We start from the raw sequence: 57671 nt of genomic DNA on the forward strand, positions 1-57671 counted from the left end.
AATCTGGATATTGTGGCAACGGTACGAGGCTTTAAAGCCTTTGATTATTATTTGGCTAAAAACCCATTTACGCCCCATGTAACCCAAGTTTTGAATATGAAGCACCTACTAGAGATGCTTTCATCAGGCAGAGTAAATGGCATTGTATTGCCTTATCATAAAGATGTTGGTATCGAGTTGAATGATAAGTGGGCTACTAAGGTGATAGATGTTTACCCAAGCTATCACTTTGTTCATAAAAAGCATGCTAAGTTAATTCCTATTCTACTTGAGCAGTTCAAAATGTTAGAAAAAGAATTTAAGCACCCACAAGCAAGTAATTGAAATGGCGACGCTTGCTGTAAAGATTATAACACCTAGACCTTTACCCTAATTTAACTCACCAAAGCCTGCATTTTTTTCTTTTAGTAAACATCTTTATGATGCAAATCTTGTTCTTGCAATTGTTGATAAAGCCTATCATCGAATATGTGCCGCAGCGCTTCATCAACTCCTTTCGCTATTGAGAACCTGTGGGGGCAGGTTCGCTAAAACGTATCATTTGTTACTAAGTTTACCGTTCAACCTGTTAAGTTATTTAGTCCGCTTTGGGCGTATAGTTGAATTGATAATTTAAGATGCGCAATGACCGCTATTGGCACATCTAAGGCTGTTTGATGCTGTTCTATTTGATGAGCGTTATTCAATAAACATTAGTGCATTTTTTTGGTCAATTTTAAAATCAAACTCCCGTAGAAAATTCATTCCTAGTAAACCGTCTGCATTGCTGATCCCTTCCATTGGCAATACTACTACGGGTAAGTTTTTGACTGTGACATGTTGTAGTGTCAATTCTCGAAATTCATAGATGCTTGCCATAACACTGCCGCCTGCGGTGCCAATAGTAAAGCGCCCTAGGTGATTGACTTTATAGCGATTGCTTAGCCTGTCAAAGTACTGCTCAGAAATAGCCGTGATAGAAGCTCCTGTGTCTATCAACAAGTTCACTGGGTTACCACTTAATACGCCACTAACTAGGTATTGGTCTCTGACTTGTTTAAGGGGGATTGAACGGGCAATGACTTCATTTTCTTGGGGTTGTGTTTGCTCTTCTGGTGTTGTGTGCTGTTCTGCAGGCAGTTGTGCTAACACTATTTGTCTGACTTTTTGTGCGTCTGGGTCGTAATAGTCTAATGCCCCTAAGACGTTTTCCATTAACCCTGCTTGCAGTTGCTGGGCATAGGCTGTGGCTAACGACAAAATATACAATCTGCTGGTGGGTTCGAGTTGCAACAATGGCTCCACAAACATGGCCAAAATATCCCAAGAGTAATTGCGTTCTAACTGAGTAATAGTAGTTTCGGTGAGCTTGCTAATTTGTTGTTCTACTTCGGTTTGCTGTGCTGCCGTCATGGGGCTGCGCTGCAAGTCGTAATAATGGCTAATGGCGTCGCTGAGTAACTCGGTTTCAACTTTCATTTTGGCTTCTATAAGTAAAAATGCCATATCTTGCGGGTGTTGTTTTAAGTAGTTTTGTAGAAAAGGAATAAGCGCCGCAAACTCTCTATTCTGTAACCATTCATTGGCTTGCTCTAGTAATAGCTCTCTGTTTGTAGTTTGGCCAGCGGTGGCCTGGTCATTTTCTTGGTTGTTAAAAAGCTTCGTAGAATGGCTTTGACCTGCATCTGACTGCCTAATGATTGGCTGAGTGATGGTTTGTTGTTTAGTGTTTTTTGTTGAATTGAGGGTAGAACTTAAGGTTTTTTCTGTCGTAATAGAAAAGAATAGGTATACGTTTAAGCTAATAGATAGGGTTAGCAACAAGACTAGCATTGTGTGCCACCTATTCACTACTTAGGCTCCGGTGTAACAGAGATGCAAGCAGGGCCATAAACAGATGAAAATGCTTTAGGCATTCTTTTTGGCAAGCCTGTAGATAATTCAATGCATACAAAATCGGTTTTGGCTGTGAGTAAAGTAGCCTTGTCGCGACGTCTTATAAATTGAAATTGCCTTGACAACTTTATCTTACTATCACAAGACACTATCCAAGTTGCGCAGTCTATGGCATCTCCTTCATGGGCTGCGGCCAAATAGTTTATCTCGTGCCGACTTATGGCCATGCCCCTATCAATTTCTTGATATTGCTCAATTGTTAAACCTAGATGGTTAGAATGGGCCCAAGAGGTGACCTCTAGTTGCTTTACATAGGCCACATTATTGACATGATGATAGTGATCAATGTGCTCTGGGGCAATTTTCCAAGTGTGCAAAAATGGGTTAGGGAGCAGCCAGTTCATCGGAGTTATTGGTTTTTTAGCGTATATTGGCCAAATACCCCAGCGTCTATCCAGCCTCGGTTTTTGTCACCATTTACAGGTTTAATATCGTGAGAGCCGACAAAATGCTCTCTGATATCGCTACCATCGTTATCGCAATAGGCCAGCATAAATCCTAGTTTTTGCCCTGCTTTTAAAGGCATAGGTGGCAATGGCTTGGCATCTGTAAAGTCATTGGAATAAAGCCTAATCGCTACTTCCCAAATAATATGGTTAGGCTCGGTGCTACTTCGTTTCCACTGGCTAACAAGGTGATCATTAAAATCTCGAGGACTTTTGTCTTCAGCAATATCAATGGCTTGGTTGTCTAGGGCAATATGATAGGCCATAGCCGTATGATTAAACTGGTGATTACCTCCAGATGCGTCACTATCAATAAATATTTCAAGGGCATCATCATCCCAGTAACGCTCTAACGGGTCAGCAATTTTATCAATAAGTATGTCGTCAACAATCTCAGCTTGAACGTATAAAAATTGGTTATCCCATAACACTTTGTAGCGGCCAGAGAAGTCGGCTGCGCTAGGCTGTTCGCCTTGAATAAGGTAAGGAATATCATGCCAATCAGCTTGGTCCCATGTTGATTCTGCTATGCCGTCTATTTTGATTGTTGTCGGCGTAAATGCTATTTCATTTGCCACTATGGGTGTACTAATTAGGCTAGCCAATAGTATATATTTACTGATCAATTTCTATCTTCCTGATGATTGCTTTAATTGGGTAATAGCTTGGCGTAATCAGTCGTTGAAAACAATAGTAAAGTTGTACAGGCCCATTACACTTTTTTGGCATTTACGGGTAAAATGCCGGCCCTATGATGCAGAACGCCCCCACACAGAAATATATATCCCAAACTATGCCTGATTTTAAGGATGGTCAAGCTAGGTGCCATAGTTACCTAGACTTGATTGAGCTTTTTGATAAGACTTTTGCTGAAAGTGAAAGAACCCTGCTGGTTAAAGGGGAAGATGAGCCTATTTATATCCCAGCGAAAAGCGCTGATGCCAAACATCAAATCGTCTTCGCTCATGGTTATTTTGCAAGCGCACTTCATGAAATAGCCCATTGGTGCATAGCAGGCAAGGCTCGGCGTTTGTTAGAAGACTATGGCTATTGGTATTGCCCCGATGGTCGTAACGAAGATGAGCAAGCTGAGTTTGAAAAGGTTGAAGTTAAACCCCAAGCCATTGAGTGGGCGTTTTCAATCGCTGCAGGTAAGACATTTAGAGTCAGCACAGACAATTTAAATGGTGCGCCAGTTGACTCAGAGGCGTTTCAGACCGCAGTAAAACAGCAATTACAGCAATATATTCAGCAAGGATTTCCGCCACGAGCACAACAGTTTATCGAGGTTCTACAAACATTTTATGGTATGCCAGATATCAAGGCGCAGGAGGTGATTGATGTCATCAATTAATGTTGAAACTCAGTTTAAACTAGGCCTATTGATCAACCCTTTTGCAGGGATAGGTGGTTCGGTTGCTTTAAAAGGCAGTGATGGAAAAGAGGTCCGGGAGCGTGCTTTAGCCTTAGGGGCAGAGAAAAAAGCCATGTTCAAAACTCGTTTGGCCCTTGAGTGTTTGTTACCCATTAAAGAAAAAGTGCAGTTATATGTGGCCAACGGTGAAATGGGCGAACAATTAGTCAAAGATATGGGGTTTAGCTATCAAGTGGTATACCACCCAAAACAGATACAAACAGAAGGTGAAGATACCGAAGCCACCGCTTCCGCGTTGATTAATCATAAGGTTGATCTAATTCTATTTGCTGGTGGTGATGGTACTGCACGTAATTTATGTTCTGTGGTGGGGAATAAAATACCTGTGTTAGGGGTGCCAGCTGGTTGCAAAATTCACTCTGCCGTATATGCAGTTACCCCACAAGCAGCGGGTAGAGTATTAAAGCAAGTGGTTGCTGGTGACCTAGTAAGTGTAAGTGACTCAGAAGTGATGGACATCGACGAAGAGCTCTTTCGAAAAGGCAGGGTAAACGCCCGTCAATATGGCGAGATGTTAGTGCCCACTGAACTGCGTTATATCCAAGCGGTCAAAATGGGCGGTAAAGAGTCTGATGAATTAGTACTTGCAGATATTGCTGCACATTTAATTGAAGTCATGGATGACCATCCAGAGCACCTGTTTGTAATGGGGTCAGGCTCGACAGTTGACGCCATTATGGAAGAACTGAATTTAGACAACACTCTATTGGGGGTTGATCTTGTGCAAAATCAAAAGCTGCTTGCAAAAGACCTGACTGCACAACAATTGTTAAATTTAACCGCAAACAAACCCTGTAAATTAGTGATTACCTTAATTGGCGGCCAAGGACATATTATTGGGCGGGGTAATCAGCAACTTAGTGCTGATTTTTTACGCACGCTAGGCAAAGAAAATATAATTTTAGTGGCTAGTAAAGGTAAGTTGAATAACCTGTCGGGTCGTCCATTAATTGTGGATTCGGGTGAGCCAAGTTTAGATGAGCAACTGGCGGGGTTAATACCCATAGTGACTGGGTATCATGATCAAGTGCTATATCCTGTGGCTAATTTTAAAGATGAAAATGAGGAACACGTGTGACCCAAGCGATAACAAATTTCAGTACGGATTTACCAGAATTTACCCAGCAAGTTGAACATTATTTAGATAATGTTGTACAACATGGCACAGACGAACAGCTTTTTACTGCCAGCTATCTGCAAGGGCATTTTGCCGTTGTTGCGGGCCAAAGCTCACTTGAGGGGTTTGAAACCATAGCGCAATTTAAAGAATTGATGGAGCAAAGCTTAAATAAAGCGTTTGCTGCCAACGAGCTTGAAGCGAATGATCAAAAGCAAGTGTGGTCACTTTGGAATACTTTTTTGCAATAAAGTTAATTTTGCCTACGTATTAAATTTCTGATTAAAAAGCGGTTGGGGTTAAGGGCATCGAGTAAATGGTTTGCTAATGGTAGTGGCTCGCCTAACATCTGACTCACTAATAACTCTGCACATAAAGGTGCGGTGGTTAACCCTCTTGAACCTAAGCCGCACAACATAAAACTATTGGGAATATCTACGGGTTCAGGGTAGCGAGCCACAGGTAATGCTTTGTACAAATTTGTATATTGCTTAGTTTGTTCGGTGATATCTGGCACCGCTCCCACCATAGGTAGGTGGTCTGGGCTACTACACCTTATGCCAGCTCTGCCACCTTGAGTCTCAGACAAAGCCTTTGCCCACTGACAGTCTTGCAGGGCTTTTTGCTGCTTTTCAATATTCTGTTGTTGCTCTGAGAATCTATAGTCACAGTTTGTATCATCTTTTACATAGGTTGAACCTATGGTGTTGATGTTATTGAGGCTGGGTGTCATGTAACCTTTATGGCACAGCACAGTGTTAAGGTTAGCTAGTTCATTTTTACTTTCTAAATACTCAACTTGGCCTCTCACTAACCTAAAGGGCAATGCATTCAGCGGGGCTAATTGACTGCTATCACTGCCCGTAGCGTAAATAATAATATCAGTATGGCTCAGGCTGCCATCTAGCCAGTTAAGTTGCCATTTACTTCCATGCCGTGCGACCGACACAAGCTGATGATGGGTTTTCACCTCTGCTTTTGATTGTTTTACTAAGGCTGTTATCAGCTCAGGTAAGTGTATCCAGCCACCTTGCTCAATAAATAGTCCAGAGTAGGGTAGTGGTACGTTGGCTAGGTTACTGGCGTCTTGTGAGTCAACCCAACGTACCAGTGATTCTGGCCATGTTTTATTGTCTGCTAGCTTTTGGTAACGTTGTTTCACTTTATCATTAAAGGCTAATTGTAAGGTGCCGCACCATTGATGGGTAAAGTTACCCCCTGACTGTAATACAGTTTTATATAGGCGGCTTGCATAGGTAAAAGCCGTTGCATGTATTTGGCTAGGGTGTCCTGCTGTAGCGTTTAGTTGGGGGTAAAACCCGCCTTGGCTATTGCCCGAGGCCCCTTGTGCTAATTCGTTATCTTTACAAAATATATTCGCTTTTATCCCTCTTTTACTGAGGGCGTAAGCGCAATTGGCTGCTGCTAGGCCCCCTCCAATTATTGCAATGCTTGGGGCTGTGATATGTGTTGCTGGGGTTCTTTTAAAATAAGGAACCCGCACAGTTTTGGCTTGAGCACTAGTAAAAATCCCAGCTAACATGTCTCGCTTTCGGCCATGGCCTGGGCATTTTTTTGCATCAAAGCCTGCGGCTATTAAACCTCGTCTTACAAAGCCTGCTGCGGTAAAGGTTGAAAAGCTACATTGATCTTTAGCTAATAATGCCATGTGCTGGAATAAAAAGTCGTTCCACATATCTGGATTCTTACTGGGTGCAAAACCATCTAAATACCAAGCGTCAACTAATCCCGTTTTGGGGACTTCAATTTGTGGCAGAACTTGCTGTACGTCTCCAAACCATAAATCTAAGGTTACGGTTCCTCCTAAAAAGGAGAGCCTATGGCAGCCTGATACCAATAAAGGGTATTGGCGCAGTAACTCTTCTGAGTATTGTTTTAATTGAGGATAAAAAGACAACGCCTGAGTTAAGTCGGCAACATTGATTGGAAATTTTTCGATAGATAAAAAGTGCAGTCGCAATGGGCAGTCAGGGACGCTTTGTAGAAATAGGTCAAAGTGTAATAGGGTGACTAAAAAGTTTAAACCGGTACCAAAGCCTGTTTCAGCGATAACAAAATTCGCTGTTTGGCAGCTTTCCCAGCGGCTTAATATTTGATTATTCTTTAAAAAAACATGCTCAGTTTCACCTAGGCCTTTTGCATCAGAGAAATACAAATCATCAAATTGTGTGGCGTAAGGTGTGCCATTCTCATTAAAGTGAATATCGGCATGGGTAATGGTCAAAGTGAAGAATGTCCTAAAGCTACTACGAAGAAAGTGGAGAGGTAGTTTAAGGTACTCGAACCAAAGCAACAATCATTGATATGGAATCTTTCTAATGGCCACAAGGTAAAGGCTTAACCGACATAGCAACTTTAGGAATGCCATGTGATGGCGTCCATCGCTTGAATTCAATAAAGCCATGTTTCCTGTAAAGATTGATCGCGGGCTGGTTTACTTCTGCCGTTTCGACTGTAGCAGTATTAATATCGAATGATGTTAGAACGTAACTAATCAACTTGTCTGCGATGCCTTTTCTAAAAAAAATTGGGTCTACCGTAAGACTATGAATGTCTAATTGTTTGCCAATTATTTGTATTTCAATAATTGCTGCGAGACAAGTTTGCTCACTAAAACCATAAAAATCAGTTGTCGAGTTGACTATATCTTTAGCACTTCGTTTTAGTGGTGGGAAATCCGGTGTACCAATCAGCTCGGCTTCAATTTTATAAGAACTCTGAAAAACACGACGGATCTGATTAGCAATATCTTCATTTGAATTTTCAAGTCTTGTGATCATATTACTAGGTACTTAGCTACGTAAATTGAGTATATGTGATTACTTAGATTATCAAAAATATACATACAACGAGAGTCATTGTAGCGATTTATAGTGCCATAAACTGCTGATTTTGGCTGGCTAATTGGGCGATTTTTATTTAAGCTAACACTTGTACGCTGAAAGCAGACCACTTTGTTAGTGAAAATCATTAACATATACGAAAATTTCCTCGAAGGGTTAATCATGAGAAGAGCGGTAATTACTGGGCTTGGTATAGTCTCTAGTATTGGTAATAATGCAGAAGAAGTCACTGACTCACTTAGAGAAGGGCGTTCGGGCATTACATTTTCAGAAGAATTTGAACAAGCGGGCATGCGTAGCCAAGTTTGGGGCAAAGTTGATTTAGATATCAAAGATCACATAGACCGTAAGACCTTACGCTTTATGGGAGAAGCAGCAGGATATGCATATATTGCTATGGAGCAGGCTATTGCTGATTCAGGTTTAACAGAAGATATGGTGTCTAACCTTAGAACGGGCATAATTGCTGGTTCAGGTGGCGCATCTTCAAAAAATCAAGTAGAAGCAATAGATATTCTGCGCACTAAAGGCGTGAAGCGTATTGGTCCATATATGGTAACGCGTTGTATGGGTAGCACAGTATCGGCTTGTTTAGCCACACCTTTTAAAATTAAAGGTGTGAACTATTCAATTAGTTCTGCTTGTTCAACTAGTGCACACTGTATTGGTAACGCGTTAGAGCAAATTCAGTTAGGCAAGCAAGACATTATTTTTGCTGGTGGTGGTGAAGAGCTTCATTACACCTTGTCTGCTGAGTTTGATGCTATGGGTGCAATGTCTACTAAGTATAACGATGATCCTACTAAAGCGTCTCGTACTTACGATGCTGACCGTGATGGTTTTGTGGGTGCTGGCGGTGGCGGTATGGTGGTTGTTGAAGAGCTAGAGCACGCTTTAGCTCGTGGCGCTAAAATCTATGCTGAAATTGTAGGTTATGGTGCGACATCAGATGGTGCTGATATGGTGGCTCCATCAGGCGAAGGTGCAGTGCGTTGTATGCAACAAGCTATGCAAGGTTTAGATAAACCTATTGACTACATTAATACTCACGGCACTTCTACGCCAGTAGGGGATGTAAAAGAACTTTGGGCAATACGGGAAGTATTTGGTGATACTACTCCTGCTCTTAGTGCAACTAAGTCTTTGACTGGTCATGCTTTAGGTGCCGCCGGTGTGAACGAAGCGATTTACAGTATTCTGATGATGGAGAACGACTTTATCGCTCCGTCTATCAATGTAGAAAACTTAGATGAAAAAGCCGAAGGCATGGATGTTGTTACTGAGACCCGTGAGGGGCCTTTAACCACTGTGATGTCTAACAGTTTTGGTTTTGGTGGTACCAATGCCACATTAGTGATGCAAAAATACCAAAAATAACCGTTTAACAAACGTGCAAAATAACAAAAGCCAGCTTATGCTGGTTTTTTATTGTTTGTAATTCGTACTTTTAGGAATTGTTAAATGTCTAAAAACAAAAGTAACTTATGGCAAGTATTTAAAGGTGTAGCAGCAAGTATGTTAGGAGTGCAAAGCCACGCCAATTATAAAAGTGACTTTGAACAACCTTCTTTTATACCCTTTGTTGTAGTGGGCGTTTTATTCGTTGTAGGTTTAGTTGGTTTGTTAATATTACTAGTAAGTACCCTGACTTAATTAATTGGTTGTATTGGGCATCACACTCTATAAACCTCTATTCTTCGTCCCATTTCTTGGGCAATTTTAGATAGCTGTAAACTTGAAGCTGATAACTGCTCCGCACCCACCACGTTCTCTCTGGCTTGAATTTCAATGTTAGATACATTCTCATTAATACTTTGAATAACCTCATTTTGCTCTTGCGTGGATGTTGAAATGGTTCGCGTTACTTCATCTACTGATTGACAGTTCTCAACTATATTTGCAAGCACTGATGATATCTGATTAGCGTTTGATACGGCTTCTGTCGCTTGTTTGTTGCCACTCTCAATACTTGAAAATGCTTCTTCAGAGCTATGCTTAAGCACATCTACAACATCTGAGATTTCTTGTGTTGACTGTTGGGTACGTTTGGCTAAAGAACGAACTTCATCTGCTACAACAGCAAACCCTCTACCTTGCTCTCCCGCACGAGCGGCTTCTATTGCAGCATTTAGGGCGAGTAAATTGGTTTGATCTGCTACAGATTTAATGACATCTACCATACCTAAAATATCGCTCACTCTGTTATTAAGCTCAGTAATGGTCTCGCCAACTTTAGCCACTTCTTTGGCTGTGAGTGAGATTCCGCTTATGGATGTGGCTACTGCTTTTTCACCGTTTACGGTTTCTTTTGCTGCATTTTCTGCGCCTTTTGACGCTATTTGCATATTTTCCATAACCGATTTTACGCTGTCGCTCATTTCTCCGGTTGAATTAGCTATATTAGATATGTCGAGTTGAAGTTGAGTTAGATTCGTCTGACTTTGATTCGTTGCCGCTGCGGCTTCATTTGTGGCTGATGTAATTTGGTTTGCAGCTTCTTGAAAACTAATGAAGTCTTGTTTGATTTCTAAAAAGGTGTGGTTAATTAAAGAGGCAATAGCTCCTAGTTCATCTTCAGAAATTACTTCAATTGAGTCTGTTAAATCTTTAGTTTTATTAACTTTATTCATGACTCTATTGATTTCTTGAGACTGAGAAGCTCGCAACTGAATAGTACTAAACACTGCGTAGGTTACCAAAATCATCAATATCAAAATAATTAATTCAGTGATGATGAATAAACGTTCTGAGTTCATTTTAGATTGAGAATAGGTTGCAATTTCTTCTAGTAAAACTTGCTCAGAGTTTCTTAAATTGTTTAATCTCTTGGTTGCGACTTCAAACCACTCTTTAGCATCAACATTAAAATTATTTTGTGAGTTTCTAGCAATGTCTCGATAGCGATCAACATCTTTACTTGCTTTAGCATTTACAAACCTATCTATTTCACTTTTAAAGTTGGCCGTTGAAACAGCATATGCTGATTGAATGTAAACATCTTGCTTGCTAACAAGCTCTGAGAATTTTAAGAATAATTGTGATGTAAACGAATCTTGTGAAAATACGCTACTTAGTACCGCTCGCTCAATGCCCGCTTGTTCTTTTGCGTAAGCAAGATTGTATAAAGTAAGAAAACGTTCAGCGGATTTTGTCTCTTCTAGCTCTGCTGCTAACATTCCATTCAAATCTAGAATGAGTTTATTGTTGCTAGTGTAAAAACTTAAGGCATCAGATAAAGATATATTTAGTGAGCTTATTTTTCCGCGAATTTTCGATAGTTGATTTAAATTAGTTACTAGTTGATTGATCGTTAGGTTTGTTGCAGTGTGATAATTGTCTGCTTGGTAGAAGTTTGTAAATGCCTGCAAACTATCGTCTGTTAACTTTCTCTGTTTCTGGAGTTGGGAGTTAAAGCTACTTCCGTTAGAGCCTATGTAACCCGCTGACATACCCCTTTCTTTTTGTAATTCGTGAACTAATTGGCTAGTAAACGAAGTTAACTGTGCATCTGCTACGGTATCTTGTGCCTGTTGAAACGAATGGTATTCTCTAAATAATTCTAGGCTCATAAACACAACGAGAACAATTGATGGGATGAGTGTTAATTTTGATAAATTTTTAGATAGCCAACGTTTCATGCCAGTTTAGTCCTACAATAAAAGTGGTAGATATGAGTATTGCCTAATGAGCTGGTCATTTAAAGCAGTGTAATTAAAATAAATTCAGCCGGTTTTAAGGAGAGGTATTTTGGGCGATATACTGCTCAATATTATTGTCACCTTTAATACTTTATCCGATGGATGTCACTATTACTTGAATAAAATTTTAAATATTTGCAGCTTGCTGTAACCAATTGCAATAATATTTTATGTCTGGACGTTTTGTTAAATTTTATTCATCTAGAGTATTTCATTAAGACTTGAGTATTTTCTTGGTGTGCTTACGAATTTTAGAATCGACAGATTTATCTTGTACGATTTCTTTTAGAAAGCCTGAATATTTGGGTTTATTTACTAGTCCTAAAACTTTGCAATACCAAGCTAAAGTATCGATATGAAGTTTGGATTCTGCATTATGCAAATCTCGCTTCAGCCGAGTTGCAATCCACTCTTGAACTACTGGGGCAGCGGAGCCTGCGCGAAAAATTTCTTCAGCTGCAAATCGGTTCATAATCAAATCGTCGCTTTCTAATAAGTTTAAAATACGTGTGGTATGTAAGCTTTGACTGTTAGAATGACCCTCTAAGTTCTGCATTAATTGGTTTCTTTGTTGGTAAAACCCAATTTTGTTCATAACATGTTTGGCGCGGTTCCTGATGGACCTATTTGAGCTTTCGAGCACTAATCGCTCTAATGTTGAGCTATATTCGTAATTGCCAGATGAGGCTAAGGTACGCAATAAAGCGACTACCTGACGGATCACCACTTCTTCATTTTTAGATTTCGACATTATGTCAATATGCTTTGTTAGTATTATGTTTTTCACATTATCGAATAAGCGTTTATCACTAAGGCCTGAGCTAGTAATGCGGTTACTAAGATCGACCAAATCACTACCCTTTGCTTGCTCTAACTCAGTAATAAATTGATTTACTTCTGCATCAAGTTGACCTTGTAAGTCCGTTGAAAATGCGGGGGCTGAAAAAATAAAAAAAACGATTAGTAATATATTGGATTGTAAATTCAAAGTGGTTTCCTTGTTCTGGGCTTGCCTATTCACACAAGCAATAACCCAGATAGATATTGTACTTAATAACTACAGGGCATTCATATCTGTAATTGGAGTCACATTAGCATTGCCATCGGCAACCCTTTGAAGAACTGCTTGTGCCTTCTGAAGATACTTTTCAGGAACGGGTTTTTGTGAAGATTGATCGATAGCTACTGTTGTCATAGTATTCCATTCTGGAATTCTAGCGTCGTCAAAATCAGCGACACCCAGACTAATAGGTCCCCATCCAGACATATTAAACTTTAAGTAGTATTGTTTACCTGGCTTAAGCTCACCTTGTGCAACTCCCCAACTTCCTTGTACATACACCATAAATGTATGCATACCCGGTGTTGCTTTATATTGAAGTAACTTACCGGCTTCCAATGTTCCAATAAACTGTTCGCCATCCCAGGCTTCAACTTTTGCTCCATCTCCCATAAATACCGCTCTTCTAACAATATTTACCATGGCCATATCTGACGCTATTTCTTGTTCAAACTTCACTTCTTTCATATTGCCTAAGCCAGCGCATCCGTTTAGGAGAAGTATGAGAAAAATAAAAGTGATACTCGATAGATATTTGAGCATATAAAAATCCTTGTCTTATAATTATTTGAAAATTTATGAGTGGCTTTTTGGCATCCATAAAGTTGAAGTGAAACTGCTTGAGCATGTTATTGTTAGTCGAACTGCTATATCGCAGCTAGATAGTATCTATAAGTTTTGGGGATGTAAATCTTTGATATTAAACATTAAGCGCTATAAAGAACTGCTGTTTTCAGATAGTTAAATTGGGCTGATATTTATATCTGACTTAGCTTATCAAGCAAATCTACATCTAGCACCTGCAGCTTGCCGTAACGAATTGTAATAATATTTTCTGTTTGTAAATTTTGTAGAATTTTATTCACCGTTTGCCTAGAGCTATGAATTAATTGCGCCAATGAGTCTTGTGAAATGCTTAATTCGATTGGCGTGTTTTGCGTCGATGTTTGATGATCTTGTAAGCCTTTATGCATCAAGCTTAAGCGTTTACAAAGTTGCCCTTTTAGTGACAAACACCCAGTTTCATCAATCAGTGAAAAGGTAGAGCGTACTCTTTGGCATAGCAACTTCATGATGGCTTGCTGCCAGCTTGGATATTGCTGCATAGCTTCAAAAGCACCATTGGGTAATTTTAAAATAGTGGTTTCGCCTTCTGCATGGGCATCATGGGTGCGTGGTTGCCCATCCACTAAAGATATTTCACCAAACCAAGTACCAGGCAATATCCAAGTGAGAACCAGTTCTTTTCCTTCCAGGGTGACGTTACTTACGCGAACTCTACCTTTTAAAACACAATGAAAACCATCTGCTTGATCATTTTTTTTATGTAAAAACTGCTTATTTTCGAGAACTCTTATTTTACTTTTATGCAGTAAAGTATCGGCTAATTCTTTGGGTAAAGAGTTAAACCAAGGGTTTTGAATTAGGATTTCAATTATTTCACTTTGCTGCATACCGTTCTCAATTGTCTATTTGGCGACAGTTTCTGATAGGTTCATTAGCTTATCTTAGTGCCATTGATATGCAAATGGGATCAGCTTAAATGACAGAAACAATAAAAGATTTAGTCACTCAAGAAGAGTGGCAAGCTAGAGTAAATTTGGCAGCCTGTTACCGAGCTGTGGCTATGTTTGGATGGGATGACTTAATTTTTACCCATATATCTGCTCGTGTGCCCGGGCCAAAACACCACTTTTTGATTAACCCATTTGGGATGATGTTTGAAGAAGTCACAGCCTCAAGTTTGGTGAAAGTTGATTTACAGGGAAATAAAGTAATGGACTCTGATTACGATATTAACCCGGCTGGTTTTACGATTCATAGTGCCGTTCATGAAGCGCGAGACAACGCTAAATGCGTTATTCATTTGCATACCGCAGCTGGGATTGCAGTTTCGGCAAGTGAACAAGGTTTATTGCCTTTGAGTCAGCAGTCATTATTTGCTTTTTCTTCTTTGTCTTACCATGATTATGAAGGTGTGGCATTAAATCCAGATGAAAAAACAAGGTTAGTTGCTGATTTGGGGGACACCCATTTTATGATTTTAAGAAATCATGGCTTGTTGACCTGTGCTGATAATATAGCCGACGCATTTTTGTATATGTACTTATTAGAGTGCTCCTGTCAGATTCAACTCAAGGCCCAATCTAGTGGTCAAAATTTACTGCAAGTACCGTCTGAAATTTTGTCAGGAATTCAAGCTCAAGCAGAGCAAGTAACGCGCTCTGCTGGTGGGACCTTGGCATGGCCAGGAATTTTGCGTAAATTAGAGCGAACTAATCCAGGGTATGATCAATAACAATTGAAAACGCTAAGTTTCAAAAATTATAAATTACACGCCAATTACAGTGAGCTATGTGGCCATAAAATTGCTCATTGGCAATCTGTTGATTTTGAAACAGCGGTGGATAAAGAGGTTATTGTGTTGATTCATGGATTCCCTAGTGCGGCTTGGGATTGGCATTTAATCTGGAAACATTTAGCGAAACGATATCGGCTAGTCAGTTTAGATATGCTGGGGTTCGGGTTATCGGATAAACCTAGCGAACATCAATATAGTTTAATTGAACAGGCCGATATCGTGGAGGCGTTATTGAAAGAAAAAGTCGTGACTAATTACCATATATTGGCCCATGATTATGGGGATTCAGTGGCCCAAGAATTACTTTACCGACATGAACAATCTACTAGTAATAACACAATCGCATCTATTTGCTTTTTGAATGGAGGTTTGTTTTCAGCGGTTCATCGGCCTTTGTTTTCTCAGAAATTGCTACAAAGTCGTTATGGTAAGTTAGCCTGCCAGTTTTTGAATAAAAACAGTTTATCTAACAGCTTCAATAAAATTTTCGGGGCTAACACTCAAGCTAGCCAAACTACTATTGATACTTTGTGGAAATTACTTAAGCATAATAAAGGCAAAGTTGTTTTACCTAAGTTAATTACCTACATTGACGAACGTAAGGTTTTTGGAAAAACTTGGATTGAAAGTATGATCACGACTAGTATTCCAATGTATTTTATTAATGGCGTATTAGATCCTATCTCTGGACAGCAAATGTTAGATCATTATGTAGAGATTATTCCTAATCCATTAACTACTGCCTTAGAAGTAGGCCATTACCCCCAATTAGAAGCTCCTGAGCAAGTACTAGATCTTTATTTTGAGTTTTTAGCTCAAACCAATACATAAGATAGCTGAAGAACTCTCGCTGCAGCAAAGCATAAATAATTCCCTCTTGGCTTTTTTTACAAGACCGTGCCGTGACATAATGTTTATCTAAGCGTTAAATTATCCGAAACGAGTTACCCATGTTATGAAAATTTATTATGAAGACAGTATGCCTTATGCCACTGAGTTTTTTGCTGAGCTAGGTGAGTGTCAGGTGTTTTCTCATAAAACAGTCAATGCTGAAATGTTAGCTGATGCAGATGTTTTGCTGACTCGTTCAACCACCAAAGTTAACCAAGCCTTGCTATGTAAAAGTGAGCAAGTGCAGTTTATTGGCACTGCAACCGCTGGCACTGATCATGTTGATAAAGCTTATTTAGCATCAAAAGGTATTCCTTTTACTTCGGCGGGTGGCTGTAATGCAGTTGCAGTGGCGGAATATGTTCTTAGCGCAATTTTTGTGATGGCAAAGCGTTTAGATTGGCAGGTTGCAGACAAAACTGTGGGTATAGTTGGTGCCGGCAATGTGGGTACTGTGTTGGCAAACGTATTAACTGTTTTAGGGATTAAACATAAGTTATGTGATCCTCCCCTTGCTGATAATGGTGACTCGCGAAAATTTGTGAATATAGAACAAATTATGGACTGTGATGTGATTAGCTTACATGTGCCCTATGTGGCTGACGGACCCTATATCACTGAAGATTTATTTGATGCTAAAAGGTTGTCGCAACTAAATGAAAATCAACTGTTGATCAACGCTTGCCGTGGTGAAGTTGTTAATAATCAAGCTGCTTTAGCGCTTTTCAAACAAGGCAAAAAATTAAATTTAGTTTTAGACGTGTGGGACAACGAACCTAATATTGAAGCAGAGCTTGTACCTTATATTGCTTTAGCAACGGCACACATAGCTGGACATACTATTGAAGGTAAAGCTAGGGGCACAGAAATGTTGTATTTTGCTTTATGTAAGCAGCTTGATGTGCAGCCCACTAAAAAGTTGTCTGATTATTTACCCCTTGCTAAAGATAGCCAAAAATCGTTGCCTGATAGTGAGGAGTTTTGGGATGTGATCGAACATTTAGTGTTAGATGTGTACGATATTTCTGTAGATGATGCTCAATTTAAAACAAAACATGATGGTGCTGAGTCATTTAGATATATCCGAAAGCACTATCCTATAAGAAGAGAGTTTTCTGCAATGACGGTAAATGCTGGAAATTCAGCTCATTCAAAGGCAATCTACGGCCTTGGATTTTTGGCAGCAAAATAATTGCTCAAGAATCTGAATATAAATCAATTTATTTTAATTTTTTAGGAGTATTAGAACCATGTCTCGGGCCTTTGATGTCGCAGTGTTGGGCGCTACTGGATTAGTAGGACAACATATGATTGAAATTCTTGAACAAAGAGATTTTCCGATCAACAAACTTTATCCATTAGCCAGCGCACGTTCAGCGGGTGGAAAGGTGACCTTCAAGGGAAAAGAGATTACCGTTTTAAATGCAGACGAATTTGATTGGAGCCAAGTGCAACTTGGGTTCTTTTCTGCCGGTGGTAGTGTTTCTGAAAAGTTTGCACCTATCGCTGCTGAAGCTGGGTGTGTAGTGATTGATAACACCTCGCAATTTCGTTATGAACCTGATATTCCTTTGGTTGTTCCAGAAGTTAATGCCCATGCATTAGCTGATTTCCGCAACCGTAATATCATTGCCAACCCTAACTGTTCTACTATTCAGATGATGGTAGCCCTGAAGCCAATCCATGATGCAGTTGGCATTGAGCGTATTAACGTATCTACTTACCAGTCAGTGTCTGGCGGTGGCAAAGCTGCGATTGATGAACTAGCTCACCAAACTGCTGCATTGTTAAGCGGTAAAGAAGCTAAGCCTGAAGCGTTTAGCCGACAAATTGCTTTTAACGTTATTCCGCAAATTGATGTGTTTATGGATAATGACTACACCAAAGAAGAAATGAAAATGGTGTGGGAAACTAAAAAGATAATGGGCGACGAGTCGATTCTTGTTAATGCGACAGCCGTTCGTGTTCCAGTTTTTTATGGTCACGGTGAAGCAATTCACTTAGAAACCCGTGCACCTATTGATGCAGAAGAAGTTAAAAACTTATTAGAGCAAGCGCCTGGTGTAGTTTTGCACCGCGACCGAGAAGAGTTTCCTACTCAAGTGAGTAGCGCAAGTGGTAATGATGATACTCACGTTGGCCGTGTAAGAAATGATATTTCTCACCCTAACGGCATTAATTTATGGGTTGTTTCTGATAATGTCCGTAAAGGCGCTGCAACTAATAGTGTACAAATAGCAGAGGCGTTAATTAAGGACTACATGTAGTTTTTAGAGCTGTTAATTGTTTATAGTGAGGGCCAAACCAGTTCTGGTTGTTCTGGCCCTCATGAAATCTAATCAAATGCCGATAGCTTTATACTTACTGCAACTTTAATAGACTTGTATAGGTTTTATCTTGGCTAATCAAAAGCTTGGCAATCTAGATCAAACTCAGCATCTAGTTTATAGTTGTGTAAGATTTATGTTTATATTTCGATCTTGGAATACGAATTGCTAATCCCTACTATTACGCCCGTTTACAGCCAATAAAATGACTAAGGGCTAGACAATTTAAATTGTCAATATTAAAAGATATATCCTTTTTCAAAAGGGTTGGTAAAGATTTATTCGTGTTGTAAACATTAAGTGTTAATTTATGCCGCACCACCTAAAAATTAAAATAAATATCATTGAGCAAGAAGGAACAATATGAATTTGCGACTGAGTGCATTGACACTTTTGATATTGCTGAACTTCATTACAGCTGTCTACGCTGCAGACTTCGAACAAGTAAAGCTCAGAGGTCCTAAAGACTCTACCGCGCACCTTTCTGGCATTGAATATGGGCCGATTACCTCTTCCGATACATTATGGCAAATTGCTACCCGCTATCGAACTAATTCAAATAATAGTATTTATCAAATCATGTTAGCCATATATGAACTGAATGAAGGGGCTTTTGAAAAAGAAAATATTAACCTAATGATGGATGGGGCCATGTTGCAACTCCCATCGCAACGATACATTTCAAGGGTTGATAAAGAGCAAGCAAAACAAAGAGCAGAACTAGATGCGAGAAAACTTCGAGGCCCAATAGAATCTCCTACTGCACTTGCAAACAAGCAAGCTGTTAGTACAGAAGCGTTAGATGAAACAAAACAAATATTAGAGAAGAAACTTGGCGCAATTGACGAGGAACAAACTCGCCAGTTTATGGCGATTAGGAAACAATTTGCCGAGTCTATTAGTAATGTTCAAAGCATATTGGATGAAAATCAAAAGCTCTTTGAACGTCTCGACCAAGTAAATAGTGATATTGATGAAATAAGAAGCAAAGAAGAGCAAAAAGCCCAACAAATGGAAACCATGGGTGAAAGTATTCAAGAGTTATTAGCTAAAGCTCGTCAGGCAGAAGCTGAGCGAGAAGCTCAATTGAAGGCATCTAACACGTCATGGTTTGATGAGCCTCTCAATCTTATCTTGAGTTCAGTACTATTTGTATTGGTATTGTTAGTAGGCATAGCCGTTTGGTTAATTAAACGTAAGGGAGGCGAGCCTAAGCCTGATACAGATGACGAATTAGAAAATCTACCATTGGATTTACATGCAGCAGAAATGGATGATTTATCAGATGCTCTAAGTGCTGAATTGGAAAGTGATTCTGAAGACGAGTTAGATGATGATAACTTGTTTGGCGATGATGATATTTTAGATGATGTGTTGGCTGAAGAGTTAGAAGACTCGTTAGATGACTCATTAGACGAGCTTGGTGATGATACCTTAATTGATGATAGTTCAAACGTATTTGATGACTTAGGTGACGAGGTTTTAGATGATGACTTTGAAGTTGGGTCTGACACAGTTGCACAAGAAGATTTAGATAGCTTATTTGACACTGATGAAGAGTTATTAACTGAAGTCAGTGATGATGAAGATGATTTACTAGGTGAAATTGATAGCAGTGATGACGCTGATAACACATTTGATGTATCCGAAGATACTAGCTCAAGTGATGAAATAGAAGACCTGCTAGAAGATGAACTATTGTCAGATATTCAGGACGATTCAGAAGAAGCTCCTTCGATCGAGCCTGTGGATGACGAAAATGAACAACCAGAAATTAGTATTGATGATTTATTAGATGAATCTGAGTCTTCAGGGTTAGAAGAGGACTCTTCTTTACTTGATGGTTCAGAAGAAATAAATGAGGATGTTTTAGATAATCTAGACAAAGAAATCAGTAGTCAAAATGAAGAGCTGGATGCAGTTACTGGTAGCTTAATTGACGAGTTAGAGCAAGTCGAACAGATGGCAGATATGCTGGGAGAAGATGACTTCGATGATAACGAAGATACACAACTTGGGATTCAAACCTTAGATGAGTTAGCTGAAAACCTTGATGATGATTTACTGTTAGGCGAAGAAGATGAGGAACCTGAAAGTTCAGAAATTGACATTGATGAGCTTTTAGAGACAAGTTCTACTTTTGAGTCCGAAGCTGAACCAGAGCTAGAAGTTGAAGCTGAACCAGAGCTAGAAGTTGAAGCTGAGCCAGAGTTAGAAGTTGAAGCTGAACCAGAGCCAGAAGTTGAAGCTGAACCAGAGCCAGAAGTTGAAGCTGAACCAGAGCTAGAAGTTGAAGCTGAACCCGAGTTAGAAATTGAGTCTGAACCCGAGTTAGAAGTTGAGTCTGAACCAGAGCTAGAAGTTGAAGCTGAGCCAGAGCTAGAAGTTGAAGCTGAACCAGAGCCAGAACTTGAAGCTGAGCCAGAGCCAGAGCTAGAAGTTGAAGCTGAACCAGAGCCAGAAGTTGAAGCTGAACCAGAGGTAGAGGTTGAGTCTGAACCCGAATTAGAAGTTGAAGCTGAACCAGAGCCAGAACTTGAAGCCGAACCAGAGTTAGAGGTTGAAGCCGAACCAGAGCTAGAAGTTGAAGCTGAACCAGAGCCAGAACTTGAAGCCGAACCAGAGTTAGAGGTTGAAGCCGAACCAGAGTTAGAAGTTGAGTCTGAACCCGAATTAGAGGTTGAAGCCGAACCAGAATTAGAGGTGGAAGCCGAACCAGAGCTAGAAGTTGAAGCTGAACCAGAACTAGAAGTTGAAGCTGAACCAGAGCTAGAAGTTGAAGCTGAAGCGGAGATAGAAGTTGAAGCTGAACCAGAGTTAGAGGTTGAGTCTGAACCTGAATTAGAAGTTGACGCTGAACCAGAGCCAGAAGTTGAAGCCGAACCAGAGTTAGAGGTTGAAGCTGAACCAGAGTTAGAAGTTGAAGCTGAACCAGAGTTAGAAGTTGAAGCTGAGTTAGAGGTTGAAGCCGAACCAGAGTTAGAAGTTGAAGCTGAACCAGGGTTAGAAGTTGAAGCTGAGCCAGAGCCAGAACTTGAAGCTGAGCCAGAGTTAGAAGTTGAAGCTGAACCAGAGTTAGAGGTTGAGTCTGAACCTGAATTAGAAGTTGACGCTGAATCAGAGCCAGAAGTTGAAGCCGAACCAGAGTTAGAGGTTGAAGCCGAACCAGAGTTAGAAGTTGAAGCTGAGCCAGAGTTAGAAGTTGAAGCTGAACCAGAGTTAGAAGTTGAAGCTGAGTTAGAGGTTGAAGCCGAACCAGAGTTAGAAGTTGAAGCTGAACCAGGGTTAGAAGTTGAAGCTGAGCCAGAGCCAGAACTTGAAGCTGAGCCAGAGTTAGAAGTTGAAGCTGAACCAGAGTTAGAGGTTGAGTCTGAACCTGAATTAGAAGTTGACGCTGAATCAGAGCCAGAAGTTGAAGCCGAACCAGAGTTAGAGGTTGAAGCCGAACCAGAGTTAGAAGTTGAAGCTGAGCCAGAGTTAGAAGTTGAAGCTGAGCCAGAGCCAGAACTTGAAGCTGAGCCAGAGTTAGAGGTTGAAGCCGAACCAGAGTTAGAAGTTGAACATGAATTTGAATCTGACTTGGAGTTAGATCCCACATTTGAGCAAGAGCTTGGCGAACACAATACTCTAGATGAAGATCAGCTTGAAAAGGCATTGGAAGATTTTGAAAATGAAGAGTTAGATGAAGTTTTAGAAGATCTCACTTCTAATGAGAACTCCTCCTTAAGTTCACTTGATGAGCTAGAGTTTTCAGCAGTTTCTGAAGACGTTTTAGAAGGTGAAGAAAAGTCTATCGATAAGGTGTTGCAAGACTCTCTTAATGATTTACCTGACTTGAATGATATCACCTCAAACTCTGATTTTGACGATTCAATACTTGAAAACGCATTAGAAGAGAATTCTCAATTACCGCCCGTTGAGGATAATAGCGAACTTGAGGATATGCCTGGGTTAGGAGATTGGTTAACGGAAGGTGATGAGCCTCAGGCTGATGACAAAGCCATTGAAGAGCTTGATGATTCTAGTTTTGATGAGATGCTCGAGGCCATTGATTTAGATTTAGAGGAAGAAGATAATTTAGGTTTCGATATCCCAGCTTTATTAGATGAAAATCCAAGTGATAATACAGTTGAAGAGTCGGCAGCTCTATTAGACGAAGAAAATGATGAAGACTTTTTAGATGTTGAATCTCTGCTAAATGATAGTGTGGATGCTGAAGCTGATGAGCTTACTGAAAATGATTTTGACTTAGATATAGAGCTAGAACCATTTGTTTCAGATCAAGACAACCTTGAAATGATTGATGTTGATGCAGATGATGGCATGGGGGCTAAGTTAGATTTAGTTCAAGCGTATATTGAAATTGGTGAAGATGATTCAGCTAAAGAGTTGATCGACGATGTAATCGCTAATGGTACACCAAAACAGGTTGCCGAAGCTAAGAAGTTACTAGACAACCTAGGCTAAAATCTTTTTTGACTGAATCTAGTATTGATTGAATGAATTTTGGTATTTTGTCTGTCTCTAATAATGCAGAGGTGCATACGCCAACTAAAATGTTATTAAAGTGGCGTTGATAACCATTAATATTTAGTCAAATTGGATACTTAAGTGAAATTTTACTTTATTGTTTTTAGTGCGCTTTTGAGTAGTAGTGTTTTTTCTAAAGAAACTTCTATTATAGTTTTAAGTAAAGATGACATGGCCGTTGCTAATGTGGTGGTAGCCCTGACTCCTAAGGTGGAGAAAGAGTATACTGCCCCTGAAGAGCTCGCAATCATGGATCAAGTCGATACTCAGTTTTTACCCCATATTTTGATTGTGCAGCAAGACGCTAGGGTCATTTTTCCTAATTCAGATTCCATTAAACACCATGTTTACTCTTTCTCAACGGCTAAAACTTTTGAGTTACAGTTATATAAAGATCTTCGGGCTGAACCATTGCTTTTTTCTAATACAGGTATTGTTGAACTAGGGTGCAATATTCATGATTGGATGTTGGGTTATATTTTTGTTGCCGATACCCCTTATTTTGCAAAAACTGATACACATGGCAAGGTTATTCTAGATGTGCCTGAAGGGGAGTATGTTGTAAAGGTGTGGAACCCTAGATTTCAAGAAAAAGATGAAGTATTAGCTTTAAATATGACAGTTCCTACAGAAGGTTCAATGGTGGTTAAGTTAAACAATGATTTACTGCCAGATCTAAGCGATTACGAACAAAGCGCTGATGAATTTTCAGATTATGAATAAAAACGTAACTCCCTCTTTTTTGTTTTTAGTGGTGTTAATCAAAACTCTTATTAGAACCAAGCATATGCTTGGTTGGATAGTTTTACTGAGTTTTACCAAAACTTATGCTTTTGAAATAGAAGGGGTTGTTCAGCTTAATTATGTCAAATCCGATGAATTACCTGCTTGGTTTGAGCAGGATACTGGGATTCTGGCCTACTCAGAGAATAGCGTCAATTTGCAGCAAGGACTAGTGAAGGTTTCTGATAGCTTCACTAGTGGATTGAGCTATTCACTAGTAGGAAACGTTTATCAATTAGGCTCACAGAATATTGGCGTTTCCCAAGCTCAGGTCGCATTTAAGCCATTAAGTAAAGATAAAATTAGATGGCGAGCTAGGGCTGGTTTTTTTTACCCTAAAATGTCCCTAGAAAATGTTGATACGGGGTGGCTCTCGCCTTTTACTTATACACAATCAGCCATAAATAGCTGGATTGGTGAAGAATTACGAACAGCTGGCCTTGAATTAACGCTGTATAGTCCTGGGCGTAGTCGCAATAGTGCTTTTTCTTGGGAGTTGCATGGTTCGGTATATAAGGGCAATGACACGTTAGGGACAGTCATTAGTTGGAGAGGGTTTGCAATGCATGATAGACAAAGTCTCAATAATGATAAGGTCCCTTTTGCTGCCTATCCAAGTGTGGTGCAAGAAGATAGAATTTTTCATCCAGATTATGTTGAGCCTTTCCATGAATTAGATGGACGATTTGGGTTTTACCTTGGAGCTCATCTAGATTATTACCGACAATCTAGTTTTCGTTATTATTATTATGACAATCAAGCTGATCCTAACGTGGTCAATTATGAACGTTTATATGCTTGGCGGACTAAGTTTCATTCAATTGCTTTGCAGCATAAGTTTAATAAAAATACTCGCTTGATTACACAATGGATGACTGGTAGCTCAATTATGGGGAAGCATTTTGTGTATATTGATTTTGATGCTTGGTATTTGATGTTAAGTCATAAATATAAATCTCATAGGTTTAGTGCCCGCTTTGATTTATTTGAAGTGAGTGAAGATGATATTTTCCCTTGGGATCCAAATAATAGTGATGGTGAAGCCCTCACAATAGCGTGGCGCTACGATCTGAATATGCATTGGCAAGTAGGGCTTGAACAACACTTTAATCAAAACTCAGCAGATATCAGGGCTACTCTAGGTCAAAACGTTAGTATCGACCAACAACAGAGTTTGGCGGTGTTGGAATATCGTTGGTGATTAAATATTTTTCTTACGACATGTTGTATTAGTTAATTTAAATACTTCCCTCGCTTTCAATCACTAAGACTCTCGCCTCACCAATAGGTTCTGCGTAATGTTTAGTACCGATAGACCCGTGAAATATATCCCCAGTTTGTAAAAGCGATGATTGTATTATGCTGTTATTCTCATAGTGCATCACTACTTCACCGTTTAGGACAACAAAGATTTCTTCGCCTTCGTTGATATGCCAGCAGTAAGGTTTATTGGTCCAGTGTAAACGGGTGGTGATGCCATTCATATTGGCAATGGTTATTGCTTCCCATGGCTTTTCTGCGGTAAAGGACTTTCCTTGAGTGATTTTGCTCATCTTTTTCTTGGTGCTATATTTTTGATGTTCAGGCTAAAGGTCAATAATTCTGTTTTCGAATATTCGCTATGGACACGCTGAGTTGATGCTGGGTGATGTTGCAAGCTTACTCCTGTTCTGTAGGCAACCGATGGACGTATTGGCCTTGGGGTAAAACCACCACCACAATTTGGGCAAACATTTTGAAGTAGGGTGGTGACACAGTCGATACAGAATGTGCATTCGTAAGAGCAGATATATGCTTGTTCTGAGTGAGCTGGTAAATCGCTATCACAGCATTCGCAATTGGGTTTAATTTCTAACATTTTGATTCTCCTGTCTGACACCAGTGATATTCCATTTGTCTGGCTGTTCTTTTTGCAAGGGAGGGACTAAACAACTTTTCTACTAAATGTAAGCTCATATCTATACCTGCTGAAATGCCGGCAGAGGTAATAACTTGTTCGTGGTCAACCCAAGGGATATTTTCAATAATGGGACTATCTGGAAAAGCCGCTTTAAATTCATTTATATTCTCCCAGTGAGTGGTGCATGTCAGACCTTGCAAAAGCCCTGCTTTGGCTAGTAAAAATGCTCCGGTACAGACTGAGGCAGTAATAGGTACTTTCATTGCCTGCTGCGAAATCCATTTTATGACCAGTGCTTTAGTTAATTCATTTGAGTGAAACCCACCAGGTATAATCAGTACACTGAGGTTAGGGTGATTATTAATATTAAATTTAGGTAAAACCTTAAATCCCGCCCTAGCGTTAATGTGCCTTCCTGTTTCACCAATTAGAAAAACGTTGTTGATGTCTGGTTGTTTGCTTAATCGAACAGCCGTGGAGAAAACTTCAAAGGGCCCTGAAAAGTCTAATACTTCGGCATTATCGTAAATATAAATGCCTATATTTAATGAGTGGTTTGTTAACAGCATTAAATTATCTCAGCCTTACAGAAAATCTTTAAAACTTGTTCTGTTAGTTTGGGACCGGCGAGTTCTGGTGAGCCTGATGTAAAAGGTGGCGCTGGGTCATACTCTAGTCCTAATTGAATCATTTTTGCTAGGTCTTCGCCGAAAAGTTGTGCTACCACACTTAGTCCAAAATCAAGACCAGCCGTTGCCCCTCCACCAGTTATGCGATTACCATCAATGACGACTCTTTGTTTAGTAGGCGTTACATTGAACCTCTTTAATATATTTAAGGTTGCCCAGTGACTCGTAGCCTTAAACCCATCTAGTAGCCCTGCTTTAGCAAGAATGAGTGAGCCTGAGCAAACTGACGTTACATAATTTGCTCGATTACCCTGGCCTTCTATAAAGCTCATAAACATTGGGTCGTCTGATACGACTTTTTGTCCCAGGCCACCGGGTATACATAATAGGTCCATTTGTGGTGCGTCTTGAATTGAGCAAGTAGGGTTTACTGAAAAACCCGCATCGGTTTTTACTGCATCATAATTGGCTCCAATTAGGTGAATTTCTGCATCGGGCAGTTGGCTAAATACCTGAGCCGGAGCGGTAAAATCAATTGCTGTGACCTGCGCATAAACGATAAAGCCAAATTTCATGACGTGTCCTTATGAGTAATGATGCAACAAAGATTAGCCGCTAATTTGTTTGACATAAATGACATAAAAATATATTTTTCTGCCAGTATTTTGTTTGTGATAGGGAAGATAATGAATAATGCCAGCCTAGAAACTGCAAATCGTCGAGTGTTATTTGTGATATTTGAGCAGTTCGAGTTATTAGATTTATCCGGGCCTTCTTCAGTATTTAATGGTGCTCAAGGATTGTTGCAAAAGCCTTCTTATCAAGTGTTAACTGTGTCCTCTTCTGGAGGGCTAGTTAAGTCTCGCTCTGGTATTGAAGTGAATAGTCAAAAGTTAGCATCTATCCAGGTTGGTCGTTATGACACTCTTATTGTGGTAGGAGGGAGCCGTGGGGCTATCAAAAAGGTCACTTCTGATACCCTATTACAAGATTGGCTCTTAACTAATATATCTAGGGCTGAACGTATCGGCTCAGTTTGCTCAGGTGCTTTAGTATTAGCCGCATTTGGCTTTTTAGATAATAAAAGAGCTACAACCCATTGGGCTGATGTTGCGCAAATGGCTGATGAGTTTCCCGCTGTTAACGTTGAGCCAGATGCTTTGTATTGTGTTGATAATAATATTTGGACTTCAGCAGGGGTAACCACAGGAATTGATATGGCTTTGGCAATGGTGGGCCAAGATCATCATAATAAAGTCATGCATGAAATCGCTAAATGGTTAGTGGTTTATGTACATCGACCTGGACATCAGTCTCAATTTAGTGAGTTACTTGCAGTACAAAATAACCATAAGTTTTCAGATGTTTTACTGTGGTTAGAAAATAACTTAACTAAGCCTATAAAAGTCTCTGATATGGCTGCACAAGCTTGTTTGACTGAGCGTACATTCTATCGAAAATTTACTAATGAGATTGGAACGAGTCCTTCCAAGTTTTTGGAGAAAAGGCGCTTAAATCGAGCTAAGTTATTATTAGAGCAGGGAGAAGCCGTAAAGGCTGTTCATCAAAAAGTGGGCTATCAATCTGAATTGGGTTTTCGCAATAGCTTTGTGGCTATGTATGGAGTGTCACCTGCTATGTTTAAAAAAATGCATTGCAAGTAGTGTAATCAGAAGAGTTGAAATGCTAGCAGGTATAAAGTTTATACCTGCTAGAAACTAGGGCTTAAAAGAAGCTATAGACTAGTGTTAATGAAGTTTGGGTATCAAGTTTTTCAGTATCATCAGTCACATCAGTGTTGTGGTCCATGATTAAAGACACTTTCATAGACAAGGCACCACTAATTACTGCAGACACTGACGTTTCAGATTTAGATTTGGTGTTATCACTACCTACCTCTGTACTAAGCGCTTGTTTAAAAGTTGAAGTATCAGAAATTTTCCATTGATAGTCTAATGCGCCCCTAACGATGAAGCTGTTTTGCTCTACATCTTCGATTGTTTCGTTAAATGAATAACCTGGACCAATACTATAATTAAATTGGCTAGTGTCATTTTCCCACATTTTTTGTGACCAACCAGCAGCAATAGTTGATTGGTAGTTATAACTGCTGAATCTATCATCTGAATATGAAGCAAAACCAAACAACCTGTGATCAGGGTTTTCTAATTTATAATTTGCTTGTCCAGATAAAAAGAATTTTTGCGCTGTGGTTTCAGAAGGCTGAAGTACACCATCGTCATCTTCTAATTTATCTTTTTTGTATAGAGCTTCAAAAACAAAGTCGTTACTCCATTGATCTAATTCTTGATGCGCAGATAATTTACCTTTTATTGTGCTAGTTTCGGTGTTACCAGTAGTCGCGATATATCCGAATTCGCCGTCCATTGTAAACGGCTTAACTTCGTCAGCTGCGTAAGCATTTCCCGCTGCACAAAGTGCTAGTAAAATAAGAGATTTTTTCATTTCATTGTCCTGTTGTGTATTTCGGTTTTAGTTAGGCCTTTGTTTTATAAGCCGAGTTAGCACACCAATAAATTAGTGTGCACTCTAAAACCATTGATTTTTAAAGAAATTGGTAAACTAAGGTGACGGCAGCTTCGGTATCAAGCTCCTCGTCAGTATTGTTAATGCCAGAGTCATGGTTGAGTATTATACTCAGTTTCATGGCTAAAGCACCCGAAAGGCGTGTAGATAAAGAACTTTCTGACTTTGTTCGAGTATATTCGTTATCTGCTTCGGTACTGAGATATTGTCTAAAGGTTGCTTGAGGAGATATTTTACACTTATATTCCATTGCCGCTCTTACTATAAAACCATTTTGGTCTTCAGTGATTGTGTCAGGCATTTCATCAGATATACTATAGCCAGGGCCTATACTATATCTTAATTCACTTTGTTCGTTGTTCCAAAGCCTAGAAGACCAACCTGCAGCTAAGGCAGCTTGATAGCGGTAGTCATTAAAACGATCTCTTTCAAAATCACTATAAACAAATAGGCGATTGTTAGTATCGGTAAATTTGTAATCAAATTGACTTGATAAAAATAGCTTTTGAGCACTGGCAACATCTTCGGTCTTTCCATCCACTTCAGATTCACTTTGTGTATATAGAAAATCACCGACAAGTTGATAGCTCCAGGTCTGTAACTCTTGGCTAATATTTAATTTTGCAGCGGTAGTCGAGGTGTTGGTATTGCCACTGATAAGTAAAAAGCCAAGCTCACTAATGACCGATAGCTCTTCTTCATCAAAGTTCGGTCTTTCAGTCATGTACATTGACTTCATTATGTCTGGTCTAGCGTAACTATATTGAGGAGCTAGTAATATTAAAAGAATTAAAAACTGTCGCATTGATCAATAAGCATAGTGTTTAGTGTGAATGATTTGTCAAAAGTATATCGAAAAGAAAGGCTTAAGTGGATAGCTTTCATTATAAAAATGTGTCACTAATCTTCTCAATAGCTGGCTTTGTAGCCACTCTATGACAGTGATGGTTTCATAATGTTCAAAATATTTTCAGATTCCATTAGGGCAAATTTGATTGCATCTTGCAAATCTTCTTTATCGACATTTAAGTAATTAAGTATTTCTTGGGTCACTAAATCATCTGTTGAATAATAATCGTTATTTGTCATAGCCACGGCAGCTCTTGCTGAAGTATAAATTACGGCTACATCTATATCCTCTAAAGCTTTATCCTCGTTATGAGCATGCATTACTGGTAAATAAAGTTGTGGAGGTATTTGCCATAACTCCAATAAGTTAGAGCTACAATTTGCATAATTAAACCCCAAAACTTTTTGCTGCAGGCTCCAAGGTGAGATTTGTCTATCATACGTACCACATTGAATGGCGAGTTTAGGAGCGTGCATTGCTACTAATAATTCTCCTATATTGTGTAATAAACCTAATAGGAAAAAGCGTTCGCTTCCTCTGATTTTAATTATTTTTGCTAAATGCTTAGCGACTAAGGCCGCATAGATACTTTGTAACCAAAAGCGTTTTAAATCAATAACATCACTACTGAAATGGTTGAATGCCGAGCTGGCTGTTTCTGCCATTACCAAGTTATACAAAGCCTCTCCTCCAATGACATTTATAGCTTTGGATAAGGAGTCTATTTGAGATTCAAACCTAAATAATGGACTGTTTGCAAGCTTTAAAAGTTTTGATGACAGTAAGGGATCTAAAGCTATTAAGCTACCTAAGTCATTTAAAGAGGATTGCTCATCATCCAACATAGCCCTCAGGCGCAAGCAAACATCCGGCAGCGCAAATGATTGACTCGCTACTTTCGCAATATCAGTTGGTTGAATAGGGGGCATGTTTTATCCTTCAGCATTTAATGTGAATCTATAATAAACGAGAGTTTGATAATTCTGCGTCTCTTCTTAGCGTAATAGGTATGAGTATAGATATATAAAAATTGAACTAACTAGCAACCCAATGAAACTTATAAAGTTTCACCTTCCGTAGCTAAAGGGAGCATCTGCAAATTTATTGGTAGTGCGCCGATCTAGGAGTTTTGAATATATGATTTTGATAGTAATTCAAAATTTATTTGAAATTTAAGGCCCATTAACTTTATAGTCGATTCCCTTGTAAGCTGGGAAATAAAAACTTACGTGACTACAACTATGTACACAGCTGAGCGTGTTGTCAGCACAAACGGTATAGAGATTAACTATGATAGTTTTGGTAAAGAAGAGCACCCTGTAATCATTTTGATTATGGGCCTTGCTACTCAAATGGTTTTTTGGGATGTCAGGTTCTGTGAAATTTTGGCTTCAAAAGGTTATCGTGTGATCAGGTTCGATAATCGTGATATCGGTAAAAGTACTTGGTGTAATTCTGCTAATCCGCCTTCCCATTTAGCTTTGTTGGCAAGTGTTATATTTGGTCGAGCGCTAGATGCGCCCTATTCATTAAATGATATGGCTAATGATACGTTGGGTTTAATGGATTCATTGCAGATAAAACATGCTCATATTGTAGGGGCGTCTATGGGAGGTATGATTGCGCAATTGATGGCTATCAATGCCCCTAATAGAGTGAAAAGTTTGACTTCTATTATGTCAACCACTGGCAATAGACAATTACCAAAACCTAAGCTCATATTTCTGAAAAATTTGTTTAAACGGCCCCCTAAACAAGCTGATGAATTTGTGACATTTGGGTTGTCTTTATGGCAAGCCTTACATGGCAACACGTATCAATTTCAAAAAGAGAAGGTGTCAGAGTTACTAAGGCTGTCGGTTAAGCGAGGGCTTAATCCTAAAAGTAATATTCGTCAGCTTGCTGCCATATTGAGCTCAGGGGATAGAACGCAGGCATTAAAAGCTGTTAAGACCCCAAGCTTAATTCTACATGGGGATGATGACCCTCTGATACCTGTCGCATGTGGGTTTGCCACAGCTCAGGCGATCCCCTATTCAAAAATAAAGGTTTATTCGGGAATGGGGCATACATTGCCCGACGAGTTGTTACCACAGATAGCTAACGATATTCTGGAACTAATAGGGACTGCTAGCTAGTAAGGTCAATAACAACTTATTTATCTTCTGACGCATCACCCAGTAAGTTAAGTTGTGGTGAAGGGTTATCAAGTGATTTTTTACGCCTTGTATTTTGTTGTGCACGCCTTTTTCTAATGCCGCAGGCTTTGACGATTTTACTTTGCACGTCTTGTTCTAATTTTGTCCAGTGTAAACGTTCGTCTCTGGAGCGATAGCAACCTAAACAAAATCCCTTTGGCCCTGATTGGCAAACGCCAATACATGGGCTAGTAATTTCAAAGATTTCAATCTGCTTCACTATTGCCTCAGGTGTTATTGGTCAAAAACGTTTACGGTATTTGAGTTTAGCATACCAAGGTTTTAAGACTGAAAAATAGACAAGTATTAAACCTGTTAAGGTAAACAGCAGAGATAAACCTGCTGCTCCAATCAATAAGGGATGATTAAAGTCTTCACGGTCTTGGTAATCCATAATGTGTAACATCCAGAAAAAATCATACAGACGCCAAATGTCACTGCGTACCGAGACTATTTTTCCAGATTGTGGGTTGATATAAAAACTCGTGTGTATCCAGTCGTCGAAGTTGACTTGATACATTGGCAGATTTAAATGTCTAACCTCAAAAGGAATGGTTTTTAGATTTATGACGGTTTTAGCCTTTGCACCCTTAGCATGGCGAGACTCAGCTAACGCCAGAATGTTCGCCTGGGTAAGATATGGAGCGGGTTTTCCTGTAGAAGGGTTTAGCCAGTATGTTTGTCCTTCAATGTTTACTGCTTCTAGTACCCAGTTGTTTTGACTTAATTTCCAGCTCAGACTTTGCCATTTAGAGAGTGATATATCGTTTGTAACTACAGGCTTTTTAAGATTTTGTTTTAAGGTAGGCAGTAGCAAGTGTTTACCCCGTACATTTTCAATAGGAAATGCACTCATTACCACGCCGCCACTTATCCAAAGTAGGATCTGTATTCCTATCAGACAAGCTATCCATTTATGTAGTTTTCGCCAAAATTTCATCTGACTCTCAAAGGCTGAAAAAAGACCGCATGATTGCGGTCTTGTTGATTTATTACTGCGGGAGTTAAATTACCAAATTTTCACTCTGTCTTCTGGCTTAATGTACATAGCGTCACCTTCTTTTACATCAAAAGCCTTATAAAAAGCATCAACATTGCTGGCGATGCCGTTTACACGATATTCGCCAGGTGAGTGTGGGTCACTCAATAATCTTGCTCTTAATGCATCTTCGCGGTATTTGCTACGCCATACTTGGGCATAACCCATGAAGAAACGTTGGTCACCGGTTAATCCGTCGATAACGGGCGCTTCTTGGTTCTGAAGTGACATCTGGTAGGCTTTGTATCCTATAGTAACACCTGATAAATCGCCTATGTTTTCACCTAAGGTTAGCGAGCCATTTACGTGCTGTCCTTCGATTGGCTCAAACTTGTCAAACTGGGCTACTAGGTTTTGACCTAATGCATCAAAAGCTTCTCTGTCTTGCTCTGTCCACCAACTACGTAGATTACCGTCGCCATCATATTTTGAGCCTTGATCATCAAAACCATGCCCCATTTCATGACCAATTACGGCACCAATGGCACCATAATTAACGGCATCATCGGCGTCCATGTTAAAAAATGGCGGTTGTAAAATACCCGCTGGGAAGACAATTTCATTCCGTATCGGGTGGTAATAAGCATTGATAGTTTGTGGCGTCATGCCCCATTCTGATGTATCAACGGCTTTGCCAATTTTGTTTACTTCATAAAAGTGATCAAAGCGTGAATAACGTAAATAGTTGCCCACTAAGTCATCTGCGCGGATTTCTAGTTCAGAGTAATCTCGCCATTTGTCTGGGTAACCAATTTTAGGGGTAAAGGCTTCTAGTTTTTGCAGCGCCGCTTTTTTGGTTTCTGCGGTCATCCAATCTAGTTGTTGAATGCTTTCTCCATACGCTTTCGTCAGGTTGGTAACTAACGCATCCATTTTGGCTTTTGCTTCAGGCGTGAAATGCTTTTCTACATATTGTTGTCCTAAAACTTCACCAAGTACACCACTGGTAGAGGCTACTGCACGTTTCCAGCGAGGCTGTTGTTCTGGAATGCCATTTAGAGTGGTGGAGTGAAAAGCAAAATGTAAATCCACAAAATCTTGACTTAAACGAGGGGCGTAAGTGTCCACTAAATTGTAGGTTAGGTAGTCTTTCCAGGTTTGTAGACTATGAGAAGCAAAGATATCGGCTACTTTTTCGAAATAAGGCATGTTTCTGACAATTACGTCTTGTACTTGTCCTATACCACCGACCTCTGCGTAGGCATTCCAATCAAAGCTGCCAAGTAAAGCATTAACTTGGGTCGCAGTTTGCTTGTTGTAATTTTTTTCTGCGTCACGGCGCTCAACACTAGAAATATGGCTAGCCGCTATGTCTTTTTCTAACGCCATTATATGACTGGCTGCATCAGTGGCAGATGAGTGCCCTGTTTTTGCTAATACGTCAGCTATGTAGGCCTGTGTCGCCGCTCGGAAATTAACAAACTTCTCATCTTCTTTACTGTAATAGTCTCTATCAGGCAGAGTTAAACCGCTTTGATATAAATACAGTGCCTCGATAGTAGGATTTTTGGCGTCTGGGGTATTGTAGTAGCCAAATGGGCCAGCCACTCCTAAAACATAAAGTTCCCCAAACATTTTAGATAACTGTTCCATGCTTTCTATAGCATTTATGTCATCTAATATCGGCTGTAATGGCGTTAGTCCCAAGGTATTTACCAACTCAACATCCATATAGCTATTGTACATGTCTCCTAATTTTTGAGAGTTTGAGCTTTTCTCTGCGGTACTTTTTGCTGCGTTTTGGATCAAGATTTTAAGATTGTCTTGTGTGTCGTCATAAAGAACATTGAAGACTCCGTAGCCTGATTTATCTGATGGTATCTCTGTTGTCTTTAGCCATTCGCCGTTTACGTGCCTAAACAAGTCATCTTGAATACGAACTGTGTTATCAATAGCCGTTAAATCAATGCCTGAGGTGAGTGGAACTGCCGCTTCTGTTACGCTTGGTGCTGACTCTTCTTTGGTTTCTGGTGGAGTACATGCACTAAGTCCTAGCGCAATACTGACTCCTAATGCTAGTAAATTAACTTTTTTCATCTGTCTACCTGTTACACGGAGTAATGAATTTACTCTCGATTTTAATCGGGGATTTGCCGCGGCATTTTACTGCCTGGTTTAGTGTTGTGCAAAAGTAGCCTGAACTTAAGTGTCAGAAATTGTTTCTATATCTGTATTGCGTCATTATTTTATGGATAAATGTCAAAAGGATTACTTAACCCCTGTTAGGTTGTAAGTAAAAAGTACAACTATTTCACTTTGTTTTGGTCAAAAGACTTATACATGTTTCAAAATAGGCCCCTATGAATTTTTGTATTAAAACTAGTTACTGTGCTTTAGTCTTTTTATTCTCCCAGTGTATACACGCTAACCCAACTATGTTTAGTGATGTAATTAACCCTAATAGCAATCAAGAACTGTCTCAAAATGATTGGCGAAACAGTAGTCTCTCAATGGATAAGTTTATTGATGATTTACTGGAGAAGATGACCTTAGACGAAAAGATAGGACAGCTTGATTTACAAAGTGGTTATAGAGGGGTAACAGGTCCGTTTGTTAACGCAGCTTACGAACAACAAATTAGAAATGGCAATGTCGGGGCTATTTTTAATGCCTATGGGGCGGAATTTGGTAAACGCTTACAAACAATAGCCGTAGAGCAAACTCGCTTAGGCATTCCGATTATCATGGGTCATGATGTGATCCATGGTCATAAAACTATATTCCCTCAATCTATTGGTGAAGCTGCCAGCTGGGACTTAGAAGCCATACGGTTAAGTGCGAAAATTGCAGCTAAGGAGGCGTCTGCTGACGGTATAATGTGGACCTTTGCACCTGTGGCAGACATAGTAAGAGACCCACGATGGGGGAGAGTGTCAGAAAGCGTAGGAGAGGACCCATTACTAACATCTGCTATTTCGGTGGCCAGAGTCAAAGGTTTTCAAGGAGAAGATATCAGCCTAGATGACACTATCATGGCCACTGCTAAGCATTTTGTCGGTTATGGCGCATCTCAAGCTGGCAGAGATTACAATTCTACAGATATATCTGAACATAGTTTGTGGAGCCTTTATTTACTGCCTTTTAAAGCTATGTTAGATGCAGGGGTGACCACATTTATGACAGGTTTTAATGATTTAAATGGTACGCCGGTTACGGGGAATCGCTATTTACTTGAAGATGTACTGAGAGATAAATGGGGGTTCAAAGGGTTTGTTGTAACTGACTACACCGCAGTTAAGGAGTTAGTGGCCCACGGTTATGCCAAAGATGAAAAGCATGCCGCTCAGCTTGCCTTTAATGGTGGGGCAGATATGGATATGGTGGGCCAAACCTACCTAAAATATCTGAAGCTATTAATCGAAGAGAGAAAGGTTTCTGAGGCTAGGTTAAACGGTGCGGTAAGACGAATTCTTGAAATGAAGTGGCGTTTAGGTTTATTTGCAGATCCTTACCGTTATCATGATGATAAGCGCGCCGCTCAGCGCATTCTTACAAAAGAAAACCTCGCCGCAGCTAACGATATGGCAAGACGCTCTATGGTGTTATTAAAAAATCATAATCAAACCCTACCTATTGATACTAAAAAAATTAACAGTATTGCACTTATTGGTCCGTTAGCTGATAACCGCTATGACATGATTGGCAATTGGGCTGGAGCGGGTGACCGTGGAGCGCAACCGGTAACTGTCAAAGAGGGACTTGAAAGTATACTCGGTGAAGACGTCACCACACGTTATGCCAAAGGAGCCACTCACTCATATTTGTTATCTCATACGGGTATGTCTTCACTCATGGACATAGATGTCCCGGTTTCAGGTCAGACTGTACAAGATTTACAAACTGAGATAGATGAAGCTCTTAAGATTGCAAAAGAGTCTGATGTAGTGGTGATGGTTCTAGGTGAAGACCAAAGAATGTCTGGCGAAGCCTCTAGTCGCACAGAGTTAAGTTTACCCGGAAACCAACAAGTACTAATGGAAGCTCTACGTAGCTTGAACAAGCCCCTTATTTTAGTGGTGATGAGTGGTCGACCCAATGATTTAAGGTGGGCTGACAGTAATGTTGATGCCATTTTACATGCTTGGTATCCGGGCACTATGGGCGGGCAAGCTGTGGCTGATGTATTGCTAGGTAAATACAACCCAGCGGGCAAGTTACCTATGACATTTCCAAGAACAGTGGGGCAAGTTCCGCTATTTTATAACCACAAAAACACTGGGCGACCAATAGGCTCTGCTAATCCGGCTCATACGCCTGCAGAATATACTTCCCGTTATGATGATTCTCTCAATTCCCCTCTATACGCTTTTGGTCACGGGCTAAGTTATACCCAGTTTGAATACAGCCCTCCAATATTAAGTAGCGAAAAATTAACGCCTAAAGGTGAACTGACTATAACGGTACAGGTAACAAATATTGGTGATAGAAAGGGGGAGGAAGTCATTCAGCTGTATACACATCAAAAAGTGGGGTCAATTACTCGTCCTATAAAAGAGCTCAAAGGTTTTCAGAAGCTAGAGTTTGCACCTGGAGAAACCAAAAATGTTAAGTTTACCCTCACCCCTGCCGATTTAGCGTTTTTCAGAGCTGATATGACTTGGGGGACAGAGCCTGGAGAGTTCGATGTTATGGTTGGAGGCGCGTCTAATCAAGTTCAGACCCTAGCTTTTACTCTAACAGATTGATGAGTTGATAAAACACGTGTGGTTTTTGTTTGCTTTTAAGAAGTGTAATTTGAATAAATAGGAATATAAAAATGAATAGGTTGCTGCTTTTAGGTTTAGTTTTTTTGAATATTAGTTTTACGGCATCTGCTAGCGAAGGCTTAATACGATATGAAAGTCCCTATTCAGTGGATGAAACTATGGCTCGATTTAAAAACATAGTGCTTGGAAAAGGCTTTACTGTGTTTTCTGTCATAGATCATCAGCAAAATGCCGCTAAGGTAGGATTAGAACTCGAGCCAACTCAAGTCATATTGTTTGGTAACCCTAAAGTGGGTACGCGCTTGATGCAATGCGCTCAAAATACTGCCATCGATTTACCACAAAAAGTGTTGATAACAGAAGATGAAAATAAGGTGTGGTTGGCTTATAACGACCCTAGCTATTTGAAAAATCGTCACCTTATAAAAGGCTGTGACTTGGTTATTAACAAAGTGTCTGGGGCGTTAAGTTCGTTTTCAAAAGCAGCCATCGCAAAGTAAAGAGTAAAGGTATTAACCGCTATTTAAGGCTAATTTGCACATTGTTTCCTTACTTACGCCTGAAATTATTTTAACTTCAGATGTCTGACCTACTGTCATTAATATTATTTTAGTAGGAGCCAATTTATGAAACATAGTAAAATAATTTGCTTTATTTGTTGCTTAGCGCTCACATCTTGTGCCATTGGTCCTGGTGGACGTAGAGGTGGTTCGATACATGGCCACGTGCGAGCGGGTGGCTCAGGGGCCGCGCTTATTTTAGGGGCTGGGGTGTTAATAGGCACCATTATAACGTCATTGCCAAAAAGACATGTTGCCGTTAAAGATGATCTATATTTGTCTGATGGTGTGTTTTATAAACCTACACCTTCTGGATATGTAGCCGTTGCCGCCCCAATAGGGACATGGGTGGCTACTATCCCTAAACAGCACGATGTCGTTCACATTAATAATTATGAGTACTTCAGAAGTCACTCAACTTGGTATCGATATGACTTCGATAAAGAACAATATCAAGTGGTCAGTAATCCCTTTGATAATTGATACTAAGGGGCAAAGTGTCTGTAATTTAGTTTTGTCTAACGCATAAGGAGCTTAGTCATAGCCTAAGTTCCATTAACAATTACACTAAAGCTTTAAATGTCACTGTATATTCAGCTAAGTCTTGGTAAGCAATTGTGGTTTCAACGTCAAAGGCCATGTCTAACACACCTTTGAATGACCCGGTAATAATCACTTCACCAGCTTCAAAGCTAACGCCCCGTTTAGTCATATAATTGATTAACCATACTAGCCCGTCAATGGCTCGAGGGTTGGGGTGCTTACCATCTAGTACTTGAGTACCGCCTTTTTGAGTCACACTAAGTTGTACTGTACTTAACTCGATTGCCGTGGCTTTGTCTACTTCTGGGCCAACAAACACGCCTTGATTCACCATACAATCGGCTAAGCTATCGGCAAACTCTTTATCTGAATCATCAGCATAACGGCTCTGTATTAACTCTAAGGCCATGTGTGTACTGCCGATTGCGTCAATAATTTCAGTGTCTGTATAACCACTGCTGTTTGGTCCAAGGGGCCGAGCTAAGACAAAGCCAATCTCAGGCTCTACCCGGGCCACGCCATTATCTGCGTATAATTCAATAGTATTCGTGTCTTGTTGTACATCAAAAATTGGGGCGACGACTATTTTTCCTTCTGCAGGTGGTAATAAGCACTTCCAACCTTTTACCTTGTGTAGTTTGGCCATTTCACCTTGAATAGCTAATGCATCGTCATTGCTAGTTGGGCGGATTGATTCATCTAAGCAAGGGGCTTTGGTACCTGCTTTACGGCGGCTAAGCAGTTCTTTGGCTGCTGTTTCAAAACTATTCATTTACCTTCTCCATGTATGTGTTTGTTTAGATAATAAAAAAGGGCCAATAGGCCCTTTTAAACATGTTAAACACTAGGTTTTACTTCTTCTTTTTAACGGCTTTAGCGTTAGGTAAATCAGTAATTGAGCCTTCAAAGATCTCAGCAGCTAAGCCGATTGATTCGTTAAGTGTAGGATGAGCATGAATGGTTAAGCCTACATCTTCAGCGTCTGCGCCCATTTCAACGGCAAGACATACTTCACCTAACATTTCACCAGCATTGATACCGACAATTGCACCACCTAAAACACGGCCAGTTTCTTTGTCGAAGATCATTTTAGTTTTACCTTCGGTGCGGGCAGATGCGATAGCACGGCCAGATGCAGCCCAAGGGAAGTTAGCAACTTCAATTTTTAAGCCTTGCTCTTTTGCTTCACGCTCTGTAACACCAACCCAAGCCATTTCTGGATCGGTATAAGCGATTGAAGGAATACAGCGAGGGTCAAATACGTGTTTCTTACCAGAGATAACTTCGGCAGCACAATGTGCTTCGTGTACCGCTTTGTGAGCAAGCATAGGTTGACCAACAACATCACCGATAGCGAAGATGTGGTTAACGTTAGTACGTAACTCGTTAGTTACATTGATGAAGCCACGCTCATCTACTGCAACACCGGCTTTTTCTGCATCGATTAGTTTACCGTTAGGCTTACGGCCAACAGCTACTAGGATCTTGTCGTAACGAACTTGTCCTTCCGGTGCATTTTTACCTTCAAAGGTAACGTACAAACCGTCATCTTTAGCTTCAACTGCAACCACTTTAGTAGACAACATGATGTTGAATTTTTTCTTGTTGTAGTTGGTGTAAACTTTAACTATGTCTGCATCAGCAGCAGGCACTAGTTGGTCAGCAAATTCAACTACAGAGATGTTAGAACCTAAAGCGTTATAAACCGTACCCATTTCAAGTCCGATAATACCGCCACCTAGTACTAACATTTCTTCCGGAACGTCTTTAAGTTCTAAAGCACCAGTTGAATCAATAACACGAGGATCATCATTTGGGATGAAAGGTAAATCTACAACCGATGAACCCGCTGCGATAATAGCGTTATCAAAAGCAATAGTGGTTTCTTTGCCGTCATTACCTGCAACCACTACTGTTTTATCAGATGTGAATTTACCGAAACCATAAACTGTGGTGACTTTACGGCCTTTAGCCATGCCGCCTAAACCACCAGTTAATTGACCAACTACGCTTTCTTTCCAACCACGAATTTTGTCTAGGTCGATTTCTGGTTTGCCAAAAGTCACACCGTGAGAAGCCATTGCTTCTGCATCGTCGATGACTTTAGCTACGTGCAATAGGGCTTTAGAAGGAATACAGCCTACATTTAAGCAAACACCACCTAGTGTTTCGCGGCTTTCTATTAGTACTACATCTAAACCTAAATCTGCAGCTCGGAACGCTGCTGAATACCCACCAGGTCCTGCACCTAATACTACTACTTGAGTTTTAATTTCGCTCATTTGAACCTCAAATTATCCTGTTATGACAGTATGTATGGCTATATCTCTTAAAAGAGTGTGTAAACCATACACTGTGAATAAATATTTTTTAACTTTATTTATGCTGTTAAGCAAAATCGATAACACTTATATGTTATCGATTTGTATTTTTTAAAGTACTAAACGGCGTAAATCGGTTAAGTTGTTAGCAACCTCTGTTGAGAACGCAGCACCTTCTGCACCATCAATCACTCTATGGTCATAAGACAAACTTAACGGAACCATTAATCTGGGTTCAAATTCCTTACCGTTCCATTTAGGTTTCATATCTGACTTAGATACACCTAAAATACCCACTTCTGGTGCATTTACGATTGGAGTAAATGCTGTACCACCAATGCCTCCTAAGCTAGATATAGTGAATGTGCCACCTTGCATGTCAGACGCTTTAAGTTTGCCGTCACGGGCTTTACCAGAAATAACGATTAACTCTTGAGACAGCTCTTCAATGCCTTTTTTGTTTACGTCTTTAATTACCGGTACAACCAAGCCACCAGGTGTCGCTACTGCAATACCAATGTTTACAAACTTTTTAAGAATTAAGCTAGCACCGTCTTCAGATAAAGATGAGTTCATGTTCGGGAACTTCTCCAATGCCCGTGCTACCGCTTTCATCACGAATACGAGTGGCGTAATTTTTAAGCCTGTCTTTTTCTTCGCATGGTAAGCATTTTGTTCTTTGCGGAAGTCTTCGATATCTGTGATATCAGCTTCATCGAACTGAGTAACATGTGGAATAGTTGCCCAGTTGCGATGTAAGAATGGGCCAGAAATTTTCTGAATGCGACCTAAGGCCACTTCTTCAACTTCACCAAACTTACTATGATCAACCGGTTTAACAGGAACAATTTGTAATACATTGTCGCCCACTACTGCACTGCTGCCAGCTGCCGCTTTAGGCGCTGCAAGCGCTGCTTTTACATATGCTTGAACATCTTCTTTTAAGATACGTCCTTTACGACCCGTTCCTTTCACTAAGCTTAAATCTACACCAAATTCACGACCTAAACGGCGAATAGCCGGAGAAGTGTATACTGGACCTGATGACTTAAAGTCACTCGGTGCAGCAGGCGCTGGAGCTGGTTTCGCTTGAGGAGCTGGGGTTGGCGCTGCTGCAGGTGCTGGAGCCGGAGCAGGAGCCGGAGCTGCTGCCGCTGGAGCTGGAGCAGAACCGCCACCTTTGGTCTCAAGTTTAATAACAACTGAACCTTGCTTAACTTTATCACCAGTTTTGATGAACACTTCTTTCACAGTTCCTGCGTGAGTTGAAGGGACATCCATAGTTGCTTTATCAGTTTCTAAGGTGATTAAACCGTCTTCTTCTTCGATTTCATCCCCTACAGCTACAAGCACGTCGATAACGTCTACTTCGCCGTCTTCACCAATATCAGGTACCGCTACTTCAAGGGTTTCACTTGCTGCAGGTGCGGCGGCCGGAGCAGCTGCTTCTGGCGCTGGAGCAGCAGGTGCTGTACTAGCTTCAGATGCAGAGCTAGCGGTTTCTAGTTTAATAACTAGTGTACCTTGTTTAACTTTATCACCAGTTTTGATGAACACTTCTTTTACTGTACCAGCATGGGTAGAAGGTACATCCATAGTCGCTTTGTCAGTTTCGAGTGTGATTAGGCCATCTTCTTCTTCAATGACATCGCCAACTGCTACCAGTACATCGATAACATCAACTTCACCGTCTTCACCAATATCTGGTACGGCAACTTCGATGACTTCGCTAGCACCTGATGTTGCAGGTGCCGGAGCTTCTGCTGGTGCAGGTGCCGCTTCTATAGCTGGAGCTTCAGCTACCGGTGCTGCTGGCTCTTCAGCTGCTGGAGCATCTGCTCCCGCGGCTTTGATTTCGCCTATTACGTCACCTTCTTTTATTTTGTCACCAACGGCAACGGCTAGGCTTGCTAACTCACCAGCAAAAGGTGCGGGGATATCCATTGAAGCTTTATCAGTTTCAACGGTAACGATACCTTCATCAGCTTCTAGTGCATCACCAACGGCAACACAAATTTCAATGATTTCAACTTCTTCGCCACCCACATCAGGGACTAGAATTTTTTGAATATCAGACATATATAAGATTCCTTATCTAGTCGCTATTAAGCGTAAAGTGGATTAAGTTTATCTGTGTTGATATCGAAACGTTTAATTGCTTCTGTTACAACACTCTTTTCTACTTCGCCACGTTTAGATAGTTCGTACAACGAAGCCACTACTACGTAAGCTGCATTGACTTCAAAGTGAGTACGTAAGTTATCACGGCTATCACTGCGTCCGAAACCGTCAGTTCCTAAACAGCGATAATCAGTTTCAATGAATGCACGAACTTGATCAGAATAACCTTTAACATAATCTGTGGCTGCAATTGCAGGACCTGCATCTTTCGTAATAACCTGACCAATGTGAGCAGTAAGAGGCTCTGCTTCTGGGTTTAGCATGTTCCAACGTGTTACGTCTTGGCCTTCACGGGCTAGTTCATTGAAAGAGGTCACTGAGTAAACATCAGAAGATACGTTATAATCAGCGCTTAAGATTTGAGCGGCTTTACGTACTTCATTTAAGATAGTACCTGAGCCCATTAGCTGAACGTTAGATTTAGCTTTTTTCGCTTCAACTCGCTCTAACTTATAAATACCTTTAATGATATCTGCAGCTACGTCATCACCTTCTGGCATAGCAGGGTGCTGATAGTTTTCGTTCATTAATGTTAGGTAATAGAAAACATTTTCGTTTTCACCATACATGCGACGTAAACCGTCTTGTACGATCACTGCTACTTCGTAACCATAAGTTGGGTCGTAAGTAACACAGTTAGGTATCAAGTTAGCTTGAACATGTGAATGTCCGTCTTGGTGCTGTAGGCCTTCACCGTTAAGGGTTGTACGGCCAGCTGTTGCTCCCAGTAAGAAACCACGTGCCTGGCTATCGCCCGCTGCCCATGCTAAGTCACCAACACGTTGGAAACCAAACATTGAGTAGTAAATGTAGAATGGAATAGTTGTCGCATTACAGGTTGAGTAAGACGTACCAGAAGCAACCCATGACGCCATTGCACCTAATTCATTAATACCTTCTTGTAATACTTGGCCTTTTTTATCTTCACGGTAATAAGCAACTTGGTCAGCATCTTGAGGAACGTATTTCTGTCCTTCACTCGCATAGATACCTACTTGACGGAATAAACCTTCCATACCAAATGTACGGGCTTCGTCAGGAATGATAGGCACGATACGTTTACCAATTTTCTTATCTTTCAATAGGCTGTTTAGTACACGTACGAATGTCATAGTAGATGAAACTTGACGGTCACCTGAGCCTTTAAGTATCGCATCAAAAATGGATAGCTCTGGCATTTCAAGTTGTTCTTCAGCTTGCATACGACGTTGAGGTAAAGTGCCGCCTAATGCTTCACGGCGCTCTTTCATGTACTTATATTCAACGCTGTCTTCAGCAAACTTGAAGTAAGGTAAGTCTGGAATCGCTTCGTCAGCAACTGGAATGTTGAAACGGTCACGGAATTGTTTAATTGAATCAACGTCCATTTTCTTAACGTTGTGAGCAATGTTTAATGCTTCACCTGATGCACCTAAACCAAATCCTTTAACGGTTTTAGCAAGAATAACAGTAGGACGACCTTTAGTATCCATAGCTTTTTGATAAGCAGCAAATACTTTAACTGGATCATGTCCACCACGATTTAAGCGGAAAATGTCTTCGTCAGACATATTAGCAACAAGTGCAGCAGTTTCTGGGTACTTGTTGAAGAAGTTCTCGCGAGTGTACTTTCCACCTTTAGCTTTACAGTTTTGGTATTCACCATCAACGGTTTCGCTCATAAGTTGTAGAAGTTTACCTGATTTATCACGGGCGATTAGTGCATCCCAGTAACTACCCCAGATAACTTTCACTACTTCCCAGCCTGCGCCACGGAATGTGCCTTCTAGCTCTTGGATTATTTTACCGTTACCACGTACAGGGCCGTCTAGACGTTGTAAGTTACAGTTAATTACAAACGTTAGGTTGTCTAAGCCTTCGCGAGTCGCTAAGCCAATGGCACCTAATGATTCTGGCTCATCACACTCACCGTCACCCATGTAGCAATATACACGTTGACCAGAACAGTCTTTGATACCACGGTCAGTCAAATACTTTAAGAAACGAGCAGTATAAATAGCCTGCAATGGACCAAGGCCCATAGATACAGTAGGGAATTGCCAGTAATCTTTCATCAAGTGCGGGTGCGGATAAGACGATAAGCCTTCGCCATCACATTCTTGACGGAAATTATTTAATTGTTCTTCAGTTAATGCACCTTCAACAAATGAGCGTGCATAAATACCAGGGGAAATATGACCTTGTGAGAAAATAAAATCGCCACTGTCTTTGTCATTTGGCGCTTTAAAGAAGTGGTTAAAGCCCACATCATACAACATTGCAGATGAAGCAAAACTACCAATATGACCACCTAGCTCTAAATCTTTTTTAGAAGCTCGTAATACAATCATTAGGGCGTTCCAGCGAATTGCAGCACGTATACGGGCTTCAATTGTTTGGTCACCGGGCATTTTTGGCTCTTGTGATGGTGGAATAGTATTTACATAAGCTGTTTTCGCATCAAATGGTAAGTGAGTACCACTGCGGCGAGCTTGATCTATTAACTTCTCTAAAAGGAAATGAGCACGCTCTGGACCTTCATTTTCCAAAACGGCTTCCAATGATTCAAGCCATTCTTGCGTTTCAGCTGAATCTAAATCGATGTTAGGGAGCTCAGACATAGTATTTACTTAGTCTCCAATGTTGTAGGGTAAAAATAAATAAATGACTAAAAATATTAAAATTAGCCAAGGTGTATTTCACTAATGCGTAAGTTAAAAACTTATGCGTATCGTTGCATACCACTTCTTGAACGCCTTATGGCGCTCTGTTCTTGTGTCTGTAACAATAGTTCTTTTTCAACAAATGTTAAGTGGGTGTGACTTTCGTTCCACGCTCTTTGTGGTTTGCCACTTAAAATCGCTGCTAATAATTTCTTATGGTAATTGCGCATTCTTTCAAACATATCTGGACTTCTGGCCAGCATAGTAATGTGACGTTCTAAATTATCTGTAATTAGACTCGCCATGCTTCTCACTAAATGTAAAAAAATGCTGTTTTGTGATGCCACGCAGATCGCAATAAAAAATTCAAAAACGGCTTCTGCTTCTAAGCGAGGGTCATTTTCGATTTGTGCAAGTCCAATAGCTTCAAATTTGTTCTGTACAACTTTTAAGTCACTTGGTGTGCCGCGCATGGCTGCGTAATAAGCAGCCATGCCTTCAACACCTAATCTAAACTCTAGTAAATCAAATTGTGTGCTAGGAGTTTTTGACATCAGGTCAAACAAGGGATCTGCTAGCCCTTTTAATTGGTTGTCGCACACAAAGGTACCCCCGCCTTGTTTACGAATAACAAGGCCTTTTGCTTCTAGTTTTTGTATGGCTTCTCGTACCGATGGGCGAGATACTTCAAATTGTTCGGTTAATGTTCTTTCTGGAGGAAGTTTTTGACCTGCGGCTAATCTACCATCAAGCATCATGGACTCTAATTGTTCCATTATGTCATCAGATATTTTTCTTGATTGCACTCGGCGCATTTAATTTTTCCATCCAACCAGAGGAGTTAACCTTTGGTAAATTGGTAAGACCATTTGGTGCAATAGCTTATTAAACATTTGCGCTGGGGTAAATCTTAATTTTAATTTAACTAATAGCAAGATGCAGGTTAATCCCTTCATGCCATGTAAATTAAGGGGTAAGAGGTACTTGCTTTGTGGTCAGACCTGTTAGTTTATCCAACCAGAAATTGACAAAATTGCAATAACTACCAACAAAAACATCACATTTCGTTTAGCTAAGCGAACTAAAGTACAGGGCTCTTCGGTGCAATCCTCTTCGTCAGGTTCAATTTCTTCTGCCTTTTTAGATACATCTAGCAGTAAGGTTTTTGCAGGTACAGTGGGGTCGGGTAGGTAACTGAGCCAAGTTGGTAAAGCACGTGAAAAATGCCCCACCACTAAAAAACCTAAAGTGGTGATCCGTACTGGAATCCAATCCACAATGGTCAATAAACGTTTGGTTTGAGCGGCGGCAATTTGGTGTTCATCATCGGCTTCTAGTTTATTGGATAATTCGCGAATCAAAACGTATAAAACTGCCCCTGCCGCCCCTAATGCCGCAAACCATAAAATTACGGCTGCGTAATGACGGTAATTCTGCCAGATTAAGTTTTGTCCTATTGAAAGGTCATCAGTCGCATTATTTTTGATTTGTTGTTCGTACATGCTGCATGCCTGCATATCGCCTTTGCTTGCCGCTTGTAAAAAGCATTTATAGGTTGCTCGAATTACAGGGCAACCCATACACACCATCAGAATGACTGTACTTAATACTAGTTCTATTAACCCGCCGGAGAATTTTTGTACTAATAAATAGATACATAAAACAGGAAGTATCACCACTAAAGCTAATACCCAAGATTTTGATGAGGAGTTTAACCAATCTTTTGATTTGATGACTTCTAGATATTTATTGGTATATAACTCGGCTTGCCAATATTTAGATAGAGTGGTTACTCTTTCAATTAATAAAACCAGTAATAAACTGATCAATGTCATGTAAATAGCCTTTTCGAAATTATGGGAAGTGACACAAAAATTATATCACTCTCTATTTGCATATTAATAGCTGTCTGTATCTGGTCCAATCAAATGATATACCAGGGTCGGTTTTTCGTCCTGGGGCAATGTCGTTATGGCCAACAATGCGCCCTAGAGTTATTGCTGGGTAGGTTTGCTGTAATGCAAGGCTGAGGTGTTGCAGGCTTCTATATTGCTCATCTGTGTAGGGAAGATGATCGGCACCTTCAAGTTCAACACCAATGCTAAAGTCATTGCACCTATTTTGACCTTGAAAGCTAGATATGCCTGCGTGCCATGCTCTTTTACTAAAAGGAACAAATTGCACTATATGCCCATCTCTTTGTATTAGGCAGTGTGCAGATACACGGATTTTGTAAATACTGGTAAAATAGGGGTGTAATTCAGGGTTAAGCTTACCAGTAAAAAAGTACTTTATATATTCTCCACCAAATTCATTTGGAGGTAATGAAATATTATGAATAACCAACAAGGAAATATCTGTATTTTCTGGCCTATCGTCACAGTGCGTGCTTGGGTAATATTCAGCTTGTGTTAAAATTGCTTGCTTAATCAACGTATTGGCTATTTTGATTGTTCTGATTTCATTATCATAACAAAGTGAAAGGCAGCTATCGCGTTATTTTATTTGCTATAAATGTAGCTATGCAGCCAATCAAAATTTAGAGGTCGTTATGCTACAAAGTAAAATGGGCAAAGGCATGTTGATTGTTGCTTGGGTAATAGGCCTAGGTTTGCTTACTTTTATGTTTGATGAGCAACTAGCCGAGCAATTTAATCCAAATGCACAGCCTATTTCATCTCAAAATATGGGGGTAGTTGAAGTCAGGCTTAAACAAAATAGAGCAGGGCATTACATTACAGGAGGCGCAATTAACGGACAGCCTGTTGTATTTTTATTGGATACCGGTGCTACGCAGGTTTCTGTGCCTATGCATCTAGCGCAGCAACTAGGGCTGCAACTGGGTAGAGCGTCTAGAGTACAAACTGCTAACGGTAGTGTTCAGGTAGCGCAAACCAGTATTAATCGTTTGTCTATTGGCGATATCCAGCTATTTGATGTGGCTGCCCACTTAAACCCAGCAGTTAAATCAGATGAAATTTTGCTTGGGATGAGCGCCCTTAAACAATTAGAATTCACACAAAAAGGTGAATGGCTTATTTTGAAGCATCTATAAGCCATTTACATTTTCCACTTATATAGAGACGTTATGCAAAATATTGATATTCCATTAGCCGTTAAATTGGCATTATCAGAAGACCTAAATGGCCAAGATGCAGACTTGGGCGATATCACAGCCAATTTAATTCCAGCTGAGCAACATATTACTGCAGAGATTATAACCCGTGAAGCATGTGTATTAGCGGGGGCCGCCTGGGTAACAGAAACCTTTGCACAATTAAATGAAGGTATAAAGCTACTATGGTGTGTAAATGACGGTGAGCAACTGTCTGCTAATCAAACTATTGTAAAGATAACAGGCAATGCAAGGCATATATTGACGGGCGAACGTACAGCTCTTAACTTTTTGCAAACCCTATCAGGTACGGCAACTACTGTGGCTGATTGTGTGGCAGAGCTGGCTGGTACTAATACAAAACTGTTAGATACTCGCAAAACATTACCGGGGATGCGCCTTGCCCAAAAGTACGCAGTGCGCTGTGGTGGCGGCACTAATCATCGAATTGGGTTGTATGATGCATACCTAATAAAAGAAAATCACATTTTCGCCTGTGGATCGATAGAGAACGCAGTAAAACAAGCGCGTCAAGCCAATTCTCAATTAAATGTAGAAGTAGAAGTTGAAAATATTGAAGAGTTAAATCAGGCTATTTTAGCTAAGGCTGATATTATAATGTTGGATAATTTTGACAACCAAATGATTCAACAAGCTGTCGCAATTAATGCTGGAAAGTGTAAGTTAGAAGTATCTGGAAATATCACTAAACCTAGGCTGAAAGCCCTTTCACAGTTAGGGGTAGACTATATTTCGTCTGGTGCCCTAACTAAAGATATTAAAGCAATTGACCTTTCATTACGTGTAATTTGATAAGTTAGTTAAGGTGCATGTTAAAAGTAAATAGCTAGAGTTAATTAGTAACCGTTTTAAAGCCAACACTTAAGTATGTTTTTGGATACTTGCTAGAAAGGGATCCCGATCTATACTGAACAGGAATTCAAAAACAACGCTGTAAAACTTAAACGCTAAACAACTTAATTTATTTTACTTTTATATTGGAGATACACCATGAACATGACTCAAACTAACACTATGAAAAAACAAAACGGCTTCACACTTATCGAATTGATGATTGTTGTTGCTATTATCGGTATTTTGGCTGCTATCGCATTACCAGCTTATCAGTCTTATACAGAAAAAGCTCGTTTTACTGAAGTAACTAATGCGACTGCGCCTGCAAAGACAGCTGTAGAGATTTGCGTACAAATGGGAAATGCACTTACCGATTGTAATTCAAGTACAACGACTGATCCAACTGACATCCCTGAAGCTGTTACAGCGGCAGCTGGAATTCCTGGTTTAAGTGTTACTTCTGGAGTTATAACGGCTACTAAGCCTTCGGACTCAAATATTAATGGTACAAGTGCTGCTTCTTATGTCTTGACGCCAACAGTTGCGACAAATGGTGGAATTACTTGGGCAGAAACCTGTACTCCATCAACACTTTGTTAAGTTATTCATTTTGAAATGAGCCCGGAATATCCGGGCTTTTTTGATTCTACAACCTAGAGTGTGAGTGTTATGGCATCTTTTACCCCAACTACTTTTACCTATCAAGGCAATAATAAAAATGGCCAAGCTGTAAAAGGTGAAATTTCGGCTATGAATGTTCTTGAAGCTAAAAACCAGCTTCGGCGACAAGGTATTGCTGCTAAACGAGTTAAAAAATTAGCTAAACCGTTATTTGGTAAAGGTGGCGAAAAAATAACTCCGGCAGATATCGCTATGTTATCTCGGCAAATTGCTACTATGTTAACCGCCGGGGTGAGCTTAATACAAACCTTAGAGATGATAGCTACAGGCCATGCCAATATGAGCATGCGTAAACTCTTGGTAGAAATTACTGCAGAAGTCAGTGCTGGTAATCCACTATCTGACACTTTACGTAAGCATCCTAAATATTTTGATGATTTATATTGCGACCTAGTTGAAACCGGTGAACAATCTGGTGCCCTAGAAACCATTTATGACAGAATCGCTTTATATAAAGAAAAAGCTGAGGCACTCAAGTCAAAAATTAAGAAAGCTATGTTCTACCCTATTGCGGTAGTGGTAGTTGCAGTAATTGTAACGGTAATATTACTTATTTTTGTGGTGCCACAGTTTGAAGAGATATTTTCTAGTTTTGGTGCCGAATTGCCAGCCTTTACTCAATTTGTTTTAGGCATATCAAGGTTTCTGCAAGACTATGGTGTATTTGTTGGGGCTGGGGTGTTTGCTGCGGGGTTTTTGTTTAAGAAAGCCCATAGTAAATCCCGAAACTTACGAGATTCAGTTGACAAAAAAGTCTTAAAAATCCCTGTGATTGGTGAAATACTTAAAAAAGCCTCAGTGGCTCGTTTTACCCGAACCTTGTCGACTACCTTTGCAGCTGGCGTACCCTTAATTGGTGCTTTGGATTCAGCTGCAGGAGCTGCTGGTAACGCGGTATTTAGAGATGCAATCTTATTTGTAAAAAAAGAAGTGGCGGGCGGGATTCAAATGAATGCAGCCATGCGCTCTACGGGTACTTTTCCTGAAATGGTGGTGCAAATGATAGCCATAGGTGAAGAGTCGGGCTCGGTGGATGAAATGTTAGGTAAGGTAGCAAATATTTATGAGGCTGAAGTGGATGATATGGTTGACGGCCTTACCAGTTTACTAGAGCCCATGATTATGGCTGTTTTAGGTGTAGTAATAGGTGGTTTGATTGTTGCCATGTATTTGCCAATTTTCGAAATGGGTAACGTTGTTTAGATACCTTAGAGTATCACTGATACCTATTTTATATGATTTATCTGTTCTGATAGCTTGCTTATTTAATTTCTGGCAAGCTATCCTCTAACTCTACTTATTAAGTTTTTCTATGCACTCATCATTGCAACTTATGGCGGATTACCCTGCTGTTTTTATCTCTGTAGTTTTCGTTATTAGTTTATTAGTCGGAAGTTTTTTGAATGTGGTGATTTATCGCTTACCAGTCATGATGGAAAGACGCTGGAAAGCAGAAATTGACGAGTATCTTTTGTCTCAAAATAACACTCCTCAAGCTCATGCCTCTCAGGCACCCCATGTTAATACCAGTACCCCAGAAACCTTTAACTTAGTAAAGCCCGATTCAACGTGCCCTAAATGCCAACATAAAATTAGAGCGTGGGAGAATATTCCGGTTATTAGTTGGTTAGCCCTTGGAGGTAAATGTAGTCAATGTAAATCACCTATACCTATTCGTTATCCCTTAGTTGAGCTAGCCACGGGTTTGTTATCCGCCCTTGTTGCTTGGCACTTTGGTTTTGGTTTAGCTGCGGTTGCTGCTGTTATTGCCACTTGGTTATTGGTTGCCATGACTTTTATTGATCTAGATACCATGTTGTTGCCCGACCAACTGACCTTGTCGTTACTTTGGTTAGGGCTATTGCTGAGTATTAATGGGCCTTTTGTTTCGCCACAAGACGCCTTAATAGGGGCGGCCGTGGGGTACTTAAGTTTATGGTCAATCTATTGGGTATTTAAGTTATTAACCGGTAAAGAAGGCATGGGGTATGGTGATTTTAAGTTGCTTGCCGCTTTAGGAGCCTGGGTAGGTTGGCAGCATTTACCTGTGGTTATCTTATTATCCTCTTTAGTTGGGGCGGTGGTGGGGATTACACTACTTACTATTCAGGGAAAAGATAAGAGTCAGCCTATACCCTTTGGACCATATTTAGCAGCCGCTGGCTGGTTAACCCTAATGTATGGTGATTGGCTGGTAACTCAATATTGGGATTGGATGCTGGCATGAGCCAATATGTAGTAGGGGTAAGTGGTGGAATTGGTAGTGGGAAAACTACAGTTACCAATTATTTTAAAAAATTTAATATTGACGTGATTGATGCAGATATTGTCGCTAGGCAAGCAGTTGAGCCTGGAACGCCGGGGTTACAAGCTATTGTTGGTAAATTTGGTCAGAAAATTTTAGACATAAACGGTGCGCTTGATAGAAGCCAGTTGCGGCAGTTAGTGTTTAGTGAGCCAGAAAATAAAGAGTGGCTGAATCAATTACTACACCCTGCAATTAGAACTGAGATGGTGAAACAGGTACAACAAGCCAAATCTAACTATTGTTTGTTGAGTGTGCCCCTACTGGTAGAAAATAAATTGTATGAGATGGTCGATCGAGTATTAATTGTAGATGTGAGTGAAACCAACCAATTAAAACGTACCTTACTTAGAGACAAAACTAATGCCCAACAAATTCAAGCGATTATGGACTCTCAAGCCAGTAGAGAACAGCGCTTAGCGGTTGCAGATGATGTGATTGACAATAATGATAGCCCTGAAAAGCTGTTAATTCAGGTGGAATTACTCCATCAGACCTATTTGCAGTTAGCCAAAAATAAAATTAGGTGATGATTTTAGCCTATTGATTTGACTAAAAATTCTTTACAATGGTAAGCATTACTCAAAGTCGTGATTTACCACGTAATAAATTATAAGGTCAAAATGTCTCAAGCTATTTACGAATTTCCACTCAATGAAAAGGTACGTACTTACCTTAGACTTGAGCAGTTATTTAAGCAGCTTGAACAAGGAAAAGCTGCAGTTGAAGATTGGGAATACATCAACTTTTTAGATTGTCTTTTTACTCTTCTTGATTTAACAGAGCGTATTGATTTACGTAATGATGTACTTAAAGATATTGAGATACATGAAAAAAACTTAGTGATCTGGTCTAAACACCCCAATATTGATGAAGAAGCATTGCAGTTTGCCCTTAAAAAAATATTACGTCTCAGAGAGTCTTTAAGAACCAACAAAAAAGTCGGAGCAGAATTAAAAGAAGACCGACTCTTATCTTCTATTAGGCAAAGGTTTTCTATACCAGGTGGTACCTGTAGTTTTGATCTTCCAAACTTGCATTACTGGTTGCAGCAACCCTTAGAGTTTAAAAAACAACATGTATCTTCCTGGTTAGACGAGTTGATGCCTATTCAGCAGTCGATGGAAGTGACCTTATCTTTTTTAAGAGAAAGAGGGCGGTTTACAGATGTGAATGCTGAAAAAGGCTTCTATCAAGGGATTGCCGAAGACAAAAATGAATTAATACGAGTATTAGCTGCTACTGATCAAGGCTATTACCCTATGCTATCCGGTAATAAATACCGTTATGCCATTCGCTTTACTTTGTTTGTAGCTAATATGAACGGTAGTTCGGCTGTAGATTCTACAGTTAGTTTTAAATTAGCGTGTTGTTAACGTTACCCATTAAGAGCAATATTAAAAATGACGACTGAAGTTAATTGTCCAAATTGTAAAGCGAAGGTTAAGTGGACAACACTTAGTAAATTTCGCCCTTTTTGTAGTAAACAATGTCAATTAATTGATTTAGGTGAATGGGCTGATGAAGGAAAGTCGATCCCTTGTGGCGGTGGTAAAGATGCTGAAATTACAGAGCTTCCTGATATTGAAGATATCGAAGCTATGTTAAGCCAACAAGACAGTGGCTTTTTCAAAGACTAAATAGGTAATAAGTAGTCTTTAATCTATTAAATTGATTATAACTATCTATTTTAATCATTTTTAATATGTACGTCATATCGCTATTATAATTTCAATTTGAGGCAGTCGCCCCGATTCAAACTAAACATGTAAGGATAAAATATTATGTCTAACCCAAATTTTGAGAATAAAGAAGGCCAAGCAATTCCTAGTTGTACTTTTCCAGCTCGTGTTAACGATGAGTGGGTAAATTTAACGACTGATGAATTGTTTAAAGGTAAAACTGTTGTAGTTTTCTCTTTGCCTGGTGCATTCACACCAACATGCTCTTCTACTCATTTACCCCGTTACAACGAATTGGCGAATGTATTTAAAGCTAATGGCGTAGATGAAATTGTATGTATGTCTGTAAATGACACATTTGTAATGAACGCGTGGGCTGAAGATCAAGAATCAGATAATGTTACGCTAATCCCTGACGGTAACGGTCAGTTCACTGACGGCATGGGGTTATTAGTAGACAAAGCTGACCTTGGTTTTGGAAAGCGTAGCTGGCGCTATTCAATGCTGGTTAAAGATGGCGTAGTAGATAAAATGTTCATCGAACCAGACTTACCTGGCGACCCGTTTGAAGTATCTGATGCCGATACTATGCTTGAGTATATTGCACCAGAAGCCGTTAAACCTGAGCCAGTGGCTGTGTTAACTAAGCCAGGTTGCCCATTTTGTGCAAAAGCTAAAAACTTACTAGACGAAAAAGGTTTGGCTTACGAAGAGTTTGTAATGGGACGTGAGATTTCTTTCACTGGCCTCAAAGCTCTATCTGGTAATGAGTCTTGGCCTCAAGTCTTTATCGGTGGCAAGCTAATTGGCGGCTCTGATGATTTAGAAGCTTACTTTTCATAGTCTTAGATAACGTAAAAAATGGCGCTTAAATAGCGCCATTTTTGTATCTGGTATTTATGGTAGTTAAAGGTTAAATAGCCGCTCATTTTGCTGGAGTCTCAGTGTTACACCTTCAGAACTATTCAAAGGGCAAGAGTTAATTCCTTTAACCTTAGTCGTATCCTCACGTCTGTGACCATTCATTAATCACTTAAGAAAAAGCTAATTATATTCATAGGTTATGGTTGAATCTATGTAGTGACAAGGATTAGTATGAGCTCAATTTAAAACAAGAAATACTTGCTATGAAACCCTATATTTTCGTAATTTTTTTGACGGCTACTTTCACTAACTTTGTGTTCGCTCAAGGTATTGAGCCGGTTTTTGATAAATTTGATGATATTTATCAGACCGAACTTGGGTCGACCCAAGGCTGTTTAAGTCCTGAGATAAATGTATTTAGAGTGTGCTCAAGCGCATTAAGAAATGACAAAAATGCTCCTTATATTTTGCATCATGGCGCTAAAACTGAAAAAGTTATGGTGTTGTTCCATGGATTAAGTGACTCACCTTTTTATTTCCGTTCCATCGCTCAATCTATCCATAAACAAGGCTTTAACGTGGTAGTCGCCTTGTTGCCTGGTCATGGAAAAACGGATCCTGATGCTGATATGGAAGATTATGCACTTGCAGATAGGTGGCGCTCACACATTGCTGAGGTGACTAGTGTTTCTGAACAATTGGGTAAAAAAGTTTATATGGGGGGCTTCTCTACAGGGGGGGCATTAGCTTCGGAATATATTTTACAGAACCCTGAAAAAATAAGTGGGTTAGTGCTATTTTCAGGCGCATTAGCTTTAGACTCTAACGTTGAGTTTATGGCTAAAATTTGGGGTATACAGTTACTAGCAAAATTTTTAGATGGTGAATATCAATCTGAAAATGCCAATCCATATAAATACCCTCATGTGGCTCGTTTTGCTGCGTTTGAGTTGGTTGAAGTTATTTTTGCTATAAGAGAATTAATAGAGCAAGGTGCAACAGTCGACTTACCTATTTTTGCGGCTCACTCTGTTGCCGATAGAACAACGCCAATTGTTGGTGTTAAAAGTTTGATAGAGCAGAACCAAGCTAATAGTGTTTTGTATGAAATACCTAAAGAGCTAGATGTTTGTCATGCCGATGTGGTTATTAATTCACAACAAGTATCTGAAATAGGTGTTGACGGATCACTACTTGAAGAGGTTATGCCTTGTGATGTTCCCAAAGCGAACCCTAAACATACTGACATGCTGGATAGTTTGACGGTCTTTTTGGCAGCGAATTAATGAGTCACTTTATCGTTTTATTAAGAGGCATAAATGTGGGTGGCAACAATCTTTTGCCGATGAAGCAGTTATCAGAACTTCTAGTGTTGATGGGGTGTAGTGGTGTAAACACCTATATTCAAAGTGGCAATGTGTCTTTGTTTCACCCGAGCCAGTCTGCTGACAAAGTAGCTTCAGATATTGCTACCAATATTAAGTCAAAATTTGGCTTTACCATTACGGTGATGGCTTTTACGTTTGAAACCTTTCATCAGCTAGCTAATGCCAATCCTTTTAAACATGCTGAGCGTGAGCCAAAAACTCTGCATCTATACTTTTTAGAAGAAACTACCCCTTCTCCAGATTTACAAAGTTTAAAAGCTGTAAAGGCTGAAAGTGAGTCCTTCGAGTTACTTGGAACTGTGCTGTATTTACATGCTCCTGATGGAATTGGCCGCTCTAAGCTTTGTGCTAAAATTGAACGTTGCCTCGGGGTGGCTACCACAGCTCGAAATTGGAATACAGTAAGCAAACTATTAAGTTTTGAAGATACCCAATAACCTTCTGTTTTTAGAAGTGCCTTTAGTCAGTAAGGTGATTTATTGTCATGTATTCGTAAAATAAATGGCGTTTGTTTGAAAGGCATTTAGGCTAAAGGCGGTTTAAGCAATCGTCCCTTTAGTAAAGTTGAGCAAACATAATGTCTAATGAATACACCCTCTATGGTGCGCCTATGTCTTTATATACAGGCAAAGCCAGAGCATATCTAAATTATAAGCAGATACCTTATCAAGAGGTTTTTTCATCTTTAAAAGTTTATAAAAATGTCATTGTACCCAATACTGGGGTGCGTTTCGTTCCTGTATTAAAAACTCCCTCAGATGAATATTTGCAGGACACCGCGTATATTGTCGATACGCTTGAAAAGGCGCACCCCGGCCGTTCTGTGATACCTGCTACGGCCCGGCAAAAACTTGTATCCTATTTGTTTGAAACCTGGGGAGATGAATGGTTAGTTATACCAGCCATGCATTATCGATGGAATAAAGATAATTTCCCGTTTATTTATGAAGAGTTTGGGAAGGTGGTTTTACCTAACATGCCAGGCTTTATTCGCGCCTATGTCGGTAGAAAAATAGGCACGAAGTTTAAAGGCTTTGTACCTATGTTAGGAATTACGGATAAAACTATTCCAGCTATCGAAGATTGGTATGAAAATCATGTGCTGAAACTGCTAAATGAACATTTTGCTGAGCATGAATATTTACTCGGTAGCAAGCCTTGCATCGGTGACTTTGCATTAATGGGGCCTCTTTATGCGCATTTATTCCGCGACCCAG

56 protein-coding genes (2 of these 56 cut by a window edge) are annotated in these 57671 nt (G+C 40.0%); 30 read left to right on the forward strand and 26 right to left on the reverse strand.

Annotated features, from left to right (window positions below):
- A protein-coding gene (locus EOK74_RS02240; RefSeq protein ID WP_133468284.1) for a hypothetical protein crosses the window boundary here: on the forward strand, positions 1 to 324 show its 3' portion. Its footprint begins 393 nt before the window's first position; 324 of the gene's 717 nt are visible here — the last part of the coding sequence; its start codon lies off the left edge, out of view; the stop codon is at positions 322 to 324.
- A gap of 354 nt (positions 325 to 678) precedes the next feature.
- On the opposite strand, the gene EOK74_RS02245 is transcribed toward EOK74_RS02240, so the two are convergent.
- The 3 genes from EOK74_RS02245 to EOK74_RS02255 are packed head-to-tail and all read right to left on the reverse strand — an operon-like array spanning position 679 to position 3004.
- Positions 679 to 1812: a retropepsin-like aspartic protease family protein gene (locus EOK74_RS02245; RefSeq protein ID WP_239023979.1), complete on the reverse strand. Its 1134-nt coding sequence runs from the start codon at positions 1810 to 1812 to the stop codon at positions 679 to 681.
- Between the two features lie 17 nt (positions 1813 to 1829).
- Entirely contained in the window at positions 1830 to 2279 is a 450-nt protein-coding gene (locus EOK74_RS02250; protein WP_133468286.1) for an acyl-CoA thioesterase, read from the reverse strand.
- Between the two features lie 5 nt (positions 2280 to 2284).
- A complete protein-coding gene (locus EOK74_RS02255; protein WP_133468482.1) occupies positions 2285 to 3004 on the reverse strand; it encodes a sugar-binding protein in 720 nt (239 codons plus the stop codon).
- 170 nt (positions 3005 to 3174) lie between these two features.
- Between EOK74_RS02255 and EOK74_RS02260 the strand changes: the two genes are divergently transcribed.
- Genes EOK74_RS02260 through EOK74_RS02270 form a run of 3 tightly spaced genes read left to right on the forward strand, consistent with a single transcriptional unit; the run spans position 3175 to position 5184 of the window.
- Positions 3175 to 3735 (forward strand): elongation factor P hydroxylase, encoded by a 561-nt coding sequence (locus tag EOK74_RS02260; RefSeq protein ID WP_133468483.1) that lies wholly within the window; start codon positions 3175 to 3177, stop codon positions 3733 to 3735.
- On the forward strand, positions 3722 to 4894 hold the full coding sequence (locus tag EOK74_RS02265; RefSeq protein WP_133468287.1) for an ATP-NAD kinase family protein: 1173 nt from the start codon (positions 3722 to 3724) through the stop codon (positions 4892 to 4894). The genes EOK74_RS02260 and EOK74_RS02265 overlap by 14 nt, the downstream gene beginning before the upstream one ends.
- On the forward strand, positions 4891 to 5184 hold the full coding sequence (locus tag EOK74_RS02270) for a YfcL family protein (protein WP_239023980.1): 294 nt from the start codon (positions 4891 to 4893) through the stop codon (positions 5182 to 5184). The genes EOK74_RS02265 and EOK74_RS02270 overlap by 4 nt, the downstream gene beginning before the upstream one ends.
- Before the next feature lie 2 nt (positions 5185 to 5186).
- Here the strand turns inward: EOK74_RS02270 and mnmC are convergent, their stop codons facing one another.
- Together mnmC and EOK74_RS02280 are read right to left on the reverse strand one after the other, a co-directional pair.
- Positions 5187 to 7178 carry a bifunctional tRNA (5-methylaminomethyl-2-thiouridine)(34)-methyltransferase MnmC2/FAD-dependent 5-carboxymethylaminomethyl-2-thiouridine(34) oxidoreductase MnmC1 gene (mnmC, locus tag EOK74_RS02275; RefSeq protein WP_133468288.1) on the reverse strand — a complete coding sequence of 664 codons (1992 nt, stop codon included), beginning with the start codon at positions 7176 to 7178 and terminating at the stop codon, positions 5187 to 5189.
- A gap of 91 nt (positions 7179 to 7269) precedes the next feature.
- The gene (locus EOK74_RS02280) at positions 7270 to 7734 is read right to left on the reverse strand and encodes a GNAT family N-acetyltransferase (RefSeq protein ID WP_133468289.1); all 465 of its coding nucleotides are present in this window, start codon (positions 7732 to 7734) and stop codon (positions 7270 to 7272) included.
- A gap of 225 nt (positions 7735 to 7959) precedes the next feature.
- Between EOK74_RS02280 and fabB the strand changes: the two genes are divergently transcribed.
- Both fabB and EOK74_RS02290 read left to right on the forward strand, forming a co-directional pair.
- Positions 7960 to 9174: a beta-ketoacyl-ACP synthase I gene (fabB, locus tag EOK74_RS02285; RefSeq protein WP_133468290.1), complete on the forward strand. Its 1215-nt coding sequence runs from the start codon at positions 7960 to 7962 to the stop codon at positions 9172 to 9174.
- 84 nt (positions 9175 to 9258) lie between these two features.
- A complete protein-coding gene (locus EOK74_RS02290; protein ID WP_133468291.1) occupies positions 9259 to 9450 on the forward strand; it encodes a DUF2970 domain-containing protein in 192 nt (63 codons plus the stop codon).
- Positions 9451 to 9470: 20 nt separating this feature from the next.
- On the opposite strand, the gene EOK74_RS02295 is transcribed toward EOK74_RS02290, so the two are convergent.
- From EOK74_RS02295 to EOK74_RS02310, 4 genes are all read right to left on the reverse strand, one after another.
- Entirely contained in the window at positions 9471 to 11435 is a 1965-nt protein-coding gene (locus EOK74_RS02295) for a methyl-accepting chemotaxis protein (protein ID WP_133468292.1), read from the reverse strand.
- A gap of 274 nt (positions 11436 to 11709) precedes the next feature.
- A complete protein-coding gene (locus tag EOK74_RS02300; RefSeq protein ID WP_133468293.1) occupies positions 11710 to 12483 on the reverse strand; it encodes a hypothetical protein in 774 nt (257 codons plus the stop codon).
- 69 nt (positions 12484 to 12552) lie between these two features.
- Positions 12553 to 13098 (reverse strand): hypothetical protein, encoded by a 546-nt coding sequence (locus tag EOK74_RS02305; RefSeq protein ID WP_133468294.1) that lies wholly within the window; start codon positions 13096 to 13098, stop codon positions 12553 to 12555.
- A 215-nt stretch (positions 13099 to 13313) separates the two neighbouring features.
- On the reverse strand, positions 13314 to 14009 hold the full coding sequence (locus tag EOK74_RS02310; protein WP_133468295.1) for a Crp/Fnr family transcriptional regulator: 696 nt from the start codon (positions 14007 to 14009) through the stop codon (positions 13314 to 13316).
- An 89-nt stretch (positions 14010 to 14098) separates the two neighbouring features.
- Here EOK74_RS02310 and EOK74_RS02315 point away from each other — a divergent pair, with 89 nt between their 5' ends.
- The 7 genes from EOK74_RS02315 (at position 14099) to EOK74_RS02345 (ending at position 24649) form a co-directional block, all read left to right on the forward strand.
- Positions 14099 to 14854: a class II aldolase/adducin family protein gene (locus tag EOK74_RS02315; protein ID WP_133468296.1), complete on the forward strand. Its 756-nt coding sequence runs from the start codon at positions 14099 to 14101 to the stop codon at positions 14852 to 14854.
- Between the two features lie 3 nt (positions 14855 to 14857).
- Complete coding sequence (locus EOK74_RS02320) at positions 14858 to 15748, forward strand: alpha/beta fold hydrolase (RefSeq protein WP_133468297.1); 891 nt, start codon at positions 14858 to 14860, stop codon at positions 15746 to 15748.
- A 124-nt stretch (positions 15749 to 15872) separates the two neighbouring features.
- Complete coding sequence (locus EOK74_RS02325) at positions 15873 to 17000, forward strand: 4-phosphoerythronate dehydrogenase (protein ID WP_133468298.1); 1128 nt, start codon at positions 15873 to 15875, stop codon at positions 16998 to 17000.
- A gap of 58 nt (positions 17001 to 17058) precedes the next feature.
- Complete coding sequence (locus EOK74_RS02330; protein ID WP_133468299.1) at positions 17059 to 18075, forward strand: aspartate-semialdehyde dehydrogenase; 1017 nt, start codon at positions 17059 to 17061, stop codon at positions 18073 to 18075.
- Between the two features lie 423 nt (positions 18076 to 18498).
- A complete protein-coding gene (locus tag EOK74_RS02335; RefSeq protein ID WP_133468300.1) occupies positions 18499 to 22602 on the forward strand; it encodes a FimV/HubP family polar landmark protein in 4104 nt (1367 codons plus the stop codon).
- A 177-nt stretch (positions 22603 to 22779) separates the two neighbouring features.
- Positions 22780 to 23388: a cupredoxin domain-containing protein gene (locus tag EOK74_RS02340; RefSeq protein WP_239023981.1), complete on the forward strand. Its 609-nt coding sequence runs from the start codon at positions 22780 to 22782 to the stop codon at positions 23386 to 23388.
- Between the two features lie 64 nt (positions 23389 to 23452).
- The gene (locus EOK74_RS02345) at positions 23453 to 24649 is read left to right on the forward strand and encodes a hypothetical protein (protein ID WP_133468485.1); all 1197 of its coding nucleotides are present in this window, start codon (positions 23453 to 23455) and stop codon (positions 24647 to 24649) included.
- A 37-nt stretch (positions 24650 to 24686) separates the two neighbouring features.
- On the opposite strand, the gene EOK74_RS02350 is transcribed toward EOK74_RS02345, so the two are convergent.
- The 4 genes from EOK74_RS02350 to EOK74_RS02365 are packed head-to-tail and all read right to left on the reverse strand — an operon-like array spanning position 24687 to position 26552.
- Positions 24687 to 25001 carry a cupin gene (locus tag EOK74_RS02350; RefSeq protein ID WP_133468302.1) on the reverse strand — a complete coding sequence of 105 codons (315 nt, stop codon included), beginning with the start codon at positions 24999 to 25001 and terminating at the stop codon, positions 24687 to 24689.
- A complete protein-coding gene (locus EOK74_RS02355; protein ID WP_133468303.1) occupies positions 24998 to 25306 on the reverse strand; it encodes a DUF1272 domain-containing protein in 309 nt (102 codons plus the stop codon). Before EOK74_RS02355 ends, EOK74_RS02350 begins: the two co-directional genes overlap by 4 nt.
- A complete protein-coding gene (locus EOK74_RS02360; RefSeq protein ID WP_133468304.1) occupies positions 25300 to 25917 on the reverse strand; it encodes a DJ-1/PfpI family protein in 618 nt (205 codons plus the stop codon). The genes EOK74_RS02355 and EOK74_RS02360 overlap by 7 nt, the downstream gene beginning before the upstream one ends.
- Positions 25917 to 26552, reverse strand: a complete 636-nt coding sequence (locus tag EOK74_RS02365) for a DJ-1/PfpI family protein (protein WP_133468305.1) — start codon at positions 26550 to 26552, stop codon at positions 25917 to 25919. The genes EOK74_RS02360 and EOK74_RS02365 overlap by 1 nt, the downstream gene beginning before the upstream one ends.
- 111 nt (positions 26553 to 26663) lie before the next feature.
- Here EOK74_RS02365 and EOK74_RS02370 point away from each other — a divergent pair, with 111 nt between their 5' ends.
- A complete protein-coding gene (locus tag EOK74_RS02370; RefSeq protein WP_133468306.1) occupies positions 26664 to 27641 on the forward strand; it encodes a GlxA family transcriptional regulator in 978 nt (325 codons plus the stop codon).
- Positions 27642 to 27702: 61 nt separating this feature from the next.
- Here EOK74_RS02370 and EOK74_RS02375 read toward each other — a convergent pair whose 3' ends face one another.
- The 3 genes from EOK74_RS02375 to EOK74_RS02385 all read right to left on the reverse strand — a co-directional run bounded on the left by EOK74_RS02375 (position 27703) and on the right by EOK74_RS02385 (position 30303).
- Positions 27703 to 28443, reverse strand: a complete 741-nt coding sequence (locus EOK74_RS02375) for a DUF481 domain-containing protein (protein ID WP_133468307.1) — start codon at positions 28441 to 28443, stop codon at positions 27703 to 27705.
- 100 nt (positions 28444 to 28543) lie between these two features.
- Positions 28544 to 29248, reverse strand: a complete 705-nt coding sequence (locus tag EOK74_RS02380) for a DUF481 domain-containing protein (RefSeq protein WP_239023982.1) — start codon at positions 29246 to 29248, stop codon at positions 28544 to 28546.
- 209 nt (positions 29249 to 29457) lie between these two features.
- Complete coding sequence (locus EOK74_RS02385; RefSeq protein ID WP_133468309.1) at positions 29458 to 30303, reverse strand: HDOD domain-containing protein; 846 nt, start codon at positions 30301 to 30303, stop codon at positions 29458 to 29460.
- Between the two features lie 300 nt (positions 30304 to 30603).
- Between EOK74_RS02385 and EOK74_RS02390 the strand changes: the two genes are divergently transcribed.
- Positions 30604 to 31512, forward strand: a complete 909-nt coding sequence (locus EOK74_RS02390; RefSeq protein WP_239023983.1) for an alpha/beta fold hydrolase — start codon at positions 30604 to 30606, stop codon at positions 31510 to 31512.
- A 16-nt stretch (positions 31513 to 31528) separates the two neighbouring features.
- On the opposite strand, the gene EOK74_RS02395 is transcribed toward EOK74_RS02390, so the two are convergent.
- From EOK74_RS02395 to EOK74_RS02405, 3 genes are all read right to left on the reverse strand, one after another.
- Positions 31529 to 31792: a DUF1289 domain-containing protein gene (locus EOK74_RS02395; RefSeq protein WP_133468310.1), complete on the reverse strand. Its 264-nt coding sequence runs from the start codon at positions 31790 to 31792 to the stop codon at positions 31529 to 31531.
- Positions 31793 to 31813: 21 nt separating this feature from the next.
- On the reverse strand, positions 31814 to 32512 hold the full coding sequence (locus tag EOK74_RS02400; RefSeq protein WP_133468311.1) for a hypothetical protein: 699 nt from the start codon (positions 32510 to 32512) through the stop codon (positions 31814 to 31816).
- Between the two features lie 69 nt (positions 32513 to 32581).
- On the reverse strand, positions 32582 to 34648 hold the full coding sequence (locus EOK74_RS02405) for a M13 family metallopeptidase (RefSeq protein WP_133468312.1): 2067 nt from the start codon (positions 34646 to 34648) through the stop codon (positions 32582 to 32584).
- Between the two features lie 263 nt (positions 34649 to 34911).
- On the opposite strand from EOK74_RS02405, the gene bglX reads away from it, so the two are divergent.
- From bglX to EOK74_RS02420, 3 genes are all read left to right on the forward strand, one after another.
- Positions 34912 to 37296, forward strand: coding sequence for a beta-glucosidase BglX (gene bglX / locus EOK74_RS02410; protein ID WP_133468313.1), 2385 nt, complete (start codon positions 34912 to 34914; stop codon positions 37294 to 37296).
- A 71-nt stretch (positions 37297 to 37367) separates the two neighbouring features.
- Entirely contained in the window at positions 37368 to 37817 is a 450-nt protein-coding gene (locus EOK74_RS02415; RefSeq protein WP_133468314.1) for a DUF302 domain-containing protein, read from the forward strand.
- 126 nt (positions 37818 to 37943) lie between these two features.
- Positions 37944 to 38360 (forward strand): DUF6515 family protein, encoded by a 417-nt coding sequence (locus EOK74_RS02420; RefSeq protein WP_133468315.1) that lies wholly within the window; start codon positions 37944 to 37946, stop codon positions 38358 to 38360.
- Positions 38361 to 38439: 79 nt separating this feature from the next.
- On the opposite strand, the gene EOK74_RS02425 is transcribed toward EOK74_RS02420, so the two are convergent.
- The 7 genes from EOK74_RS02425 to ampD form a co-directional block, all read right to left on the reverse strand.
- Positions 38440 to 39192, reverse strand: coding sequence for a hydratase (locus tag EOK74_RS02425; protein WP_133468316.1), 753 nt, complete (start codon positions 39190 to 39192; stop codon positions 38440 to 38442).
- Positions 39193 to 39271: 79 nt separating this feature from the next.
- On the reverse strand, positions 39272 to 40702 hold the full coding sequence (lpdA, locus tag EOK74_RS02430) for a dihydrolipoyl dehydrogenase (protein ID WP_133468317.1): 1431 nt from the start codon (positions 40700 to 40702) through the stop codon (positions 39272 to 39274).
- A 150-nt stretch (positions 40703 to 40852) separates the two neighbouring features.
- The gene (gene aceF / locus EOK74_RS02435; protein WP_133468318.1) at positions 40853 to 42820 is read right to left on the reverse strand and encodes a pyruvate dehydrogenase complex dihydrolipoyllysine-residue acetyltransferase; all 1968 of its coding nucleotides are present in this window, start codon (positions 42818 to 42820) and stop codon (positions 40853 to 40855) included.
- Between the two features lie 26 nt (positions 42821 to 42846).
- Entirely contained in the window at positions 42847 to 45522 is a 2676-nt protein-coding gene (gene aceE / locus EOK74_RS02440; RefSeq protein WP_133468319.1) for a pyruvate dehydrogenase (acetyl-transferring), homodimeric type, read from the reverse strand.
- A gap of 101 nt (positions 45523 to 45623) precedes the next feature.
- Complete coding sequence (locus EOK74_RS02445) at positions 45624 to 46379, reverse strand: GntR family transcriptional regulator (RefSeq protein ID WP_133468320.1); 756 nt, start codon at positions 46377 to 46379, stop codon at positions 45624 to 45626.
- Positions 46380 to 46568: 189 nt separating this feature from the next.
- The gene (gene ampE, locus EOK74_RS02450) at positions 46569 to 47399 is read right to left on the reverse strand and encodes a beta-lactamase regulator AmpE (protein WP_133468321.1); all 831 of its coding nucleotides are present in this window, start codon (positions 47397 to 47399) and stop codon (positions 46569 to 46571) included.
- A gap of 52 nt (positions 47400 to 47451) precedes the next feature.
- Entirely contained in the window at positions 47452 to 47997 is a 546-nt protein-coding gene (gene ampD / locus EOK74_RS02455; protein ID WP_133468322.1) for a 1,6-anhydro-N-acetylmuramyl-L-alanine amidase AmpD, read from the reverse strand.
- A 118-nt stretch (positions 47998 to 48115) separates the two neighbouring features.
- Between ampD and EOK74_RS02460 the strand changes: the two genes are divergently transcribed.
- From EOK74_RS02460 to EOK74_RS02515, 12 genes are all read left to right on the forward strand, one after another.
- Positions 48116 to 48619, forward strand: coding sequence for a retropepsin-like aspartic protease family protein (locus tag EOK74_RS02460; protein ID WP_133468323.1), 504 nt, complete (start codon positions 48116 to 48118; stop codon positions 48617 to 48619).
- A 33-nt stretch (positions 48620 to 48652) separates the two neighbouring features.
- Positions 48653 to 49492, forward strand: coding sequence for a carboxylating nicotinate-nucleotide diphosphorylase (gene nadC / locus EOK74_RS02465; protein WP_133468324.1), 840 nt, complete (start codon positions 48653 to 48655; stop codon positions 49490 to 49492).
- A 198-nt stretch (positions 49493 to 49690) separates the two neighbouring features.
- On the forward strand, positions 49691 to 50134 hold the full coding sequence (locus EOK74_RS02470; protein WP_133468325.1) for a pilin: 444 nt from the start codon (positions 49691 to 49693) through the stop codon (positions 50132 to 50134).
- A 69-nt stretch (positions 50135 to 50203) separates the two neighbouring features.
- The gene (locus EOK74_RS02475) at positions 50204 to 51418 is read left to right on the forward strand and encodes a type II secretion system F family protein (protein ID WP_133468326.1); all 1215 of its coding nucleotides are present in this window, start codon (positions 50204 to 50206) and stop codon (positions 51416 to 51418) included.
- Positions 51419 to 51527: 109 nt separating this feature from the next.
- A complete protein-coding gene (locus EOK74_RS02480) occupies positions 51528 to 52442 on the forward strand; it encodes a prepilin peptidase (protein WP_133468327.1) in 915 nt (304 codons plus the stop codon).
- Positions 52439 to 53050, forward strand: a complete 612-nt coding sequence (coaE, locus tag EOK74_RS02485) for a dephospho-CoA kinase (RefSeq protein WP_133468328.1) — start codon at positions 52439 to 52441, stop codon at positions 53048 to 53050. Before EOK74_RS02480 ends, coaE begins: the two co-directional genes overlap by 4 nt.
- 93 nt (positions 53051 to 53143) lie before the next feature.
- Positions 53144 to 53896, forward strand: coding sequence for a cell division protein ZapD (zapD, locus tag EOK74_RS02490; protein WP_133468329.1), 753 nt, complete (start codon positions 53144 to 53146; stop codon positions 53894 to 53896).
- A 27-nt stretch (positions 53897 to 53923) separates the two neighbouring features.
- The gene (yacG, locus tag EOK74_RS02495) at positions 53924 to 54160 is read left to right on the forward strand and encodes a DNA gyrase inhibitor YacG (RefSeq protein WP_133468330.1); all 237 of its coding nucleotides are present in this window, start codon (positions 53924 to 53926) and stop codon (positions 54158 to 54160) included.
- A 144-nt stretch (positions 54161 to 54304) separates the two neighbouring features.
- Positions 54305 to 55045 carry a glutathione peroxidase gene (locus EOK74_RS02500; protein WP_133468331.1) on the forward strand — a complete coding sequence of 247 codons (741 nt, stop codon included), beginning with the start codon at positions 54305 to 54307 and terminating at the stop codon, positions 55043 to 55045.
- A gap of 284 nt (positions 55046 to 55329) precedes the next feature.
- A complete protein-coding gene (locus EOK74_RS02505; RefSeq protein WP_133468332.1) occupies positions 55330 to 56352 on the forward strand; it encodes an alpha/beta hydrolase in 1023 nt (340 codons plus the stop codon).
- Positions 56352 to 56891, forward strand: coding sequence for a DUF1697 domain-containing protein (locus EOK74_RS02510; protein WP_133468333.1), 540 nt, complete (start codon positions 56352 to 56354; stop codon positions 56889 to 56891). The genes EOK74_RS02505 and EOK74_RS02510 overlap by 1 nt, the downstream gene beginning before the upstream one ends.
- Positions 56892 to 57031: 140 nt before the next feature.
- On the forward strand, positions 57032 to 57671 hold the 5' portion of the coding sequence (locus tag EOK74_RS02515; RefSeq protein WP_133468334.1) for a glutathione S-transferase family protein. Its footprint extends 485 nt past the window's final position; 640 of the gene's 1125 nt are visible here — the first part of the coding sequence; its start codon is at positions 57032 to 57034; its stop codon lies beyond the right edge, outside the window.

Source organism: Paraglaciecola marina (assembly GCF_004360155.1).
Lineage (GTDB): Bacteria > Pseudomonadota > Gammaproteobacteria > Enterobacterales > Alteromonadaceae > Paraglaciecola > Paraglaciecola marina.

Coding starts and splice junctions, on each gene's coding strand:
- EOK74_RS02500 (WP_133468331.1), top strand. CDS start 54,305: ATGTCTAACCCAAATTTTGAGAATAAAGAAGGCCAAGCAATTCCTAGT.
- aceF (WP_133468318.1), bottom strand. CDS start 42,820: ATGTCTGATATTCAAAAAATTCTAGTCCCTGATGTGGGTGGCGAAGAA.
- aceE (WP_133468319.1), bottom strand. CDS start 45,522: ATGTCTGAGCTCCCTAACATCGATTTAGATTCAGCTGAAACGCAAGAA.
- EOK74_RS02265 (WP_133468287.1), top strand. CDS start 3,722: ATGTCATCAATTAATGTTGAAACTCAGTTTAAACTAGGCCTATTGATC.
- EOK74_RS02420 (WP_133468315.1), top strand. CDS start 37,944: ATGAAACATAGTAAAATAATTTGCTTTATTTGTTGCTTAGCGCTCACA.
- yacG (WP_133468330.1), top strand. CDS start 53,924: ATGACGACTGAAGTTAATTGTCCAAATTGTAAAGCGAAGGTTAAGTGG.
- EOK74_RS02370 (WP_133468306.1), top strand. CDS start 26,664: ATGAATAATGCCAGCCTAGAAACTGCAAATCGTCGAGTGTTATTTGTG.
- EOK74_RS02295 (WP_133468292.1), bottom strand. CDS start 11,435: ATGAAACGTTGGCTATCTAAAAATTTATCAAAATTAACACTCATCCCA.
- EOK74_RS02480 (WP_133468327.1), top strand. CDS start 51,528: ATGCACTCATCATTGCAACTTATGGCGGATTACCCTGCTGTTTTTATC.
- EOK74_RS02510 (WP_133468333.1), top strand. CDS start 56,352: ATGAGTCACTTTATCGTTTTATTAAGAGGCATAAATGTGGGTGGCAAC.
- bglX (WP_133468313.1), top strand. CDS start 34,912: ATGAATTTTTGTATTAAAACTAGTTACTGTGCTTTAGTCTTTTTATTC.
- EOK74_RS02380 (WP_239023982.1), bottom strand. CDS start 29,248: ATGACTGAAAGACCGAACTTTGATGAAGAAGAGCTATCGGTCATTAGT.
- EOK74_RS02350 (WP_133468302.1), bottom strand. CDS start 25,001: ATGAGCAAAATCACTCAAGGAAAGTCCTTTACCGCAGAAAAGCCATGG.
- EOK74_RS02425 (WP_133468316.1), bottom strand. CDS start 39,192: ATGAATAGTTTTGAAACAGCAGCCAAAGAACTGCTTAGCCGCCGTAAA.
- EOK74_RS02260 (WP_133468483.1), top strand. CDS start 3,175: ATGCCTGATTTTAAGGATGGTCAAGCTAGGTGCCATAGTTACCTAGAC.
- EOK74_RS02250 (WP_133468286.1), bottom strand. CDS start 2,279: ATGAACTGGCTGCTCCCTAACCCATTTTTGCACACTTGGAAAATTGCC.
- EOK74_RS02445 (WP_133468320.1), bottom strand. CDS start 46,379: ATGCGCCGAGTGCAATCAAGAAAAATATCTGATGACATAATGGAACAA.
- EOK74_RS02355 (WP_133468303.1), bottom strand. CDS start 25,306: ATGTTAGAAATTAAACCCAATTGCGAATGCTGTGATAGCGATTTACCA.
- EOK74_RS02375 (WP_133468307.1), bottom strand. CDS start 28,443: ATGAAAAAATCTCTTATTTTACTAGCACTTTGTGCAGCGGGAAATGCT.
- EOK74_RS02345 (WP_133468485.1), top strand. CDS start 23,453: ATGCTTGGTTGGATAGTTTTACTGAGTTTTACCAAAACTTATGCTTTT.
- EOK74_RS02305 (WP_133468294.1), bottom strand. CDS start 13,098: ATGCTCAAATATCTATCGAGTATCACTTTTATTTTTCTCATACTTCTC.
- zapD (WP_133468329.1), top strand. CDS start 53,144: ATGTCTCAAGCTATTTACGAATTTCCACTCAATGAAAAGGTACGTACT.
- fabB (WP_133468290.1), top strand. CDS start 7,960: ATGAGAAGAGCGGTAATTACTGGGCTTGGTATAGTCTCTAGTATTGGT.
- EOK74_RS02360 (WP_133468304.1), bottom strand. CDS start 25,917: ATGCTGTTAACAAACCACTCATTAAATATAGGCATTTATATTTACGAT.
- EOK74_RS02315 (WP_133468296.1), top strand. CDS start 14,099: ATGACAGAAACAATAAAAGATTTAGTCACTCAAGAAGAGTGGCAAGCT.
- EOK74_RS02470 (WP_133468325.1), top strand. CDS start 49,691: ATGAACATGACTCAAACTAACACTATGAAAAAACAAAACGGCTTCACA.
- EOK74_RS02415 (WP_133468314.1), top strand. CDS start 37,368: ATGAATAGGTTGCTGCTTTTAGGTTTAGTTTTTTTGAATATTAGTTTT.
- coaE (WP_133468328.1), top strand. CDS start 52,439: ATGAGCCAATATGTAGTAGGGGTAAGTGGTGGAATTGGTAGTGGGAAA.
- EOK74_RS02365 (WP_133468305.1), bottom strand. CDS start 26,552: ATGAAATTTGGCTTTATCGTTTATGCGCAGGTCACAGCAATTGATTTT.
- EOK74_RS02280 (WP_133468289.1), bottom strand. CDS start 7,734: ATGATCACAAGACTTGAAAATTCAAATGAAGATATTGCTAATCAGATC.
- EOK74_RS02400 (WP_133468311.1), bottom strand. CDS start 32,512: ATGAAATTTTGGCGAAAACTACATAAATGGATAGCTTGTCTGATAGGA.
- EOK74_RS02310 (WP_133468295.1), bottom strand. CDS start 14,009: ATGCAGCAAAGTGAAATAATTGAAATCCTAATTCAAAACCCTTGGTTT.
- lpdA (WP_133468317.1), bottom strand. CDS start 40,702: ATGAGCGAAATTAAAACTCAAGTAGTAGTATTAGGTGCAGGACCTGGT.
- EOK74_RS02335 (WP_133468300.1), top strand. CDS start 18,499: ATGAATTTGCGACTGAGTGCATTGACACTTTTGATATTGCTGAACTTC.
- ampE (WP_133468321.1), bottom strand. CDS start 47,399: ATGACATTGATCAGTTTATTACTGGTTTTATTAATTGAAAGAGTAACC.
- EOK74_RS02505 (WP_133468332.1), top strand. CDS start 55,330: ATGAAACCCTATATTTTCGTAATTTTTTTGACGGCTACTTTCACTAAC.
- EOK74_RS02325 (WP_133468298.1), top strand. CDS start 15,873: ATGAAAATTTATTATGAAGACAGTATGCCTTATGCCACTGAGTTTTTT.
- EOK74_RS02330 (WP_133468299.1), top strand. CDS start 17,059: ATGTCTCGGGCCTTTGATGTCGCAGTGTTGGGCGCTACTGGATTAGTA.
- EOK74_RS02405 (WP_133468312.1), bottom strand. CDS start 34,648: ATGAAAAAAGTTAATTTACTAGCATTAGGAGTCAGTATTGCGCTAGGA.
- EOK74_RS02475 (WP_133468326.1), top strand. CDS start 50,204: ATGGCATCTTTTACCCCAACTACTTTTACCTATCAAGGCAATAATAAA.
- nadC (WP_133468324.1), top strand. CDS start 48,653: ATGCAAAATATTGATATTCCATTAGCCGTTAAATTGGCATTATCAGAA.
- EOK74_RS02290 (WP_133468291.1), top strand. CDS start 9,259: ATGTCTAAAAACAAAAGTAACTTATGGCAAGTATTTAAAGGTGTAGCA.
- EOK74_RS02385 (WP_133468309.1), bottom strand. CDS start 30,303: ATGCCCCCTATTCAACCAACTGATATTGCGAAAGTAGCGAGTCAATCA.
- EOK74_RS02460 (WP_133468323.1), top strand. CDS start 48,116: ATGCTACAAAGTAAAATGGGCAAAGGCATGTTGATTGTTGCTTGGGTA.
- EOK74_RS02245 (WP_239023979.1), bottom strand. CDS start 1,812: ATGCTAGTCTTGTTGCTAACCCTATCTATTAGCTTAAACGTATACCTA.